Raw genomic sequence first — 42,102 nt, 5'->3', positions numbered from 1 at the left:
TTAGGAACAGGCTTTTCGGCCTGTTCCACAAGAAAATTTATCTTTTGTGGAACGGGCCGAAGAGCCCGTTCTTGAGATTGGTGTAAGATGTGAGTTTTAACTTAGATATTGCACCATTCTCAATTAGGATTTTATGAACAGGCTTTTCGGCCTGTTCCACAAGAAAATTTACTCTTTGTGGAACGGGCCGAAGAGCCCGTTCTTGAGATTGGTGCCAGAGGTGAGTTTTAATCGGCTTGGTCTGTGAGACGGGTCTAAACCCCGGCGGGATGTCGGGGGTAGTCATTATAGTAAGTTATCATAATTTATATGGGTTATTAAGAGGTAGAAAAATGGCTAACATTAATCGGAGGCGTTCTGAGAATATTAACGGTAACTTTTATGTAGACAGTACCTGCATTGACTGTGATACTTGTCGGTGGATGGCACCTGAAGTATTTACTCAAGCGGGAGAACAGTCTGCTGTTTACCACCAGCCAAGTAATGAAACTGAAAAAATGCGATCACTCGCGGCTCTTTTGTCTTGTCCCACAAGTTCGATAGGGACTGTAGAAAAACCCAAAAGGATCAAAGAAGCCCAGCAACTGTTACCCGCACTCATAGCAGAAAATGTCTATCACTGCGGCTACCACTCAGAGAAATCCTACGCCGCAGCGAGCTATTTAATTGTCCGGCCTGATGGCAATATTTTAGTTGATTCTCCCCGTTTTGTGCCGCCGCTAGTCAAAAACATAGAAGCAATGGGCGGCATTCGCTATATGTACTTGACTCACGGCGATGATGTGGCAGATCATCAACTATACCACGAGCATTTTGGGTGCGATCGCATCATTCATTATGACGAAATTAACGCTGATACTTGCCGTGTAGAAATGCAATTGTCGCCCAGCGAACCGTATCAACTAGCAGATGATTTGTTGATTATATCGGTGCCAGGTCACACGAAAGGTCACACAGTTTTGCTTTACAATAACAAGTTTTTGTTCACCGGCGATCATCTTGCTTGGTCGGAAAGTTTGCAGCAGCTAGTTGGCTTTCACGATGTCTGTTGGTATTCTTGGCCAGAACAAATCAAATCTATGCAGAAGTTGGCTAATTACTCGTTTGAATGGGTGTTGCCGGGACACGGCCGCAGGTATAATGCCGATCGACAAACAATGAGCAATCAAATGCAAAAGTGTATTGCTTGGATGCTCGATGCTTAGTGCGATCGGGTTCATAACTCCGACTCAGCGAGATTCATTTGACCCCGGTAGCCTGTAAAAATTCGACTGCCATCTTTGAGAATATGAATCTCCATCCTATCTCTATTCTCGACAAGCGCGTGAATCTGCGTCAATCCCTTGTCCGGGGCGGTTAATACATTCTCTTTTTTTCACCGCAGATAAACACAGATTAACGCAGATGAATCCCTCTGAATAGACTTAGGATCGCGAATTAAATAATTTACACTCTTGAAAGTGGGGAGTAGGGGTTGGGCTTATAGCCCGCCATTTCTGGACGGGCGGGACGCCCATCCCACAAGAACCATCACGCATTCTAAGTTATTTAATTCTCATTCCTTAGCGAATGACTGCTAATGGGCTCAAGCAAGCTGCTAGATCGGCATCAGGGGTGGTAATGGCCTGCAAGTTATATTTCTCGGACAGAAGCTTGAATACATTGGGAGAAATAAACGCCGGTAATGTCGGCCCTAAACGAATGTTTTTAATCCCCAAATGCAAGAGAGTTAGCAAGACGGCTACTGCCTTTTGTTCATACCACGACAGAATCATGGAAAGGGGTATATCGTTGACACCTACCTCAAAGGCATTGGCTAGGGCTACAGCAATCTGAATCGCTGAGTAGGCATCGTTGCACTGACCAACATCCATCAGGCGGGGTAGTCCGTCAATGTCGCCCATTTGTCGATCGAAGAAGCGAAACTTACCGCAAGCTAGGGTGAGCACGACACAATCATCAGGCACTTTTTCTACGAACTCGGTGTAGTAGTTGCGATCAGGTTTGGCTCCATCACAGCCCCCCACCAGGAAGAAATGGCGGATTTTACGCTGTTTCACAGCCTCAATGATTTTATCTGCCACCCCTAGGACTGTATTGTGGGCAAAACCAACAGTGACTTCCCTGGCGGGTGCATCTTCAGTAAAGCCGGGAAGTGCCAGTGCTTTCTCAATAACGGGAGTAAAATCTGGTGTGCCATTGTCGATCGCACTCAAGTTAATCAGACCCGGATAGCCGACGGGGCCAACGCTAAAGAGTTTATCTTCATAATAGGAATGGGTTGGCATTAAGCAGTTGGTCGTAATCACGATCGCACCGGGGAACTTGCCAAAATCCTTGGTTTGGTTCTGCCAAGCAGTGCCGTAGTGACCGTAGAGATGGGGATACTGCTGTTTTAGTTTGGGATAGCCGTGGGCTGGTAGAAGTTCGCCGTGGGTGTAAACAGTAATTCCAGTGTCTGCTGTTTGCTTGAGTAAGCCTTCGAGTTGTTTGATGTCATGTCCTGAAACCAGAATCGCCTTCCCTTGCCGTGGATTGAGGGGAACAGGCGTGGGAATTGGGTGCCCATAGGTACCGGTATGTCCGGCATCCAATAGTTCCATAGAGCGCAGATTAATGGCTCCCACCTCAAGAGCAAGATTCACCCACTCCTGCAAGCTCAAAGTCTGGTTATCGAGGGCGACAAGTGCCTCATAAATGAAACGATACACCCGCTCGTCTTCCTGTCCCACTTCGTAGGCGTGGAAGGTGTAGGAGGCAAGACCCTTAACCCCATATAGCACTGTGAGTTTGAGTGAGAAAATATCCACATTCAAGCCAGACTGACTGAGGAACTGAGAGGAAATCAGCTCACCCTGCTCAACCAGGCTCTCCTCAAAGTTGGGTTCAAAGTCGGAAATTGCAGCCCACGTGGGTGGAGTGTCTGTTGTTTGCTGCACTTGAGCCTTGAGGTTGGCGCGATGGGCGATCGCTTCTTGGAGATACTCAACAAACCGCTTTTCGGAAAAGTTGACATTCGTCATCGTGGCAAAGATCGCTTCGCAGGTGAAGACATCCACTGCATGGGTATCAATGTCTAACTCCTTTGCTTTCAGGGCAATCGGAGCCAACCCGCGCAGATAATATATCAGCAGATCTTGGATAGCATTCACCTGGGGACTTTTCCCACAAGCACCAAACTGATGGCATCCTTGTCCGCTTGCTGTTTGTTCGCATTGTTCACAGAACATTAATTTTTCCTTGTTGAATTGGTTAGAATTTACGCAACAACTCGGTTATGAAAGTATTTATCCGTCCCTGACTATGTTAACAAATCTGAGTTAACTCACATCTTGTAGCATTCTCAAGAACGGGCAAGATGCCCGTTCCACAAAGAGTGAATTTTGTTGTGGAACAGGCCGAAAAGCCTGTTCCTAAACAAGTAATTGAGAATGGTGCAACATCTCAGAGTTAACAAATATGACGATGATTCATAGGGACTTGGAAAACCGTTTGCTTGAGTGGGGGATGAGATAGCTATCAAACACGGATGCAATATTGCGAATTAGCAAGCGCCCGATCGCAGTTACTTCAATGCCATCGCCCCAACGTTTGATTAACCCATCGGCTTCTAAGGCATCAAGTTGTGGCAAAACATGAGCGAAATAGTCATTAAAATCGAGATCGAAGCCGAGATGGTATTTTTCTTCCAAATCCTGCACCGACAGTTGGAATTGACACATTAATTCCATAATTACTGTGCGCCGAATCAGATCGTCCTGATTAAGTCTAACACCTCTTTCGATCGGCAATTCCTTCCCCTCGATCGCCCGATAAAAATCTTTCAATCCCTTGTGGTTTTGGGTATACACATCCTGCAACATACTGATGGAAGTCATGCCAAAGCCCAACAGATCAGATTCGGGCTTAGTGGTATAACCCTGAAAATTACGATGTAGTTGCCCAGCTTGTTGCGCGATAGCTAGTTCATCATTAGGCTTGGCAAAGTGATCCATACCAATAAACACATAGCCATTTTGCGTCAGTTGGGCGATCGTACTTTGCAGAATTTTCAGCTTTTCGCCGGCAGTCGGTAAAGCAGATTCTGGCATTCGTTTCTGAACGGGTTTGAGCCAGGGAACATAGGCAAAATTAAAGACGGCAATGCGATCTGGATTTAATTGCAAGGTCTTCTTTACTGTTTCCTGGAACGTTGCTTGTGTCTGGAAAGGTAAGCCGTAAATCAAATCCACATTGACACTTTCAAACCCAGCTTCCCGCATCCAATCCATCACATCAAACAACATCGCTTCCGGCTGCACCCGATTGATAGCTTCCTGCACGATGGGATTAAAATCCTGAATACCAAAACTAATCCGATTGAATCCTAATTGTCGCAAAAATAGAATATATTCGCGATCGATACAGCACTTTGCTTAACGATTAGGTACAATAATAGAGGTGACAAGAAGGAGAAAAAATGAAACCTTACTCCCTAGATATGCGTCAAAATATCGTTAACACCTACGAAGCAGGCAATTACCTCTGTTCGGAAAGTAATCGAAAGATTTCAAGTAAGTAAAAGTACGGTACAGGAACTACTCAAACGAAAAAGAGAGACAGGAAAATTACTCCCTCGTCAGGCAAAAGGGGGGAAACCGAGCCAACTCTTTGGTCAGGAAGAACAGATCAAAGAGATGGTAGTAGAACATCCAGATTACACGTTAGCCGAATACTGTGAGTATAGGCAGGACTTTCACAGGAGTAAGGTTGAGTGAAAGTGCGATGTGCAGATTCCTGCACAAACAGAAACTCACCGTAAAAAAAAACCATACGCAGCAGCCAAGCCGATAAAGAAAGTACAAAAAAGCAGCGGATAGAATATTGGGGAAAAATCAGGGATGTCGCCCCCGAAAATCTCGTGTTTTTGGATGAAATGGGTGTATTGCTAGGGATAATGAGGGGTAGAGCCAGAAGTATGAAGGGAGAAAGAGTCTACGATATAAAGCCATTTTATAGAGGAAGTAGGGTAACAGTGGTTGGGGCAATAAGCCAGAAGAAAGTAATCGCGATGAAAACAATGGGAAAATCGATAAACGGAGAGGAATTATTGAAGTTTGTGCAAGAAGGACTGGCACCGAAATTGTGTTCATGAGCGGTAGTAGTAATGGATAATCTGAGAGTACATAAGGTAGAAGGGGTGGAAGAAATGATCGATGCAGTGGGAGCAAGAGTAGTGTATTTATCACGCCAACTCACCAGAATTTAATCCAATAGAACATTTATGGTGGGAACTAAAGGCATTGCTCAGGAGATTCATACCTAAAAGTGTACAAATAGTGGAAAAACTCTTGGAGTTGGGAGTTAAATTATGTTCAAGTAAGCAAATCAGAAATTATTTTGCTCACTGCTGTTACTGTACCTCTTAGTCACGCAAAGTGCTGTAACTTACTTATTTTGTTAATTATGGCGGTTTTTATATATAGAAGAGGTTGCCTGTCATATATATTAACTAAACTACCCACTATTGTTGGCTTGAAAAGCCCTATACGCAACTATTCAGCCTTCTATTTGCAGCGGAAAGATTTGTTCAATTTTTTACCGAATCACAAGGCTTCAATAATATTTTTAGGCGATAGTATTACCGCGCAGTGCGAATGGTCTGAATTTTTTCATAACTCAATAATAAAAAATAGAGGCCTTGCGGGAGATCGAACAGACGGGATTTTAGCCCGCCTGAACCAAATCGTTAAAATGCGCCCGCACAAGATATTTATTATGATTGGAATCAATGACCTTTTAGCCGGGGTATCCGCCACGGATACTCTAGCTAATTACAGGGAAATACTAAAGCAGATCAAGCAAGAATCGCCCGAAACGAAAATATTCGTTCAAAGCGTATTACCCATTAATAAATTGTCTCGGACTTATTTGACTTATTTTTCTCCCCTTACTAACACAGATATTACTGAATTTAATAGCCGATTGAAATCCACAGCCGAAGAGTTTGGATTGGAGTACATAGACCTATATTCTCTCTTAATTAAGGACGGCAAACTGATGACAAGTTACACGTTTGATGGGCTTCACTTAAAGGGCGAAGCCTATGTAATTTGGAAGGAGGCTATCGAACGCTATGTTAATTAATCAAGGAGCGCTGAATTTCTGATTTAACTTCTCGCTTATATATCGAGTCAACAACTGAGCGCCTTTTTTATTTAAGTGCAAAGCATCGGCAAAATATTCATCTGTTAGCGGCAGATCATTCCTTGCATCTATTAGGAGTCCGTTGTATTTTTTCAAAATAGATGTTAACCGGGCTCTGTGAGAAGTAATTATTTCCCTGCTCGGATCGTATTTATTCAAATAAGCTTCCCTCATGGGCGTTAAGACAAAGACCAGATTGATGTTATTTTGAACTAGATTACTGGCGAATTTCTCTAGAGACTGATAGCAGATATCGCTGATACTGATTGATTTCCAAAAAGACCCCTCCCATCGACTGGGCAGGATATTTTCTTTCGGGACTTCTAGGACTATAGAACCGCCTGAATCAAATTTTAATGAATCGTATGTATCGTTGTTATTTCTTTTTTGACGAACGTCTAAAACTTTGGTAAGATTGACGGCGTTCAACAAATCTCGATACTTGAAATGATAGTATAAAGCTGGGATATTTGAAGAAATATAGTTGAGTCCATCTGTCTCATTAAAATCCTCGAAAGAGACATATTTTCTATTGGTTGTCGTTGGCGACGAACAATTGCGGAAGTCAACAGGAGATGATAATATTAAAACTATATTCGGCTTGACAATTAATTTTATAGAGAAGTCTGTTACAGGTTGTAGGTCGCTAATTTGCGCTCCCCAAGAAGCAAAGTTGACGGTAGAAATTTGCCCGCCATTTCGATCTTTAATTAAAGTCGAATCCATGTTATTAAGGGTCATAGAAGATCCGACGGCCAATATTTGAGAATTTTTAGGTTTAATTTCCCTAAAATATCTGAGTTTTTCGTCAAAGCTGAGGCTGGAAATAAACGGAGGTGCAATGAGCATTTTTTGCGCCTCCATAAGGAACATCAGCAAGACAAACAAGCCGAAGTATATGGTCAGACTCAGAGCGATTAGTTTGTTGTATCGGCTAAAATTTTCTGAAGTTTTGTTCATGGCTAAAAATTAAAGTATAGGAATTCACTGTGAGTAACAGAAAACATTTTTAAGAGAGCAAAAAAGGCCATTAGGCTAAGCAACAAGCTCTGAAAAAGCGCTGGCCGCCATTGCAACTTTGTCCACAAGCGTTCGCCCCACACTGAAGGAGTATCTGCTGTCACTTTATCGAAGGCTGGATCGTAATGAACCAGCCACTGCTGAGTATTGGGGAGCAACCAGACGCCAAGCGCAAGTAGAACCAGCATCTTGATATTTGTTGGCAACGTACTCGACAGTGAAAGACCATTGGCACCGCTCATGGATGCTAGAATAGCAAACGCTGCCTTCAGATTCTCTGCTCTAAAGAAAACCCACGATACTAATACTGCTAGAAACGTTACCAAACAACCCAGTAGACTACCCCACCAGGTAATCTTTTTGAGGTCATGTCCTAGCGATCGCCGGAAGGCATGCCACTGGTGGTTTATAACCAAGTAGATTCCATGCAACCCACCCCAAAATACAAATGTCCAACCCGCACCGTGCCAAAGACCGCCCAGCAGCATCGTAATCATCAAATTGGCGTGATGGCGAAGTTCACCTTTTCGATTGCCTCCCAGAGGAATGTAGAGATACTCCCTCAAGAAGCGAGAGAGAGTCATGTGCCAGTGCCGCCAAAATTTGATAATATTCGCAGATTTGTAAGGTGAGTTAAAGTTGAGTGGCAGCTTGATTCCAAACATCCGAGCTGCGCCGATCGCCATCTCTGAGTAGCCTGAAAAATCGAAATAAAGCTGAAATAGGTAGGCTATTGCTCCACTCCACCCTTCTAAAAATGTCAGACCTTGACCGCGAGCGGCCGCTTCAAAAACTGGGGTAGCGTAGACGGCTATGCCATCTGCCAAAATTACTTTTTTAAACAATCCTGTAATAAAAATAGTCAGGCCCACTGCCAGATTTTCTGCATCAAATTGATAGGTTTCTTTTTTGTTGAATTGCGGTATGGTTTCTTGGTGAAGAATGATCGGACCTGCTATCAATCGGGGGAAAAATGTCACGAAAAGGCAGTATTTTATAAAACTGTGTTCTTTGGTCGTTCCTCGGTAAACATCTACGAGGAAAGCGATTTGCTCGAACGTGAAAAAAGAAATTCCCAACGGCAATATAACGTTGTTTAGGTTGAAATTTGTCCCCGCTACAGCATTTATATTAATCGCGAAAAAATTTGCATATTTATAGTAACTAATGAGGCTCAAATTGACACATAAACCCAGCATCAGCATTAGTTTTCGGCTGACGGGTACTTGGAAGCGCTGGCTGAGAACGGCTCCTACGGTATAGTTAAACACCAGCGAGAAACCCAGCAAGACTAGATAGGCTGGTTTCCACCACCCGTAGAAAAATAACGATGCCATCACAAGCCAAGCGTTCGCCCCTCTTTCCCAACCCCGCCCGCCAATTGCAAAAAATATCCACAGGGTGATGGGCAAAAACAGACAAATAAATTCAAAAGAGTTAAACAGCATTTAGTCCAGTCCAGTCTGCCTGTAATTTTTGTGCCTGTCTAGTAGAGCGTGGCCTAAACCCAACACGCGCACCCTTCCTAGATAAACACAAGTACAATGATAACAATACTCTGGACAGTTTTTAGATAAACGGCTGAAATCATCATTATACCAGGGTAAGAGCATCTCAATCAAGCTTTACAAAAGGAGTTGAGAACAGTCATCATATAATCATTACAGCACTTTGCTTAACGATTAGGTACAATAATAGAGGTGACAAGAAGGAGAAAAAATGAAACCTTACTCCCTAGATATGCGTCAAAATATCGTTAACACCTACGAAGCAGGCAATTACCTCTGTTCGGAAAGTAATCGAAAGATTTCAAGTAAGTAAAAGTACGGTACAGGAACTACTCAAACGAAAAAGAGAGACAGGAAAATTACTCCCTCGTCAGGCAAAAGGGGGGAAACCGAGCCAACTCTTTGGTCAGGAAGAACAGATCAAAGAGATGGTAGTAGAACATCCAGATTACACGTTAGCCGAATACTGTGAGTATAGGCAGGACTTTCACAGGAGTAAGGTTGAGTGAAAGTGCGATGTGCAGATTCCTGCACAAACAGAAACTCACCGTAAAAAAAAACCATACGCAGCAGCCAAGCCGATAAAGAAAGTACAAAAAAGCAGCGGATAGAATATTGGGGAAAAATCAGGGATGTCGCCCCCGAAAATCTCGTGTTTTTGGATGAAATGGGTGTATTGCTAGGGATAATGAGGGGTAGAGCCAGAAGTATGAAGGGAGAAAGAGTCTACGATATAAAGCCATTTTATAGAGGAAGTAGGGTAACAGTGGTTGGGGCAATAAGCCAGAAGAAAGTAATCGCGATGAAAACAATGGGAAAATCGATAAACGGAGAGGAATTATTGAAGTTTGTGCAAGAAGGACTGGCACCGAAATTGTGTTCATGAGCGGTAGTAGTAATGGATAATCTGAGAGTACATAAGGTAGAAGGGGTGGAAGAAATGATCGATGCAGTGGGAGCAAGAGTAGTGTATTTATCACGCCAACTCACCAGAATTTAATCCAATAGAACATTTATGGTGGGAACTAAAGGCATTGCTCAGGAGATTCATACCTAAAAGTGTACAAATAGTGGAAAAACTCTTGGAGTTGGGAGTTAAATTATGTTCAAGTAAGCAAATCAGAAATTATTTTGCTCACTGCTGTTACTGTACCTCTTAGTCACGCAAAGTGCTGTATAGCTAGGATTGACTTCGATCGATATTTCTGCCGCGTCATCGAAGCGAAAATATCGATTTAACTGGTTCCAGAGAAACTCTACCTGACTGCGATCGAGATAGTTGGGCGTGCCGCCGCCCCAGTGCAACTGATGCACCAGCCGATCGGCCTCCACCAAACTGGCAACGCCGGCGAATTTGGCGATCGAGATAGCCTAAATAGGGTTCTACCACCTCCTTGCGCTGGGTGATGATGGTATTGCAGCCGCAGAAATAACAGGGCGTTTCGCAAAAGGGGATGTGGCAGTAAAGCGATAAGGGGGTTCGTTTGTGATTGCCGACGGCGATCGCGGTTTTAAATGCGTGGCGATCGAAGTCAGTGCTTAATTCTGTGGCGGGTGGATAGCTGGTATAGCGAGGTAAAGGCTGGTTGTATTTATTCAACAATGCAGCATCAAATTCAACCGTTTGTGATAACTGTTTCATTAACTAATGTATCCTTCTGTTGTTGTGTAAATTCAGAACCCCGGCATATTTTAGAGATACGATCTTGTTTTCGTGGGGCGAGTTATTTCGCCACAGATTCTCGCTTGGCATGAGGGCTGCGGCCTTCTGTGCTACCGGGGCGATCTTGCCGAGTTAACAAATCAAAGGTATGGTCTCCAATCGCCGCTTTCACATCGGCTTCGAGTTCGTGCATTACATCCTGGTTAAGGGTAAATGCCGTATTTGCTTCGGCGACAATTCGCTCGATCGTGTCAGCATCCACCGGAAACTCATCAAAGGTTTGGCGATAGCGTTCCTTAAATACTCGCCTTGCTTCTGGTGTCGAGATTTGGGAAAATTCATAGAAATTTGTTCCTCGATCCGGCGGCAGAGACAACGCCGATCGAATCACATTTTTCAAGCTTTGTCCGCCGGATAAATCACCCATGTAGCGGGTGTAGGCATGGGCAATCAGCAGGACTGGATCGGTTGCTGAGAGGGTTTGAATGCGATCGCGATACACACAACCCGCTGGCGAAGCCGTAATTTCCTCCAGCCAATTTTCACCGTAATAAAAAGCTAGATCGCAAGCCAGATTCTCAGTGCGATTTAACTCAGGGAAATAGAGGGTTCCGATAATCGGGTGGTTGACATGGCTCTGCAAAGCCGTTTCTAAGGCGCTGTAAACAAAGTACAAATCGGCAAATAGTTTACGCAAAGGTTCCCGTTCCACAATGCCTTTCATAAAGCATTTCATAAATGCCGTATTTTCGGCTGTGGTGTGGGATTGCATCGTGCCTTCTCGGAGGCGTGTCGATAGATTAGTCATGGCAATATCTCCTAATTAATAGCGGTTCTGGACGATTCAGCATTAATCGATGGCAGTAAATAAAGGCGCAACAACTGCCAGACGATCGCAGCAATCCAGGGTAATTTTTGGCAAAATTGGATGGCGGCAGGGCGCTGGTTAGTTGAGATTTCTGCTAGCTTCTGATTGGCGATCGCACATCGATCCAAACGGGGAAAGAATTCTGGATGGTGGGTATCTAAAATACTGGGAAACGCCCGTTTTGCCGTTTCATTGGTGTGATGAATCACCTGCTTGTTATATTCATCGGGGTCGATGCCGATGGAGTCATAAAATGTGGAGCGTTCCAACACCGTCATTGTGTGGGTGGCAAACACCGTCAGTAGAAAAAAGCGCGCCCAGAGTCTGGCCTTCCAGCTATTCCAAAGCTTAGGCTGCGATCGCAACAATGCCTTAAAAAAATCCCCATGTCGATTTTCGTCTTGGCACCAATTCTCGAAGTAGCGAAACAGGGGATAAATTTGATGTTCGGGATGTTGTTCGAGATGGCGATACACCAAAATATAGCGCCAGTAGCCAATTTTTTCCGACAGATAAACAGTATAAATTACCCATTCTGGAGGGAAGAATGTATAGGTACGATTTTTTGTTAAATAGCCCAGATCGAGAGACAACCCAAAATCCGTCATCGCCTTATTCAAGAAACCGGCATGACGCGCTTCATCCCGTGCCAGTAAGCTAAAGGCTTCCGATAACAACGGTTGGCGATTCTTAAGTTTGCGGGAGAGTTCTTTGAACAACAGAAAACCCGAAAATTCTGAGGTACAGGAGCGCTCTAAAAAGTCAATAAATGCCTTTCGCGTTTCGCCATCAATCTTGTCCCAGCATTGCTCAAACTCTTGATTGCGGACAAAATGGTGGCGGTTATAGTCCGCGCGCAATTCTGCTACAACTGCTTCTAATTCCGCTTGTTGCCCGGACAGATCCATTTCGGCAACGGCATCAAAATTGGTGGTGTAAAAGCGGGGTGTTAACAGGGTTTCTTGAACGGGTGCTTTAATGCCGGATGGCAGACCAGCAGACTCCGATTTACTAATTGAACTGACCATAGGAGTGGAGAGTGGATTGTTCGGAATTGATGACTGTGCACCACATTGCCTTAATCCGCGATCGCCCACAAGTCAGTTACCAGTGGTATCCTATAGTTACTTTAGGTAAAGCATTGAAGCCAATAGGACGCTTGAGCCATTTCTAAAGAAATATGGAAATTATCGTGAAGGCAACTGTGCAGGGAGTTTATGGTGGAAGCGAGTCAGTGCGTAGAGGTTAAATGTCCGATTCAATTTGTGCTAGACTTGTTGGACAATAAATGGTCAATTTTGGTTCTACGCGAACTGTTTGGAGGCGATCGGCGTCCCCACGAATTACTCGCGGCACTTCCTGGCATCAGCACCAAAACCCTCACCCAACGCCTACGAGAGTTGGAATCTCAAGGGTTAGTCGATCGGCGTGTTTATGCCGAGATTCCGCCCCGCGTCGAATATTCCCTCACGCCCAAGGGTCGCCAAATTCAACCAGTGATGGCAGCCCTGCATCAAGTAGGATCGCAGTGGCTGGGCCAGGAGAGTTGTATTTGTCCACTAACACACTCAAATGCTGAGGACGATCGGGTGGACGCTTCAGGTCTAATTTCAGATTAAAAATGTCAGAATTATTTATCTCTCTCTTCTCTTCCTCAGTGTCCTCTGCGTCCTCTGCGGTTTAATCATTCCGGTTCTGGCGGACGAATTCCGTGGGTTAAGTTAACTCCCGCTAAGAATTAGCCTTGGGAATAGCCATCAAAGTCATAGAATTAGCTGGGTAAGTTGCCCTAAAACCATATTTATATACTCTAAAGCCGCAGTTCAAAGTGCTAATTTTATTTACACCGTAGATGTCGGGGCTGATGGAATGGCGATCGGCTGTCACATCAACAGATAAGGTCGGATTGGCTGTTTGGGCGATCGCCATTTTGAAGTAAACTGTTGTTACGGCAATTGCCAAAGTCGTGATTAAACCCAATAAAAATAGGACAAGCCAACGAGGTTTATTTGCGGGAGACTGCAATAAAAATCGTGGATTCATTAATTTATGATATAGTGTTTAATAAGGCTTGTTTAAAATCTGCTGCACTTTTATAATAAATTTCAGGATTGTCAACTAAAGCGCGATCGATTACGGTGGCTAGCGGTTGAGGAATCGAGGAAGTGCGATCGCCAATAAGAACCGCATCATTATCCAACACAGCACGAAACGGGTCTAGTCCTACAAAATTGCGCGGCGAATATCCCGTAATCATCACATACAAACAAGCCGCCGCCGCCCAAACATCAACATCCGGTTGCGCGTACTTATAATCAATCACTTGCTGTCGCGGCATAAAATACGGCGTGCCCACAACATTACCAGTCATCGTTTGGCCGCTTAAACCCGCTTGGTCAAAAGCTTTTGATAACCCATAATCCCCAATTTTAGCAACTTGTTTCCCATCCACATTCGCCAGAAAAATATTCCCTGGCTTCAAATCCCGGTGAATCAAACCCCGTCCCTTTGCAAAACTACCATCAGCCAATTTCACATTCGGAATTTCCGCATTATGAGTGTAAGTCAAACCATCTAAAACTTGCACAATAATAGCCACAGCCTCATCAATCGGCAAAGTGCTGACACCGCGTTTTGCCATCAAATCAACAACACTGCCACCCTCGCAGTATTCCATCGTAAAAAAGAAAGTTTCATCAGCATAACCCGACTCTTTAAATCCTACCACATTCGGATGCTTCAAACATTTAGTATTATCAACTTCCCGCAAAAACCAATTCACAGCCCGCTGATTCGCAGCCACTTTTGGTAACATCACTTTCAGGGCGACTTCTTCATTTGTTTGTTTATGTCGCGCCAAATAAACCAAACTAAAACCTCCCTTACCCAACTCCTTGAGTAAAACATAATCCCCCAGAACTCCAATATTAGTTTTACCACCGACAGCTTTCAACAGAAAAGCTTTCAGCATTTCCCACAGATTGGCTTGATTTGAGGGAATGATTGGGGGTGATTGTTGTTGGAGATTTTTGGCTATTTCCGGGTCAAGGGCAACAGCAACTCGAAAAGAAGTATCGCTAAGTGTAAATTCATCTCCCCCCTGCAAGTCGTATTCTAGAAATTGAATTTGAGCAGCTTCTTCGGGAGTTTGATGGGATTCTCGCTGACCGATTTTTTCACCGTTTACAAAAGTCCCATTTTTGCTACCAAAATCTCGCACGCGGATATCGGGAGGATTGATATCTAGCAAACAGTGATAGCGGGAGATGGTGCGGTGTTTGTCGTCGTCGGGAATTTTGGGATAGCAATCTTTGGCGCGGCCGATAATGCAAGTAGTGCGGGTGTCAAAGGTGAATTCTTGGCCTTTGAGATTGCCTGCGGTGATGGTGAGGGTAACTTTTGAAGTCATTTCAATATATGATTGTAAAGGTAATCATTGGCTAAGCAAAACTAGCGACTTCTACAGAACGTTCTACCGCTACACTTGTACGCTGGCGTTTAATTCTGTCGATTTCATGCAATGTTTCGGCTGTTAGGTAACTACTGCCACAGTGAGGACAGCTTATTACGGGAATATTTTCTATAACTAGCAAATCTTTGCCTTTACCATAGGTTCTGGGAATTCGGCGAATTCGCACACCTTCTGTTCCGCAAATATCGCATACCATTTACTAAGTCTCCTTGCTTAATGTTTGTGGTTCGCTTCTCATTTTAGAATTATTGTATACTAGCCAGAAAGTCTGTAGCTTTGAGAATTATAATACTTTGATAATCGCCCAAAGATAGTAAATGTTTATCACCTGTCACAATATAATTTGCATTTGCAACTACACCACATTCTAGCACCATATCATCGTCAGGATCGGCACACATACCTTTCAGGCTATTGGTGATATTCACTAGCTGAGAATAATCGAGTACCTTATCAGTAGTTGATTGAGCATCCTGGGGCGAATAGTCAAATTTTGAGAGCAGTTTTTCTTGAAATTCATCAAGGATTTCTCTGCAAGTCACGGATTGTACTAAACCATTCTTGGCAAGTTGTAGACACCGATAGGGGTTACTTCTTTGTGATAAACTGGCAGAGATTAAAATATTCGTATCAAATACGACTATAGGTAGCATCATTAAGCTTCGTGTAAAACATCGTCAATAAATTCTTCGCGTTCTTCTTCAGTCATAGTATCCCAATCTTTTCCGCGCTTCCAGCAAGCCATTCGTGCGTTTGCTTCGCTATCTTTAGTAAAATTACTTAACCAGCCCCACTTACTTTTGAGCAAAAACTCACATAATTCTGCTTGTTTTTCGCTAGGAAGTTGTTGGACTAATTCTAGGAGTTGTGTATAGGTTAAAGACAATGCTAATGTTGTCATCGATTTACCTCTCAGTAAAAATCTGCTTTTTCAATATATCATAACACAAACAGCGGATATTCCAGGACGCATGGGAGTTCAGAAACCGGGTTTTTTACGGCAATATTTGGTTCCAGCCGAAAGATTCAATAAAAACCCGGTTTCTTTGGTCGGAGTGCGTAAGTCTGGTTCTCATTATCAATCAAGCCATTCCTTTCAGCAAACTTGATAAAATCCCTAAAATTTTCCCTACATCTTTAATGTAATACTCAGCAACATCAACATCTAAAGCATTACCTTCTAACTTAAGAAATCTCCAAACAGTGCCCGATGTCATCACACCATAAATTATGGGAATTTGATTGCCTTCTTTGTGATTAAACAATTGCGCTGCATACATCTCCGCTGCACACTGCCCCAAACCGCCGATTAAGTCTTCTTTTTTAGCTTCAACAATCGCAATGACTGGTGCCATAATTACAATTTGAGACTCAGACAGGCTGATTAAAAAATCACAAGCACCATTCAGCCCTTTTTCTATGTCAACGTTAAACTCTTTACCGGAAAACAAGCTGATTTTATCGTCTAGCATTCTCCTCAATTCTAGTAATATTGGGGTGATAATCATTTCAGAACGAGCTTTTTCTGTGTTGATTTCGCTGGCTATTCGGAGGTTGTAATTGAGGGTGAAATCTAGATATTCGCTGTATCCGACTTCGGGAATATTGACAAATAAGTTGTTTTTGTCTTTGAGAGTGAAGCCGAATTGTTTGATTAAGTCGCTGAGGGAAAAGTTACTGTAAGCCATCTATCGATTTTGGATTTTAGATTTTGGATTTTAGATTAATTCAATTATAATTGGTAAAATTTCTATTTCCTCTACTTCTGTTGTAATTATGAAATTACACTAGGCAAATACGGCGGCTACGGCTTGTGGCAATGCGATGGGTACAAAATATGCAACTGGATACAAATAATCTTCGCCAGATTCATCAATGACTCGGATTAATTGATGTTCCCCAGCGCGATTATCCGGGATTATTTGATAGATTTTTCGCACTTCCAATGATGCTGGATAGTCTTGATTGTTGATGCAAACTACAAATTGTGTTTCTAAGTTATGAAGTTTGGAGGCTGTTGGTGGGAAGGTAGAAACCGGGTTTCTTCCTGAATCTGGGTGATGATACATAAATTATCGCAGAAACCCGGTTTCTGAGATTGATTTTACTTTGATTATTTGCTCGTTATGTCCCGACAACCCCGTCGGAAACGTAGACAGGGCATGGCTTCGTGGTTTTATTGCCTGTAATAAATCTTTACGAAATCCTGTAATGCTTAGATGTTACACTTTACAAGTCTCGACGCGAGAAAAGAGACCCCATCCACTGTCGGATCTGTATATAACCAGCATCACACTCGTACACTAACACTCCCAGAGGGAGGTGAGCTATCGGTGCGTTCTCTTGCTCGGAAAAATAGATGTCACTGTAGGACAGCCATGAGTAATTTTTTTTCCAGCCTACCCGATAGCCAAAAGCTTCCCATATTTTCTCATCATATTGCCTAGTTCCCCCCACACTTTGAAAGATGCGCTTCTGCACGCTAAAGCCGAAGCGCCCATTAGAATATTGTACCCAAAGTTGGTCAATGATTCGCAAGTCCTCGCAGGGAAATTTATCAATACTACTTATATCCAGGTATCTTTCTTTCTCCCTACCCGCCACCTTCCACATCACTCTCCGCGTTTCTCGATCGGCTTCTTGCCACTTTTTAGCTGCCAATAAATTCCGCAAGTTTGTATAATCCATTCCCACGGCTGAAACTACCCGCGTAGTCTCAGGAGGCGCTGGTTTTGGCAGCGGTGTTTCAAAAGATTTTTCTGCTGGCTGAGGGCTAGCTTTTGGTGATGGCAATACCACTGGTTTTGGTATCAGCAAATCCAACCATTCCTGCACCGACTGCGGGCGATTTGGTGGTTCCAACTCCATCCCTTTCATAATCGCCGCATTCACCCTATCGCTAATCTGAGCATTATATAGTTTTGGCGCAATTAAAGCGTCTATTACCTTTCTACCAGGCGATTGAATCGGTTTCTGATCGGTTAGCATATTATACAGCGTCGCCGCCAAAGAATAAACATCAGTATAAGGGCCAAGTTGAGGGCGTTTTTCCGCAAGTTCAATGGGTGCGTAAAAATCGGTTCCCGTAACACTATTAGTCATTAACTTTCCCGATGAATTAGCCTGTCGCGCTAAACCAAAATCAATTAAAACTGCTGACATACCGCTCTTTCTGAGCATGATATTTTCGGGTTTAACATCGCGGTGAGTCAGGTTTTGCTTGTGTACGCAACTCAGGGCATCTCCTAATTGCTGAATTATTGACAAAGCTTTGGCTTCGGAGAAACTGCCGTTTTCTCTGATATGGGTATACAAATCAATCCCATCGATTAACTCCATCACCATGCACCATAAATCACTCTCTTGAAACACTTCATAAATTTCGACAATATGAGGGTGACGACACTTGGCTAAAGATAGTGCTTCGTTGACAAACTTACCTTGTGTTTTGGCAAAATTTGGCTGTAATTGTTGGAAAATATTCAGAGTTTTTATGGCAACGGACTTACCTTCTGGGCGATTTTGAGCGCGGTAGGTTTCACCGTATCCGCCGCCACCTAGGTATTCTTCGATGATGTATTTGCCGTCGTGTAGTTGTTGTCCGTCGGGCCAGCGTTTCATGGCGGGTTTGTGGGGATGGAGAGGATGGTTTTGATTATAGCTGAGATGGGGGAATTTTGGTTGAGGGTTTTGGGTGAAATTGAGAAACCGGGTTTTTTCGGAGTTTTTGGGTTGTGATTGGGTATTGTCGTAAAAACCCGGTTTATTGAGGCCTTTGATGGGGTGGATTTCGGAATCTATCAAACCCGGAGATCCCCCCTAGCCCCCCTTAAGAAGGGGGGGACTGGAAGCGTTCTCAAAGTCCCCCTTCTTAAGGGGGATTTAGGGGGATCTAGACTCAGATAAAAACGAGATTTAGATGGATTGCAATCTTAAGTGTAAGCCTCCATTGGTAAACAAGAACAGACAAAATTGCGATCGCCAAAAGCATTATCTATCCGACCCACCGCCGGCCAAAACTTATGTTCGCGAGTCCAAGATGTCGGATAAGCCGCTTGCGCGCGAGTATAAGGACGATTCCACTCATCAACCATCAGAGATTCTGCGGTGTGCGGCGCATTTTTCAAGACATTATTTTGTGCATCAACATTACCTTTTTCAATCTCCGCAATTTCAGCTCGAATTGCAATCATCGCATCGCAAAAACGGTCTAATTCCTGCTTCGATTCGCTTTCCGTCGGTTCCACCATTACCGTACCAGCAACCGGCCAAGAAACCGTCGGCGCGTGATAGCCGTAATCCATCAACCGTTTGGCGATATCTTCCACTTCAATAGCCGCAGATTTTTTGAGCGATCGCAAATCTAGAATACACTCGTGCGCCACTAAACCAGCTTTCCCTTTGTACAAAACCGGATAATAAGATTGTAACCGTTTTGCCATGTAATTAGCATTAAGAATTGCTACTTTTGTCGCCTCAGTTAAACCCACTCCTCCCATCATCCGAATGTACATCCAAGAAATAGTCAAAATGCTAGCACTTCCCCAAGGCGCTGCGGAAACAGCACCAACTGATGTTTGTTGACTGTTGACTGTTGACTGTTGACTGTTGACTGTTGACTGTTGACTGTTGACTGTTGACTGTTGACTGTTAAGAATAGAATGACTGGGCAAAAATTCTACTAAATGAGACATTACCCCAATCGGTCCCATTCCTGGCCCGCCGCCGCCGTGGGGAATACAGAAAGTTTTGTGCAAATTCAAGTGACAAACATCAGCACCAAAATCACCGGGGCGGCACAAACCCACTTGAGCATTCATATTTGCGCCGTCCATATAAACTTGTCCGCCGCAGTTGTGGACAATTTTGCAAATCTCTTTAATTTCTTCCTCAAAAACGCCGTGCGTAGATGGATATGTCACCATCAAAGCCGCCAGTTCTTTTTTGTGTTTCTCTGCTTTTTTCTGTAAATCGGCGACATCAATATTCCCCTGGGAATCGCACTCGACAGCAACTACTTTCATCCCCGCCATCACCGCGCTAGCCGGATTTGTACCGTGGGCTGACTGGGGAATCAAACAGATATTTCGGTGAGATTCGCGTCGGTGTTCGTGGTATTGGCGAATAACTAACAAGCCCGCGTATTCGCCTTGGGAACCGGCGTTGGGCTGCAAAGAGATTGCCGCAAAACCTGTAATTTCTGCCAGCCACTGTTCTAGTTGCACGAACATCTTTTGATAGCCGCGAGTTTGATCGCGGGGTGCAAAGGGATGTATCTTGCCAAATTCCGCCCAAGTCACCGGCATCATCTCTGCTGTGGCATTCAATTTCATTGTGCAAGAACCCAAGGGAATCATCGATGTATTTAGCGATAAATCCTTGGCTTCTAAACGGTGCAAATAGCGCAAAAGTTCAGTTTCTGAATGGTAGCTGTTGAAAACTGGATGGGTGAGATAGCTGCTGGTGCGATCGCAAAAATCTGGTAAGGTCAAATAGGAACTCAATGCGTCGGCATCCAGCGGAATGTTAAGAGCATTCTGCCCGTCTGCCCTGATATAATCTTTATCCTGTGCAAAAATTTTCCACAAATCTTGCACATCTTCAGCGGTGACAGTTTCATCTAAAGTTATTCCCACTGTCGAATCATCGAAAACTCGGAGATTAATTTTGCGAACTTTAACAGCTTCTAGAATTTCTGACAGCGGTTTGTCTCCCAATTCTACCCGCAAAGTATCGAAGAAAGGTTGAGAACCAATTTTGTATCCGAAACTTCTTAAACCGGATGCCAAAAGTGCTGTTAAACTCCTTACTTTCTCAGCAATGTCTTTCAGTCCAGACGGGCCGTGATAAACAGCATACATACTCGCCATCACTGCCAGCAAAACTTGAGCAGTACAAATATTGCTGGTTGCTTTTTCGCGGCGGATGTGCTGTTCGCGAGTTTGCAAGGCCAAACGTAAAGCAGATTTGCCGTTGGCATCTTTAGAAACGCCAACTATTCTCCCCGGAACTTGGCGTTTAAACTCTTCTCGCGTGGCGAAATAGGCTGCGTGGGGCCCTCCGAATCCCATCGGCACTCCGAAGCGCTGAGTGCTTCCTACGGCTATATCCGCGCCGAATTCGCCGGGGGGTGTGAGCAAGCAAAGGCTCAAAATGTCGGCGGCTACTGTGACTAATGCGCCGACTTCGTGTGCCGATCGAATAAAATCGGTATAGTCGTAAATTGCGCCGTCTGTGGCGGGGTATTGCACGAGAGCGCCGAAGATTGTACGATCGAACTCAAAGCTTTGATGGTCGCCGACAATTACCTCAATTCCCAGTGGCTTAGCGCGAGTTTGCACCACTTCCACAGTTTGAGGGTGGCAATCTTGGGAAACAAAAAACGCTTTTGCCTTATTTTTGCTGGCGCCGTAACTCACCGCCATCGCTTCCGCCGCCGCAGTCCCTTCATCCAGCAAGGAAGCATTGGCAATTTCCAAACCCGTGAGGTCAATTATCATGGTTTGGAAGTTCAGTAAAGCTTCCAATCGCCCTTGAGCAATTTCGGCTTGGTAGGGAGTGTAAGCTGTATACCAGCCGGGATTTTCTAGGATATTCCGCTGGATGACGGGGGGAGTTATGCAGTCGTGATATCCTGTGCCGATGTACGATCGAAATACCTGATTTTTTGCAGCAATTTCTTTCAATTCTGCCAAAGCGCTGTACTCGCTTTGCGCTGCGGGAAGTTGTAGCGGTTGAGAAATGCGAATCGCCGCTGGAACCGTTTTGTCAATCAACTCATCAAGGCTGGAAATGCCCAAAACATTGAGCATTTGCTGGATTTCGCTGGGTGTCGGGCCAATGTGCCGACCCGCAAAACCATTGATGGAGGAAAGGTTTTGTTGCTGACTGGGTTCAAGTTGAGGGCTGTAGAGTACCAAGGCGGATTCTCCTGAATTGACTTTTCTTCTTTGTTTGTAACATTTTGCTAAGAAAACCAGGAAGATTTTTTGCGTCTATCCAAGTCCGACAGTCTGACAGTCCGACAGTCCGACAGTCCGACAGTCCGACAGGGGTTGAAACCCCTGTCTCATAGCTAAAGTCGTCTGAAGACGACTAAGGAAGATTTTTTGCGTGTATCAAAGTCCGACAGTCCGACAGGGGTTGAAACCCCTGTCTCATAGCTAAAGTCGTCTGAAGACGACTGTAGATTAAGGTCGATGGTTGAAACCGCTGTCGAGAGTCAAACGAAGTCTGCCTTAGCGGACAAGCGAAATAAAGGGGGTATTTAAGCCGGATTTGGTATCAGTCGTCTTTAGACGACTTGTGCTATTAGCCAGGGGTTTCAACCCCTGGCGGATTGTGGAATTATCAACCAGCCCCATGCCCCATGCCCCATGCCCCATGCCCTATTCCCCATGCCCTATTCCCCTTCCACCATTTTGCGATACTCCGGGGCCGAGAAAGCCTCGTCTGCTTCGCTGGGATTGTCAACGCGGACTTTCAGCAGCCATCCAGCGCCATAGGGGTCTTCCGCCAAATCTTCGGGAGCCTCTATAATGTCATCATTGCGTTCTACGACTATACCGGTAACTGGTGCTTTCAAGTCTTCAACGGCTTTCACTGACTCGACTGTACCGAAAGCTTCGCCCTTTTCCAACCCTGCACCGACTTCTGGCAAATCTAGAAACACGATATCGCCGAGTTGGTCAACTGCAAAGGCACTAATGCCGATGGTGGCAATTTCGCCTTCGAGTCGGATGTATTCGTGGGTGTCTAGGTATTTCAGGTCATCGGGGTATTTTAGTGTCATGTCTTTTCTCGCAATAAAAAAGTATTAGTTAAATCTTATTCAACTATGAGCCTTTAGTAATGACTAAATGGAACAGAAAAAATATTAAACGCTTGCTTTTTGGAGATTTTTCTGTCAAACGACTGATGCGATCTATAATTTTTATTTACGCATTCCTGTGTTTTTACGGTTTCTTTTTTTCAGAACGGCTAATTTTTCAATTTCCCCCATCTAGCCAGAGTGATAGCAGGGAAGTTGTCAAAGTTGGCTCAGCTAATGGCGTGAAAATTTCTACTGTTCATTTTCCTAACCCGCAAGCTAAATATACCATACTTTACAGTCACGGGAATGCAGAAAACTTGGACGGGATTTTGTGGCTACTCAGAGAGATTCGAGATACCGGATTTGCTGTGTTTGCCTATGATTATCAAGGTTACGGCACGAGCCCGGGAAAGCCTTCTGAGTATAATACTTATCGTGATATTGATGCTGCTTATAATTATTTAACTCAACAGTTGGGAGTACCTGCAAAGCAAATTATTCTTTACGGCCGTTCTGTGGGCGGGGGGCCGGCTATTGATTTGGCTTCGCGGCAAAAAGTCGGCGGTTTGGTGGTTGAAAGTTCCTTTGTTTCGGCTTTTCGGGTGTTGACGCGGATTCCGCTTTTACCCTTTGACAAGTTTGTGAATATTGATAAGATTGGCAAAGTTCGATCGCCTGTTTTGGTGATTCATGGTAAGGCTGATGAGGTGGTTCATTTTTGGCATGGAGAGCAGTTGTTTGCCACCGCCAACGAGCCGAAAGTGAATTTTTGGGTTGATGGGGCCGGTCATAATGATTTGATGGATGTGGCGGGCGATCGCTATGCTGCAACTTTGCGACAATTTGCTAAGCTAGTAGATGAGTCTTCTTGACCAATATGAGCAACGGGCTAGAAGCCCGTTCCAGAAGAACACCTACACTTACACTTTCTTGTGGGGAGTAGGGGTTGGGCTTCTAGCCCGCCCCTGCATTAATGCTCAACTACTTAGGATCGCGAATTAAATAACTTACAATTTTAATTGTTATTGTGGGATGGGCGTCCCGCCCGTCCAAAAAGGACGGGCGGGACGCCCATCCCACTTTCAAGAGTGGAAGTTATTTAATTCTCATTCCTTAATTTAAGTTGGTCGGTTTGGCGAGCGATAAAATGGTTTTTTCACCACACTAGCGGGATAGTTTTTCCCGCGAATTTCGACTTCTAATTGCTGACCGATTTTCGCTAATTTTGCGGGAACAAATGCGAGGGCTACTGCCCGATTCAATGTAGGCGATAATGTACCGCTAGTAACTTCTCCTACTGTTTCGCCTTCAAATATTACCGGATAGCCGTGGCGCGCAATGTGCCGCCCCTGCATTTCTAACCCTACCAACCGCTTTGATACTCCACTCGCTTTCTGCTGTTCCAAAACTTCGCGACCAATAAAATCGCCTTTGGTGTCGAGGTGAACTACCCAACCCAATCCAGCCTCTAAAGGTGTGATATTGTCGTCGATATCTTGACCGTAAAGAGCCATTGCTGCTTCTAAACGCAAGGTATCTCTGGCACCCAAACCGCAGGGCACAACGCCAGCAGCTAACAATTTTTGCCACAGTTCTTTTCCTACTTCGGCATCCACCATGATTTCAAACCCATCTTCGCCCGTGTAACCAGTTCTGGCGATAAAACTTGGCTGTCCCAACAAATTTGTTTCTAAGTGACCGAATGCCTTAATTGGTGCAAGGTTGTCTTCCACAAAAGGCTGGAAATAGTTAACAGCTTCTGGCCCTTGAATGGCAATTAAAACTTTATCTTCGGAGATGTCTGTAAAACACAGTTCGCTCAATTCTAAGTGAGTGGTGATCCATGCTTTGTCGGCGATGCGAGTGGCGGCATTGACAATAATTACTGCACGTTCTTCGCTAGTGATAGCGTCGGGTTCTTGGCAGTAGAAAATAATGTCGTCTAAGATGCAGCCTTTGGCATTTAGCAAGACTGTATATTGAGCTTGACCGGGTTGCAACCGGCTCAAGTCTGAGGGTACTAAGGGTTGAAATTTTTCTATTAGTTGTTTCCCTCTCAAACCAAATTTTCCCATGTGGGAAATGTCGAACATTCCTGCTTGCTGGCGTACTGCTTGGTGTTCGCTGCTGATGCCTGCGTACTGCACCGCCATCTCCCACCCGGAAAAGGGCACCATTCGGGCTTTGAGTTCTAATGATAGGTCGTACAGAGGGGTGCGGGCAAGTTGGCTCGGACTCTCTGGATTGTTGGGTTCAGTTGACTTGGCCACTGGTAGCGCTTTGGTTGCGGGTAGACTGTTTTGATTTTACGGGAAAATTGGTTTTCGCGGTGTGTAGGGCGATCGAATTTAAGGACACGGCAATACTGTTTAGGTACAAGTCGCGATCGAATTTAACGACAGGGCAATGCTGTTTAGGTACAAGTCGCGATCGAATTTAAGCACGCGGTGGTACTGTTTAGGTACAAATTAGGATAAGGCAGTGCTGTATCCCTACTGTAATGTTTATGGAGAATAGCGGGCTCGAACCGCTGACCCCTACAATGCCATTGTAGTGCTCTACCAACTGAGCTAATTCCCCTTTCTTTTCGCGCTCTCAATCATGCCTTAACTGACCAATATTTGTCAAGCTTTTTGGGGAAATTAGTTTTGAGCCCTGGATGGGCAAGGCTTTCGGCTTTTTTTCCACAAAACTCTCCTCGGTTCTGGACAATGGTCAATCCCCTACTATGATTTAGTAAGTGTGTTGGGATATTTCGGTCAAATGGCTCAAACAAGAGCCCATGAGGAAGTAGACGACTAGCAGGGCGGCGGCTGATACCGCAACTAGGGTGCCGGCTAGCATTAGTGAAAATTCCCGTTGCGCGATCGCCTCTTGCATTAAGTGCAAAGACCAGGCAACGAGGGCAACGTCAATTATTAAAATAGGAACCAGCATAAGTTACGATTTGTAACAGCTTACCTATTGTAACAAAACTTTTCGCTCCGTGCAGCTCAGATCAGGCGTATTTAACTTTTGCTGTAAAACCCGGAGGGAGCAGCGGAAAGCTACTGAGAAAAAATGATAGCTTTTGGTGATAATTACAATATGCAAAGTAAATGAGAGCTAGCTCAGCTTTAGAGGTGGCGTTTTTGACTCTTGAGCCAGCGATTAAGAGCTCGATAGCTGCGCTTTACACGCTTTTTTGAGGGGGTAGGGTGCGTTAGCGAAGCCCTCGAAGAGGATCGACCTTTGAGCATACAGCTCTTGTAGGGACACTCCAAGAGCCTATTAGTGTCAACTTAAGCCGAAAGACAGCCAGTCCTCCCACCCACCCGCCAGTCCGCCAGGGACTGAAGTCCCTGTCTAATAGCGAAAGTCCTCGCTATGAGGACTGATGAATTTTTCAGTCCTCATAGCGAGGACTTTCGCTTTGAGGCAGGGGTTTCAACCCCTGCCGGACTGCGGGTTTAACGCTAAGTTGAGCCCAATGGGCACTTGGAGTGTCCCTACAAGGCCCCGCGTCCCTACGGCACTCGAAGAGATCGCGGGGTATACTTCCTAAACGTGGAATCTGCAGTAACTGATTTGATAGGAGAAGGTCTGAGCCGCTGTTGCACTTGGATGCTGTAAAATTAACTTTATTAACCTGCTTGAAAAGATGACAAATCGCTCTACTCGCGCCCTTTTTCACAGCAAAACACTGAACACTGCTTTGCGTGCTTTTAGCTTTCCGCAAGATATGGAAGTGCGGCACCAAAAATTGGGAACGTGGATTGCTGCACTTAAAACGGGTACGTTAGACGAAGTTAAAGAAGTTTCCCTGCACGGCAGTTTTATTAATGATATTTTTCAGGATATTTTGGGATATTGCTCGGTAATTCAAGGTGGGGGGAAAGCTTGGGAAATTAACGCGGAACAAACGATATCTGATGGCGGCGGTTCTGCTGACGGGGCGATCGGCTTTTTTACTGCTGCTGGCAATCCTAAAGGCAAAGCCGTGTCCCTGCAAGGTAAAGTGATTGCTCCGATCGAACTTAAGGGAGCGAAAAATGATTTAGATCGTCCCGCATCTGGGCGATCGGAATCAGCCGTTGACCAAGGTTGGCGCTACGCTAATTATACACCCGATTGTCGCTGGATTATTGTCTCGAATTATCGAGAGTTGCGACTTTATCATACGAATAAAACTCCTGCTTATTACGAACAATTTTTTCTGACTGACTTGGCGGAGATTGAAGCTTTTAAGCGGTTTTACTTTCTGCTGTGTCGCCGCAATTTTTTGCCTAAAAACCAAGATCAAACAGGTTCTGTTATTGACAGACTGTTAAAAGACTCGGACGAAGCTCAAGAAGAAATCACCAATAAATTATATCAAGAGTACAAAGCAATTCGACTCGCTCTCGTCAAGCATTTTCGCTTTTCTGGGCCGCAGGATATCCCCAACCGCGATCGCGTACTCATCGAAAAAGCTCAAAAAACTTTAGACCGCGTTTTATTCATTGCTTTTTGTGAAGATAAAGGGTTGCTGCCGCGAAACACCCTCAGCAACGCTCACGACCACAAAGACCAATACAATCCTAGATTAATTTGGGAAAATTATCAATCTGTATTTCGCTGGGTTGATGTGGGAAATGATGACCCTCCTGTACCCGGATACAACGGCGGTTTATTTAAGTTCGATCCGGTTTTAGACGCACAATTGACTGTGCCAAATCCTTTATGCAGTCAGCTTAATAAGCTGACGCGCTTTGATTTTGATACTGAAGTTTCTGTCGATATTTTGGGGCATATTTTCGAGCAGTCTGTTACAGATTTGGAAGAGTTAAATGCTGAAACTACCGGACAGGAATACAATCAGAAAAAAGGCAAGCGAAAAACTCAAGGTGTGTTTTACACGCCAGCTTTTATTACTCAGTATATTGTCGAGGTTTCTCTCGGTGGCTATTTGCACCGGCGAGAGCAAGAATTGCGCGATTTCTTCCTAATGGGCGAAGTTGCTGAAGTGTCGGTTCAGCCCCCAAAGAAAACTGCAATTAAGTTTTGGAAAGCGTATCGAGACGAGGTGTTGCAAAAAACGCGCGTCATCGATCCGGCGTGCGGTTCGGGTGCTTTTTTGATTGCGGCTTTTGATTATTTGATGCAGCAGTACGAAAGAGTCGATCGCGAATTGAATGCTTTGGGGTATAAACCAAAAGACGGCAACTCGCTGGAATTTGACAGAAGCATTTTAAGCAACAACCTGTACGGCGTAGATTTGCTGCCGGAATCGGCGGAAATTACCAAACTTTCCCTGTGGTTGAAGACGGCCCAAGCGGGTAAAACCCTGACGTATTTGGATGATAATATTAAAGCGGGAAACTCGATTGTCGCTGACAGTAATGTAGCAGATACAGCGTTTGATTGGCAAGCTGAATTTCCCCAGATTTTTGCTGATGGCGGTTTTGATGTTGTCCTTGGCAATCCGCCTTATGTGCGGCAGGAGTTGCTATCTCCAATTAAACCATACTTGCAAGCAAATTATGAATCATATAACGGCGTAGCAGACCTTTATACTTACTTTTATGAACTCGGGTTAAAGATTCTCAAACCGGGGGGAGTGCTGTCGTATATTGTCACAAATAAATGGCTGCGTTCGGGATACGGCGAACCTCTACGCAAGTTCTTTGCGAGTCAAGGTTTACTAGAGCAAATTATTGATTTCGGACACGCGCCAATTTTTGAGGATGCTGATACTTTTCCCTGTATTGTCGCAGTCAGAAAACCTAACGCTTCTCTATGTATCTCTGAAACTGAAAGCGAGATTGAGCAAGGTAAATCTGAACCTAATTTGCCTGTGATTGTTTGTCCGGTTCCGCGCGAGGAACTTGCTAATATCAACCTTACACAATATGTTCAACAACACGGTTATCAAATTTCGCGAGATCGTTTCACTGCGAGTGCTTGGAGTCTGGAACCTCCTGCTGTTGATGAGTTGATGCAGAAAATAAAACAAGTGGGAGTTCCGCTAAAAGATTTTGCAGGGGTTAAGCCTTATCGAGGTATTTTAACAGGATTGAATGAAGCTTTTTTAATTGATGAAGCTACTAAAAACAGTCTAGTTCAAGCCGACCCTAAATCGGCTGAAATTATCAAGCCTTATTTACGAGGTCAAGATATTAAACGCTGGAGTCCAGAGTGGGCAAATCTTTGGATTATTTTGCTGAAATCTAGCAGCGATAGTGTATGGCCGTGGAGTAAAGCAAACGATAAAGCAGAGGAAGTATTTGCACAAACATTTCCATCGGTATATAAGTATATGAAGCCGATGCAGGAAAAACTGTCTAAGCGTTCCGACAAAGGGCGTCACTGGTGGGAACTGCGTAGCTGTGCTTACTACAGGACTTTTGAAAAGCCCAAAATTATTTATCAGGTTATTCAAACTTTGCCACAATACGCATGGGATAATTCTAGTGCTTATGGAAATGATAAAACTTTCATTCTGGCTAACAGCGATTTATGTCTGCTAGGTTGGCTCAATTCACCGCTAATTTGGTGGTACAGCCATCGAGTTTTTACTCAAATGCTGTCAGGGGCGATTAGCCCAATGGGATATTTATTTGAAACTTTACCGATCGTACCACCAACTGACTCAATTCGTGCCGAAGTAGAACCAATTGTCAGCCGTTTAATTGAAATCGCCAAAACTAATCAAGAAACTCACCGAGATGTCTTGCAATGGCTAGAAATCACTTATTTAATTAATAAACTCGGAGAAAAACTCGAAGATTTTTCTGCCCTTTCCTTTGCAGAGTTCGTAGCAGAAATCAGAAAGCGAATGCCGAAAACTAAATCCTCCGATCCTCTCGGCGTTGCTGGACTAAAAGCAGTCCGCGAAACTTATAATGAATATGCACCGGCCATTCAATCTCGCAAAGCTGAGGCGTTGAGACTCGAACACCGTTTGTCAGACTTAGTTAATCAAGCTTATGGATTGACACCGGAGGAAATAGATTTGATGTGGAAAACAGCACCTCCCCGAATGCCGATCGCCCGACAGATTTGATAAAATGTTAGAGCAGCATCGTTGAGAATGAGTTTCTTATAAAAGGCGCTCTAATTTTTTGTATACTTCATCATCGTTACGCTTCCATTAATCATAATATCCCGGCCGGGGCGGGTTTTTGAGATTGTCAATTATTGGCTGGTATTGTTGGTGAACCCGCCCCTACGAACGTAATGACAGAAACACGTTGTTTTTGCGTCCAGGACTATATCAGATTAAAAAATTGTGTTTTTTGGGGAAGATTTGTTAGACTGGGATTGTGAGCTAGCGAGTCGATAGACTATACTTTGTACGCGAGGTGAATCATTATGCTCCAAGCATTTGAAGGAATTTACAGAAATGGAGTCATCGAACTTTTAGAAGTTCCTGAAAACATTTATGAAAGCCGCGTGGTGATTACTTTTTTGGCTGCGCCATCCATTCCTAGATCGCCTACATTTATCAAGTTTGGAATGTTTGCTGGTACTCAACAATCCACCGCAGACGATTTCGAGATTGCCGAGTTTCAAGGGGATACTGACGATGAATTAGATTGGTCATAGCTGCCGATGAAATATGTCATTGATACCCACGCGCCGATCTGGTTTCTCGAAGGAAATCAAAGATTGGGGACTCAAGCCCAAGCAATTCTCTCCAATTTGACCAGTCAGCTTGTTCTACCTGCGATCGCCTTGGCTGAAGCTGCATGGATTGTAGAACGAAGAAAAACCTCAATTCCATCTGTGAATGCTTTGTTGAATGCAATTAACAGCGATCCTATAATCGCGATTTATCCACTTGATCGAACTATCATCAATCAAACGCTCAGCTTATTGAGCATCCATGAAATGCACGATCGTCAAATTGTAGCAACCGCAATGATTTTGCAAAATCAAGGTGAAACTGTTGCGCTGTTGACGTGCGATGGAAATATTACGGCTTCAGGTGTAATTTCTGTTATCTGGTGATTGTATTTATAATAAAATAACGGTTATTTGTAAACCATCAACTTTCGCCATTTGTCAGTTGTTTTAGTGTTTCTACAAAGGTTTTAGTACCCACCATTTGAGACTGACTCAGGGCAGATTTTGCAGAATCGCCTAAAAGCATATCTTCTACTTCCATCAGTCGCTCTATCAAGCGCTGATAGGCATCAGCGGACATAATTACGTGACTGGGATGCGATTTATCAGTGAGTAAAACTGGCTCGACAGCAGCTTGATTAAAGGCTGTCCCCGTTGGATTGCACGCTTCTGCGAGGGTGTAACTTTGCATAACAGATTTTATTTTGTGGGTTATGTCTATTTTAGGCAAAATCGGCAGGAAGTGGGAGATCGATCGTCCGACCAATTCAATACTAACGAGAAAAGGTATGAAAATTTCCATACCTTCCAAGTCAAGATTATTTTTAAACAAGTGCTGTTGCCTGCTTTGTTTGTTCGAGATACTGCCGATACTCTTCCTCGGAACCGAAGGAGTCAACTGAAACCGTAGCTTTTGGCATCGGTATCAATGGTGTCTTAATGGGGGAGTATTTACAGTAGCAAACCACGATCACCTCAAACGCATTGTTGGGGATGGCTGTCGGGTATTCTTCTACTCTAATTACTTCCCAGTCGCCTACCCGGTAGTGACTATCAGCACCGGCTATTTGGGTGTCTTCAAATTCTGTCAGAGTGTGAAACTCTAGCGGCCGATAACCCGGTTCAGGAATCGGTAGATTTGATGAGTCAAAATACTCTGCCAGAATGTCCGTTAGCCCTCCGGTGTGAGCTAAAAGTCTGTTCTCGGCACCTTCTTCTTCTGTCCAGTCAGCGCGAAAAATAATGTATTTTCTGCTCATTTGTTAATCCTCCTCGTCTTCATCCATGTAGTTAGGAAAACTGGTTTCACCTTCAAATATGCAGGAGTATTTGAGGATTGAGTCTTTTGTCGGTTTGATTCGTAGCAGTCGCCAGCCGTATTTTTCCTGCATTGCGTAACACCGCCATCGTTCGGTGACGCAGTGGCTTGAGGTGACTTCCTCTGGTTGAGAATTGGTCACAACGATCGTATCTCCATAATGTTCATTTGAATGGTGGCAGTGGCAAGGTCATTTGGATTTAGGTTTTTGAGTTCGATCGATCTGGGTGTTGCTGCTTGCGCTCTAAGAGCGTTTTCCGAACGACTGCCAGCACTAAGCTGGGCACACTTCTGAACTCCGAATCAGCCCATTCTTGCAAAACCTCATATTCTTCGGGGTTCACTCGGATAGTGATTACAGGCTTTTTGGAAGGCATTGCTTGTTGGCTCGCATACATTAATACCCATTATCTCTACTCTTTACCTTCAAACACTTGTTCTGGGGTAACACACCTGTCTCATATAACTTTAAAAGTTGCTTATGTTAACAGGTGTACCACCTGACATTTAGTATAACACCGTAGTGTTGCGATCGACTCTACAACTCAAAAACCCAGAATAATCATCAAAAAAAGGGGCAACTCGCGTCGCCCCTCATCTATTTAACCAGCTACAAAATTACACTTCCACAGCAATCTTTTGTTCCGAAGCCTCGGGCGAATTCGCTTCGCTGGGCGGCACAACTTGCCAGAATTTCGGCAAATATTCAGCCCAATTTGCTAAAATCTTCTCAGCTTTCTTGCTGCCCGTTCGATCGCGCTGAGCCTCAATCAACTCCTTCAATTGCGCCTCCCCAGCCGCCGTACAAACGCGCTGCATCTTCACAATCTCCCCGTTGACATGAGCAGGGAAAGTCCCATCTTCATCGAGGAAATAAGCCAAGCCGCCAGTCATTCCAGCGCCGACGTTGCGGCCGACTTTTCCTAACACGACAATTACGCCGCCAGTCATGTACTCGCAGCAGTGATCGCCCGCACCTTCAATGACTGCTTTCGCCATCGAGTTACGCACCGCAAACCGTTCGCCAGCTTTACCCGCAGCCAACAGATTTCCCCCCGTCGCACCGTACAAACAAGTGTTACCGACGATCGCATTTTCGGAAGCATCATAAGTCGCACCAGCCGGCGGTGCGATCGCGATTTCGCCGCCGTGCATTCCTTTACCAACGTAGTCATTGGCTTGGCCTGACAGTACCAGCGTCATCCCCGGCAAATTGAACGCGCCGAAGCTTTGGCCCGCGCTACCAGTGAAGTTGATGGTGATTTGACCGCTAAAGCCCGTGTTGCCGTGTTGCTGTGCGATCGCACCACTGATTCTTGCTCCCACAGTGCGATCGGTATTCACCAATTTTACATTCTTGCTAACAGTGCCGTGATTGGCGATCGCACTTTGAATCTCAGCATCCGCGAGCAAATCGTCGTCTAACACAGGCCCGTTGGTGTGTACGTCGCCGTGGATCAAGAAAGATCGATCGCTCTTAGTATCCGGTAGCTTAGTCAAACAATCCAAGTTAATCGCTTGAGTTTTAGTTAGTTTCACCCCATCGCGCATTTTCAACAAATCCGCGCGGCCGATGATATCTGCGATCGACTTATAACCCAATTTCGCCAGCAAACTCCGCACTTCTTGTGCTACGAAATAGAAGAAATTAACAACGTGTTCCGGCGTTCCGGGGAACCGTTTCCGCAAGTGTTCTTGTTGAGTAGTCACACCCACGGGACAACTATTCATGTGGCAAACGCGAGCCATAATACAGCCTTCTGCAATCATTGCCACCGTGCCGAAACCGTACTCTTCGCCGCCCATCAAAGCGCCTACAATCACGTCCCAGCCGCTTTTAAAGCCACCGTCAACGCGAAGTAAAACTCGATCGCGCAATTTATTTTCCATCAGCACCCGGTGAACTTCTGTCAATCCGAGTTCCCACGGAGAACCTGCGTGCTTAATCGAACTCAGTGGCGAAGCACCGGTGCCGCCGTCGTGACCGGAAATTTGAATCACATCAGCATTAGCTTTAGCAACGCCAGCAGCGACAGTCCCGATACCGACTTCCGACACCAACTTTACAGAAACTCCAGCTTTCGGATTGATTTGGTGCAAGTCAAAAATCAACTGTGCCAAATCCTCGATCGAATAAATATCGTGGTGAGGAGGAGGCGAAATCAGCGTAACACCCGGTTTCGATCGGCGCAAATAAGCAATGTACTCGCTCACTTTCGGCCCCGGCAATTGACCGCCTTCACCCGGTTTCGCACCTTGTGCGATTTTAATTTCGATTTGTTCGGCGTTCATCAGATACTCAGGAGTCACCCCGAAACGCCCGGAAGCTACTTGTTTGATGGATGAAGAAGCTGTATCGCCGTTCTGCAAACCTTTTAAGTGAGGTAGCGTTTGTGAGAAACCGGCCTCGCTCACATCGTTTAGCACTTTGTAGCGCACCGGGTCTTCGCCGCCTTCGCCGGAGTTTGATTTGCCGCCGATGCGGTTCATGGCAATCGCTAGCGTTTCGTGGGCTTCCGGGGACAAAGCGCCGAGAGACATTCCGCCCGTGGCAAAGCGCTTGACAATATCTGCTACAGATTCTACGTCTTCGATGGGAATGGAAGGGCGATCGCTCTGGAAATCCAGCAAATCGCGCAAAGCCGTTACCGGGCGATTTTCAAGCTGTTGCTTGTAAACCTCGTAGTGATCGTAAGCACTTTCACCATTTTTGTCACCAATTGGTGTCATTTTTGGTTCGGCCCCATTGCCGTTACCGTTAGTCTGAGCCTTAAAAGTAGTCACAGCCTTGTGCAAAGCCTTGGCCATTTCCGGGCTGTTCATGTGATATTCACCACCACGGCGGTACTGCACAAAGCCGTAATTTTCCAGCTTTTTGAGGTGCAATTCTGGGAAAGCCTGACTGTGGAAAGACATTACCTCGTTAGCGAGTTCCGCCACACTCAAACCGCCGATGCGGGAAACAGTGCCTTTGAAACCCAAATCTAGCAAATCACCGCCAATGCCGATCGCCTCAAAGATTTGCGCCCCCTGATAGCTAGCCAGCAGTGAAATCCCCATTTTCGACATAATCTTCAGCAAGCCGTTTTCTACCGCTGTGCGGTATCTAGCTTGAGCCTGCGTCACGGTAATATTGGGAACTTTGCCATGCTGCATTAAGTTTTGAGTCTTGCTGTCAGACCACCAGGCCCGCACGCTTTCCAAGGCCAGGTAAGGACAAATAGCGATCGCCCCGTAACCTAGTAAACAAGCGAAGTGGTGAGTGCTCCAACATTGGGCGGTATCCACAACCAGCGAAGTTTGCATCCGCAGCCCGACGCTAATTAAATGGTGGTGAACCGCACCAACTGCCAGGAAGGGCGGAATATAAGTGAATTCTGCACTCAATCCACCCGAAGATACATTGCCTTCTTGCTTCAACAGTCGATCGCTCAAAATCAGAATTCTCGAACCCTCGCGCACCGAAGCAGCCGCCTCTTGACAAAGTTGCTCGACTGCTGTTTTCAAACCAGAAGGCCCGGCAGCTATTTTGTAAAGCGTTGACAATTCGGTTGCGGTGAAAGACTTTTGCTCTTTCAAGAAAGATAGTTCAGCGTCGTTGAGTACGGGGGAATCAATTTTTAACAGCTTGGCATTTTCCGGCACTGCTTGCAGTAAATTGCCCCGCAGACCCATATTCATCGTCAGCGACATCACCATCCCCTCGCGCAGGGGGTCGATCGGCGGATTTGTCACTTGAGCGAACCGCTGTTTGAAATAGTTGTACAGCAACTGAGGCTTTTCTGACAACACAGCTAAGGGAACGTCGTCGCCCATGCAGAAAGTCGGTTCTTTCCCAGAACTCGCCATCTCGACGATCACCATGTCCAAATCTTCCGCTGTGTAGCCAAAAGCAGTTTGGGTTGCTAACAGGGTTTGGGAGTCGAGGGTTGCTGTTTCGGCAAAAGGCTGCGGCTGCAAAATTTCGCGGTTTTGTTTCAGCCATTCGCCGTAGGGGTGCCGCTTAGCAATGCGCTGTTTGAGTTGCCAATTTTTGAGAATTTCCTTGGTTTGCAGGTCAACTGCAATCATTTGTCCGGGCCCCAAACGGCCTTTTTCGACAATATCTGCTTCGGGAATATCGACAACTCCGGCTTCGGAGGCCACAATTACCAAACCGTCTTTAGTAATGCAGTAGCGGGCCGGCCGCAAACCGTTGCGATCGAGCGTAGCACCTACTTGTTTGCCGTCGCTGAACACCAGCAGTGCGGGGCCGTCCCAAGGTTCTTGAATGCCGCTGTAATACTCGTAAAAATCGACAATTTCTGGATAGGGAGCCAAATCCGGCTGATTTTTGTAGGCTTCGGGCACCAAAATTGTCAGGGATTCTAGGGGGGTGCGGCCGGAGTGCACCAACAATTCCATCACGTTGTCCAAGTTTGCCGAATCGCTGCTTTCGGGATTGACAATTGGGTTGAACGTGTCGATATCAGCTTGACTCCAATTCGGGTGAGCTAAATTCGCTTGCCGCGCCTTCATCCAGGTAATATTGCCCAAGAGCGTGTTAATTTCCCCGTTGTGTCCCAGCAAGCGCATCGGCTGGGCTAAGTGCCACCGGGGCATGGTGTTGGTGCTGAAGCGCCGGTGATAGACGGCAAAGGAGCTTTTATAAGCGGGATTTTTCAGGTCTTGGTAAAATTCTGCCAGTACGGCCGATCGCACCATGCCTTTATAGACGATCGTGCGGCAGGAGAAAGAGCAAGTATAAAAGTCTTGGCGGGTGAAGTTGGGGCGATTGGACAGGGCGTGTCCGATCGTGCGGCGCGCCAGAAATAGATGTTTGTCGAGTTCGTCTCCGGCTAAGTGCGGTGAACTGACAATTACTTGTTCGATTTGAGGTTGATTTTCTAGCGCTTGCTCGCCCAAAACCGATGGTACAATGGGAACTTTGCGCCATCCCAAAACTTTCAGCCCGCGATCGGTCAAAACTTGCTCAACCACCTGCCGCGCTATAGTCGCTTGAAATTTATCTTGAGACAAAAACAGCATTCCCACGCCGCAGTTTTCTCGTGGGGGAGGCACAATTCCCTGTTCGGCGAACCAAGTATCGAGCAATTCCCAAGGAATCGCGGTCATTAAACCCGCACCGTCGCCGGAATCTGAGTCAGCGCTGCAACCGCCGCGATGTTCTAGACAAGTTAAAGCTGGGAGCGCTTTTTCAATAATCGAGTGCGTAGCTTCGCCGCTTTGGTTGGCAATAAACCCCACACCGCAGGCATCTCTTTCTTCCACTAACCAGCTTTGGCCGGCGAATGGAGTTCCTCGCTCAGTCTGATGCACGTTTCTGTTACTGTTTGGATCGATCGTGTTACCCATGTTGATTGAATGTTATTTCCGTGATTGTGTGGTGGATGCGTTTTTATAGCTCGGAGAGAGAAGGCTGCCGAGCGGTGGGAGCCTAGTAAACTTTAAAACAGCACATTGGAAGCTGATTGGATAAAAATTTACGTCGATGCTGCCTGTACTTAGCACTAAAACCCTGTTTGCAGATTTTAAATTATCTCGCTCGTATCGCTTCGGAGATGTCTCCTAGAATACCCTGCTGTTAAAAAGCAGTGATTCTTTGGGTAATCGCCGCCCTGCGACTAGATACATTGCAGGCGCTTCCCTACGGGATAGCTGCGCTTCACGAGTTTTTTGTGTGTTTTTTTCCTGAGTCCGCAAGGCTACCCTTGCGGACTCAGGTAGATAGTAACTTTAGCGTTATTTTGCTTGCTGCGCTGTTGAGTTGCTTTCGTCAGCGCCTGCAGACACAAAAGCCACCTGCCCGCTCAGTCGGTAGGTGCAATGTAGGAGCGCGGTTCACAACTCGTGAAACCTGTCTGATTGTGAAGTCAACTATCAAGCCGCGAACATCAAGTGTATCAAAAAATTGATAAAATTTCACCCATTAGAGTCAGAGCTTGCGCGCAACTCTTATAAGCGATCGTCCAGAACCCAGGCTAAGATGCCTAGCCGAAAAAGGTTGACAGTTGTCCATAACTCTAATTTATAATTTTTTACCCACAAAGTTTTGTCATCTCAAATCCGTTGGCATCGGAATTATTCATCTCTGTCTTCCCTTTCTCTGTATCCTCTGCGTCAAGAGCGGTTTAATCATTCCCATACAACCGGAATGGATATCACTCATCAATGCAGGCTATTTCAAGGATTTCTGACACATTAGGAGGAACTTGCTCAAAATGTTGGGTGCGATCGATCTCTCTAGGTAAAATTAAAAATGCTTGATTATTTAGCACTAATATTCACTTACCACCTGAGCCAATTCTTGAATATGATCAGGCTCGTTTTACGAGAGAATTTGTTTTTTTTGATTCCCAGCAGTTTACGGGATTGTCTGATTGTGAAGCTCGTCATTTACCAGGGATTTCTTTTCATTTTTATGCCAGTTTTATTGCCTTAAATTTAGCCAAAAATTAACTCTCTAGTTGTCATTCATCTGCTAAGTCCTTTGTGTTTTCAATCTGTTCTTATAAACTGCTGGAATTCAATAAACACTTACTTTCTACCTTTATTGACAAGTTAGATTAAGACCCGGATTTGATTTTAAATCATCCTAATCTTCCTTCAGTCTTGTCTTAGGGTACTCTGGCTGCTTAAAAACTGTCCGGAGTATTGTAAATTTAACTCTCTACTTTGTGCTAGCAATCCCTAACTTAGCTCCCTTAATTCTGCGTAATCGATCCATAACTTCCACCACATTTCCGTGATTGACGCTTTTATCCGCATTCAGCACAATTAATGAGTTCGGATTTGACCCCATTACCTGTCGCACTGTACTCTCAATCTGCTCTAAGTTGACTAACTTTTTATCAACCATTAATTTTCCCTGAGCATCAATGGTGACGGTAATTTTAGCAGGCGAGTCCTGAACTTGAGAAGTTGCTGCTTTCGGTAAATTTACGGGCAGACCTTCGGATTTGGATAAAGACAAAGAGGAAACAATGAAAAACGTCAATATGGCGAAGGTTACATCAATCAGTGGCACGATGTTGATCTGGGGAATACTCTCAGGTTCATCGGGTAGGCGCATAATTAGATTCTCTTGGTAGTTTTTCGTAGCGGTGACGGTACAATAGCTCTAGCTGGCCTCCGGCTTCCTGCATAAAAGCTATCTGCTGTAAGTAAAACCCACGAAACATATTGGCAAATACGAGCGTAAAGATTGCCACCACTAACCCCATTGCCGTAGAAACGAGGGCTTCGCTAATCCCCCCGGTAACGCCCGCGGCATTGGTGCCTGCAGCATCTCCCAGTTTGAGGGAGTCAAAGGTGGTAATTAAGCCCAAAACTGTTCCGAGCAACCCAAATAGCGGGGAGAGGGTGATAATGGTGTCAAATATTGTATTGAATCGCTTCAAAACGGGGATTTCTGCCTGAGCTGCACTCTCTAACACCAAACAAAATTCTTCGATGTTGGGCGAGTCTAATTCTAATGCTTCCAAAAAAATTCGGGCTAAGGGCAAATCAGCGTTTACTTGTAACTTTTTGATGGCGGAATCCGGGTTTTGACTGTAAAGTTTTAGCACTTCCCGGACGACCCGCCGCTGTCGCCGATTCACTTTAAACCAAAAGACAAGACGCTCTAAAATCAGTGCGACTGCTGCGATTGACGAGGCAAGCAGCGGCCAAGAAACAATGCCCCCAGCGCGAAAAATGTAAATGAAATTATCCATTAGTTTGTATTCTCGTTAGCTGTGTTGAATGATCGCAAGCTGCCTAATGGTGCAATTAGCCCGATCGTAGGTTGGTAGAGTTTCTGCGTCAAGTCGGCACAAGTGATTCAGGCTGCGAATTATTTCACTCAAGTGCGATCGCGATCGCGATCGCACCAACGCACTACCTGTATGTGACTATCTTCGTCTGTACCCAAAATGCTCCTAATGTGATCCCGATCGAGAGCGCGACAGATTGTTCTGCCAGTGCTTCTTTGCTAAATATTTGCGTTAGGACTTGACAATAATCTTCAATAATTTAAAAGATTCTCAACTAGGTTTCCACAAAATTCAGGGTTTGTCAAGTCATGATCCACCCGTTTAAATAACAATTAGCTATTAATCTACTAAACATAATTATATTTACTTATTTATAGATTTTGATGAAAAGCTTGAGAATGTGGAAATTTGTTGGTAGATTACGGGGTAGAGTATTGCAGTTAAGGCATTTTGGAACCTTACCCGGCCAGAATCAGAACATAGACAGCACCCATAAGAGCAAGGTAGACGCCCCCAAAAGCAATGCTGATTGGTAGCGTCTAGTCGCTATATCAAAATTAAATAATGAAAATAAATTGCAAGAGTCTTGAACAGGGTGACAGTCTTCTTATAGGATGGGTAAGTTCATCATTGATAGCAAGCTCAACCCGTAGTTGGTAGCTTGTTTCGGGTTATGTCGGGGAGTCGAGGATGTTGCCATCCATAAAGGAGAGTGAGAAGGCATGAGTTTTTCAAATATTTCGGCGACGCAAAGACAACAACAAGAAGAAGCTCTCAAAAAAGTTCTGGCGATCAGTCTGTTAGCCTCAACCTTACTGCACGGTGTCGCGCTGCCGTTGAGCCTCAACTTGGTCAAACCTGCTGAATTTTCACAGGATTCTATTGAAGTTGTTGTGCTTGATGAGCCCAAAGTAGAGGAAACCCAGCCAGAGCCGACTATTCCAGAAAAGGCATCTCCCCCGCCTGAGACGTTAAAACCAGAACCGCCACCAGAGCCAACTCCCGCAGAGGAGCAGCCGGTAGCGGTAACGCCCCCGCCGATTCCAGAGGAGTCACCCGTAGCGGTAACGCCCCCGCCGATTCCAGAGGAGCAGCCGGTAGTGGCAACGCCCCCGCCGATTCCAGAGGAGTCACCCGTAGCGGTAACGCCCCCGCCGATTCCAGAGGAGCAGCCGGTAGCGGTAACGCCCCCGCCGATTCCAGAGGAGCCAGCGGTAGCGGTAACGCCACCACCAACTCCTATCGAGCCTTCCCCCGCACCTCAACAGGATTTCAATTCCCCAGAAACTCCTAAAACCCCGATCGCCCAGGAACCCGAAACCCCCTCGCCCGATCCTCCAAAAATTGATAGTCCCAGCCCAACGGCAAGCCCGGAACCCCCTCCCAGCGAACCACCCGTTACCGCCTCCCGCCCCAAGGGTGCTGGAAGTTCCACAGACTTTACAAAAGATGCTGGAAATCCCAACTCCTCCGACAGCCCTGAAAACCAGCCGCCTGCTTCGGCGGGTAGCGGGGAACCTTCCTCAGAGCCATTAAATCCTTCTTCCGGCCCCATACAACGATCGCCCGCGGCTGGGTCGCCAGTCACAGCTACTAGGCCAGGAGGCAGTGGAAATTCTGGAAGTGCGATCGGGGATCTGACAAACCCCTCCTCCTCTGATAGCCCCGGAGCAAGTGCCTCGAACTCACCATCGGGTGCCAGCAAAAATGGCGACATACCTTCTGATGAGCCATTTGCGGCTGGTTCGGGGCGATCGCCCCGAACACCTGCGGCTGGCTCGCCAGTCACGGCCACCAGGCCAGGAGGCGGCGGCAATTCTGGAAATGGGAGCGGAGGTTTAGGAAACCTCGCCTCATCTGGTAGCCCAGGAGGTGGAGGCCCAGGAGGTGGAGGCCCAGGAGACGGAAGCCCCGGAGGAAGTGCGTCGAACTCATCACCCGGTGGAGGTGGAAATGGCGGCGGGGGTTCGTCAGGGCCATTTGGCAGCGGTTCGGGGCCAGTGCCAAAACCGACAAATCCAGGAAGAGGGGCGGGTCCTTCGCGCCCTCCCGGCGCGCCTCTGACCAATTGCATTAGTGGCTGCGGTAAACCTGAATATCCGATCGCAGCCAGAGAAGAAGGGCGCCAAGGCCAAGTGGAACTCATTTGTGACATTGACCCCAACGGTAAGACCTTCAACATCAAGATCGTGACTCCTAGCAAATACAACGACATGAATCGCGCAGCGATGAAACAAGTACAAGAAAGGAAATATGCCCCATCAGAGAGTGGCATTCAAGGAGAAAGAATAGTCATTATCTTCCGGCTCACTGACTAGGGATTTTTTTGAGAGTCTAGGAATTTGGCTGGGAATTCTCTAGCACCGTCCAAGGAATAGCAAAGTTAAAAATTGAATTTTTTTTGAATTATGAATTTGGGAATGTCGTCAGCAATATTAAGTAAACTTCAGGGAGTTGGACTCGCTCTATTACTTGGTTCCAACTTGGGAATTGCTTTGTTGTTCGCCAACCCTGACAGCGCAATGGCAGGAGTAATTACTTTACCGGATGGCGGACGTTGCGAGGGAGAATTGAGTGAGGGAAAACTCAGCGGCCCCGGCATCTGTCAATATGCCAACGGCGATCGCTACGAAGGCCAATTTCTCAATGGCCAACCTCACGGTCAAGGAATTTATACCTTTAAAGAAGAAGGTCGATACCAAGGAGAATTTGCCTTGGGTGAATTCAACGGTCAAGGTGTCCGGGAATTTGCTAACGGCAACCGCTACGAAGGTACTTTTAAAAACGGTGAGTTCGATGGTATAGGCACTTTTACCTCAACTAACGGCATTCGTTACGAAGGCTCTTTTACGAGTGGTTCTCCGAGTGGTCGAGGGGCTTTTACATTTAGTAATGGCACTCGTTGCGAAGGAG

The 42,102-nt window shown here is 45.5% G+C and carries 39 protein-coding genes and 1 tRNA gene (1 of these 40 cut by a window edge); 13 read left to right on the top strand and 27 right to left on the bottom strand.

The genetic code is table 11. The annotated features are described in order from the left end of the window. The first annotated feature begins 332 nt into the window (after window positions 1-332). Window positions 333-1,205, top strand: coding sequence for an MBL fold metallo-hydrolase (locus tag QUB24_RS13150; RefSeq protein WP_333153592.1), 873 nt, complete (start codon window positions 333-335; stop codon window positions 1,203-1,205). 357 nt (window positions 1,206-1,562) lie between these two features. Here the strand turns inward: QUB24_RS13150 and hcp are convergent, their stop codons facing one another. Together hcp and hemN are read right to left on the bottom strand one after the other, a co-directional pair. Continuing rightward, window positions 1,563-3,230 carry a hydroxylamine reductase gene (gene hcp, locus QUB24_RS13145; RefSeq protein WP_333153591.1) on the bottom strand — a complete coding sequence of 556 codons (1,668 nt, stop codon included), beginning with the start codon at window positions 3,228-3,230 and terminating at the stop codon, window positions 1,563-1,565. Between the two features lie 240 nt (window positions 3,231-3,470). Beyond that, complete coding sequence (hemN, locus tag QUB24_RS13140; protein WP_333153595.1) at window positions 3,471-4,403, bottom strand: oxygen-independent coproporphyrinogen III oxidase; 933 nt, start codon at window positions 4,401-4,403, stop codon at window positions 3,471-3,473. A 512-nt stretch (window positions 4,404-4,915) separates the two neighbouring features. On the opposite strand from hemN, the gene QUB24_RS33615 reads away from it, so the two are divergent. Further along, entirely contained in the window at window positions 4,916-5,134 is a 219-nt protein-coding gene (locus QUB24_RS33615) for a hypothetical protein (protein ID WP_445300407.1), read from the top strand. Between the two features lie 311 nt (window positions 5,135-5,445). Then, window positions 5,446-6,126: a GDSL-type esterase/lipase family protein gene (locus tag QUB24_RS13135; protein ID WP_333153590.1), complete on the top strand. Its 681-nt coding sequence runs from the start codon at window positions 5,446-5,448 to the stop codon at window positions 6,124-6,126. On the opposite strand, the gene QUB24_RS13130 is transcribed toward QUB24_RS13135, so the two are convergent. Both QUB24_RS13130 and QUB24_RS13125 read right to left on the bottom strand, forming a co-directional pair. Then, window positions 6,127-7,146, bottom strand: a complete 1,020-nt coding sequence (locus tag QUB24_RS13130) for a DUF1574 family protein (RefSeq protein WP_333153589.1) — start codon at window positions 7,144-7,146, stop codon at window positions 6,127-6,129. A 2-nt stretch (window positions 7,147-7,148) separates the two neighbouring features. Then, window positions 7,149-8,654: an MBOAT family protein gene (locus QUB24_RS13125; protein ID WP_333153588.1), complete on the bottom strand. Its 1,506-nt coding sequence runs from the start codon at window positions 8,652-8,654 to the stop codon at window positions 7,149-7,151. 727 nt (window positions 8,655-9,381) lie between these two features. Here QUB24_RS13125 and QUB24_RS33610 point away from each other — a divergent pair. Continuing rightward, window positions 9,382-9,600, top strand: a complete 219-nt coding sequence (locus QUB24_RS33610; RefSeq protein ID WP_445300407.1) for a hypothetical protein — start codon at window positions 9,382-9,384, stop codon at window positions 9,598-9,600. Window positions 9,601-9,927: 327 nt separating this feature from the next. Here QUB24_RS33610 and QUB24_RS13120 read toward each other — a convergent pair whose 3' ends face one another. The 3 genes from QUB24_RS13120 to acsF form a co-directional block, all read right to left on the bottom strand. After that, a complete protein-coding gene (locus QUB24_RS13120) occupies window positions 9,928-10,356 on the bottom strand; it encodes a hypothetical protein (protein WP_333153587.1) in 429 nt (142 codons plus the stop codon). An 82-nt stretch (window positions 10,357-10,438) separates the two neighbouring features. Then, window positions 10,439-11,185, bottom strand: coding sequence for a heme oxygenase (biliverdin-producing) (locus QUB24_RS13115; RefSeq protein WP_333153585.1), 747 nt, complete (start codon window positions 11,183-11,185; stop codon window positions 10,439-10,441). Window positions 11,186-11,196: 11 nt separating this feature from the next. Next, the gene (acsF, locus tag QUB24_RS13110; RefSeq protein WP_333153584.1) at window positions 11,197-12,273 is read right to left on the bottom strand and encodes a magnesium-protoporphyrin IX monomethyl ester (oxidative) cyclase; all 1,077 of its coding nucleotides are present in this window, start codon (window positions 12,271-12,273) and stop codon (window positions 11,197-11,199) included. Between the two features lie 11 nt (window positions 12,274-12,284). On the opposite strand from acsF, the gene QUB24_RS13105 reads away from it, so the two are divergent. Further along, a complete protein-coding gene (locus tag QUB24_RS13105; RefSeq protein WP_333143296.1) occupies window positions 12,285-12,419 on the top strand; it encodes a hypothetical protein in 135 nt (44 codons plus the stop codon). Window positions 12,420-12,462: 43 nt separating this feature from the next. Beyond that, a complete protein-coding gene (locus QUB24_RS13100; protein ID WP_333153583.1) occupies window positions 12,463-12,864 on the top strand; it encodes a helix-turn-helix domain-containing protein in 402 nt (133 codons plus the stop codon). 112 nt (window positions 12,865-12,976) lie between these two features. Here the strand turns inward: QUB24_RS13100 and QUB24_RS13095 are convergent, their stop codons facing one another. The 10 genes from QUB24_RS13095 to gcvH all read right to left on the bottom strand — a co-directional run bounded on the left by QUB24_RS13095 (window position 12,977) and on the right by gcvH (window position 22,509). After that, complete coding sequence (locus tag QUB24_RS13095) at window positions 12,977-13,288, bottom strand: hypothetical protein (RefSeq protein ID WP_333153582.1); 312 nt, start codon at window positions 13,286-13,288, stop codon at window positions 12,977-12,979. A 4-nt stretch (window positions 13,289-13,292) separates the two neighbouring features. Continuing rightward, window positions 13,293-14,654 (bottom strand): protein kinase domain-containing protein, encoded by a 1,362-nt coding sequence (locus QUB24_RS13090; RefSeq protein WP_333153581.1) that lies wholly within the window; start codon window positions 14,652-14,654, stop codon window positions 13,293-13,295. 31 nt (window positions 14,655-14,685) lie between these two features. Further along, entirely contained in the window at window positions 14,686-14,913 is a 228-nt protein-coding gene (locus tag QUB24_RS13085; protein WP_333153580.1) for a type II toxin-antitoxin system MqsA family antitoxin, read from the bottom strand. A 49-nt stretch (window positions 14,914-14,962) separates the two neighbouring features. Continuing rightward, on the bottom strand, window positions 14,963-15,373 hold the full coding sequence (locus QUB24_RS13080) for a putative toxin-antitoxin system toxin component, PIN family (RefSeq protein ID WP_333153579.1): 411 nt from the start codon (window positions 15,371-15,373) through the stop codon (window positions 14,963-14,965). After that, window positions 15,373-15,618: a hypothetical protein gene (locus QUB24_RS13075; protein WP_333153578.1), complete on the bottom strand. Its 246-nt coding sequence runs from the start codon at window positions 15,616-15,618 to the stop codon at window positions 15,373-15,375. The genes QUB24_RS13080 and QUB24_RS13075 overlap by 1 nt, the downstream gene beginning before the upstream one ends. Window positions 15,619-15,799: 181 nt before the next feature. After that, window positions 15,800-16,405, bottom strand: coding sequence for a hypothetical protein (locus tag QUB24_RS13070; RefSeq protein WP_333153577.1), 606 nt, complete (start codon window positions 16,403-16,405; stop codon window positions 15,800-15,802). 99 nt (window positions 16,406-16,504) lie between these two features. Beyond that, entirely contained in the window at window positions 16,505-16,786 is a 282-nt protein-coding gene (locus QUB24_RS13065) for a hypothetical protein (protein ID WP_445300405.1), read from the bottom strand. A gap of 160 nt (window positions 16,787-16,946) precedes the next feature. Further along, window positions 16,947-18,338 carry a serine/threonine-protein kinase gene (locus QUB24_RS13060; protein ID WP_333153576.1) on the bottom strand — a complete coding sequence of 464 codons (1,392 nt, stop codon included), beginning with the start codon at window positions 18,336-18,338 and terminating at the stop codon, window positions 16,947-16,949. A 311-nt stretch (window positions 18,339-18,649) separates the two neighbouring features. Further along, entirely contained in the window at window positions 18,650-21,637 is a 2,988-nt protein-coding gene (gcvP, locus tag QUB24_RS13055; RefSeq protein ID WP_333153575.1) for an aminomethyl-transferring glycine dehydrogenase, read from the bottom strand. Between the two features lie 482 nt (window positions 21,638-22,119). After that, entirely contained in the window at window positions 22,120-22,509 is a 390-nt protein-coding gene (gcvH, locus tag QUB24_RS13050; protein ID WP_333153574.1) for a glycine cleavage system protein GcvH, read from the bottom strand. Window positions 22,510-22,568: 59 nt separating this feature from the next. Between gcvH and QUB24_RS13045 the strand changes: the two genes are divergently transcribed. Next, on the top strand, window positions 22,569-23,402 hold the full coding sequence (locus QUB24_RS13045; protein ID WP_333153573.1) for an alpha/beta hydrolase: 834 nt from the start codon (window positions 22,569-22,571) through the stop codon (window positions 23,400-23,402). 246 nt (window positions 23,403-23,648) lie between these two features. Here QUB24_RS13045 and gcvT read toward each other — a convergent pair whose 3' ends face one another. The 3 genes from gcvT to QUB24_RS13030 form a co-directional block, all read right to left on the bottom strand. Then, a complete protein-coding gene (gcvT, locus tag QUB24_RS13040; protein WP_333153572.1) occupies window positions 23,649-24,800 on the bottom strand; it encodes a glycine cleavage system aminomethyltransferase GcvT in 1,152 nt (383 codons plus the stop codon). 237 nt (window positions 24,801-25,037) lie between these two features. Continuing rightward, window positions 25,038-25,110, bottom strand: a tRNA-Ala gene (locus tag QUB24_RS13035). Window positions 25,111-25,263: 153 nt separating this feature from the next. After that, a complete protein-coding gene (locus QUB24_RS13030; RefSeq protein WP_333085722.1) occupies window positions 25,264-25,467 on the bottom strand; it encodes a hypothetical protein in 204 nt (67 codons plus the stop codon). Between the two features lie 703 nt (window positions 25,468-26,170). On the opposite strand from QUB24_RS13030, the gene QUB24_RS13025 reads away from it, so the two are divergent. From QUB24_RS13025 to QUB24_RS13015, 3 genes are all read left to right on the top strand, one after another. After that, window positions 26,171-29,554 carry an Eco57I restriction-modification methylase domain-containing protein gene (locus QUB24_RS13025; protein ID WP_333153571.1) on the top strand — a complete coding sequence of 1,128 codons (3,384 nt, stop codon included), beginning with the start codon at window positions 26,171-26,173 and terminating at the stop codon, window positions 29,552-29,554. Between the two features lie 308 nt (window positions 29,555-29,862). Further along, the gene (locus QUB24_RS13020) at window positions 29,863-30,096 is read left to right on the top strand and encodes a hypothetical protein (protein ID WP_333146192.1); all 234 of its coding nucleotides are present in this window, start codon (window positions 29,863-29,865) and stop codon (window positions 30,094-30,096) included. A 6-nt stretch (window positions 30,097-30,102) separates the two neighbouring features. Next, window positions 30,103-30,501 (top strand): PIN domain-containing protein, encoded by a 399-nt coding sequence (locus tag QUB24_RS13015; protein WP_333153570.1) that lies wholly within the window; start codon window positions 30,103-30,105, stop codon window positions 30,499-30,501. A gap of 37 nt (window positions 30,502-30,538) precedes the next feature. On the opposite strand, the gene QUB24_RS13010 is transcribed toward QUB24_RS13015, so the two are convergent. The 7 genes from QUB24_RS13010 to QUB24_RS12980 all read right to left on the bottom strand — a co-directional run bounded on the left by QUB24_RS13010 (window position 30,539) and on the right by QUB24_RS12980 (window position 39,150). Further along, window positions 30,539-30,808, bottom strand: coding sequence for a type II toxin-antitoxin system Phd/YefM family antitoxin (locus QUB24_RS13010; RefSeq protein ID WP_333153569.1), 270 nt, complete (start codon window positions 30,806-30,808; stop codon window positions 30,539-30,541). Window positions 30,809-30,941: 133 nt separating this feature from the next. Continuing rightward, window positions 30,942-31,376 (bottom strand): hypothetical protein, encoded by a 435-nt coding sequence (locus QUB24_RS13005; protein ID WP_333153568.1) that lies wholly within the window; start codon window positions 31,374-31,376, stop codon window positions 30,942-30,944. A 3-nt stretch (window positions 31,377-31,379) separates the two neighbouring features. Continuing rightward, window positions 31,380-31,577 (bottom strand): hypothetical protein, encoded by a 198-nt coding sequence (locus QUB24_RS13000; RefSeq protein ID WP_333153567.1) that lies wholly within the window; start codon window positions 31,575-31,577, stop codon window positions 31,380-31,382. Window positions 31,578-31,635: 58 nt separating this feature from the next. Then, the gene (locus QUB24_RS12995; protein ID WP_333146182.1) at window positions 31,636-31,812 is read right to left on the bottom strand and encodes a hypothetical protein; all 177 of its coding nucleotides are present in this window, start codon (window positions 31,810-31,812) and stop codon (window positions 31,636-31,638) included. A 241-nt stretch (window positions 31,813-32,053) separates the two neighbouring features. Then, the gene (locus QUB24_RS12990; protein ID WP_333153566.1) at window positions 32,054-36,790 is read right to left on the bottom strand and encodes a glutamate synthase-related protein; all 4,737 of its coding nucleotides are present in this window, start codon (window positions 36,788-36,790) and stop codon (window positions 32,054-32,056) included. A 1,315-nt stretch (window positions 36,791-38,105) separates the two neighbouring features. Further along, window positions 38,106-38,507 (bottom strand): biopolymer transporter ExbD, encoded by a 402-nt coding sequence (locus tag QUB24_RS12985; RefSeq protein WP_333153565.1) that lies wholly within the window; start codon window positions 38,505-38,507, stop codon window positions 38,106-38,108. Next, window positions 38,491-39,150, bottom strand: a complete 660-nt coding sequence (locus QUB24_RS12980; protein WP_333153564.1) for a MotA/TolQ/ExbB proton channel family protein — start codon at window positions 39,148-39,150, stop codon at window positions 38,491-38,493. Before QUB24_RS12980 ends, QUB24_RS12985 begins: the two co-directional genes overlap by 17 nt. Window positions 39,151-39,221: 71 nt before the next feature. On the opposite strand from QUB24_RS12980, the gene QUB24_RS12975 reads away from it, so the two are divergent. The 3 genes from QUB24_RS12975 to QUB24_RS12965 form a co-directional block, all read left to right on the top strand. Beyond that, on the top strand, window positions 39,222-39,431 hold the full coding sequence (locus QUB24_RS12975) for a hypothetical protein (RefSeq protein ID WP_333153563.1): 210 nt from the start codon (window positions 39,222-39,224) through the stop codon (window positions 39,429-39,431). Window positions 39,432-39,911: 480 nt separating this feature from the next. Then, window positions 39,912-41,507, top strand: a complete 1,596-nt coding sequence (locus QUB24_RS12970; protein ID WP_333153562.1) for a TonB family protein — start codon at window positions 39,912-39,914, stop codon at window positions 41,505-41,507. A 90-nt stretch (window positions 41,508-41,597) separates the two neighbouring features. Further along, window positions 41,598-42,102, top strand: partial view of a hypothetical protein gene (locus QUB24_RS12965; RefSeq protein ID WP_333153559.1) — the start only. It continues 581 nt past the right edge of the window; only the first 505 of its 1,086 coding nucleotides appear in the window; the start codon lies at window positions 41,598-41,600; the stop codon falls past the right edge of the window.

The organism is Microcoleus sp. B9-D4 (genome assembly GCF_036705105.1).
In the GTDB taxonomy this organism is placed as follows: Bacteria; Cyanobacteriota; Cyanobacteriia; order Cyanobacteriales; family Microcoleaceae; genus Microcoleus.
The sequence above is the reverse complement of the archived record's forward strand: the minus strand, read 5'-3'. Positions and strand labels throughout refer to the sequence as shown.

Excerpts from the sequence above, each read along its gene's own strand:
- QUB24_RS13150 (WP_333153592.1), top strand. The coding sequence starts at position 333 with ATGGCTAACATTAATCGGAGGCGTTCTGAGAATATTAACGGTAACTTT.
- hcp (WP_333153591.1), bottom strand. The coding sequence starts at position 3,230 with ATGTTCTGTGAACAATGCGAACAAACAGCAAGCGGACAAGGATGCCAT.
- QUB24_RS33615 (WP_445300407.1), top strand. The coding sequence starts at position 4,916 with ATGGGTGTATTGCTAGGGATAATGAGGGGTAGAGCCAGAAGTATGAAG.
- QUB24_RS13135 (WP_333153590.1), top strand. The coding sequence starts at position 5,446 with ATGGCGGTTTTTATATATAGAAGAGGTTGCCTGTCATATATATTAACT.
- QUB24_RS13130 (WP_333153589.1), bottom strand. The coding sequence starts at position 7,146 with ATGAACAAAACTTCAGAAAATTTTAGCCGATACAACAAACTAATCGCT.
- QUB24_RS13125 (WP_333153588.1), bottom strand. The coding sequence starts at position 8,654 with ATGCTGTTTAACTCTTTTGAATTTATTTGTCTGTTTTTGCCCATCACC.
- QUB24_RS33610 (WP_445300407.1), top strand. The coding sequence starts at position 9,382 with ATGGGTGTATTGCTAGGGATAATGAGGGGTAGAGCCAGAAGTATGAAG.
- QUB24_RS13120 (WP_333153587.1), bottom strand. The coding sequence starts at position 10,356 with ATGAAACAGTTATCACAAACGGTTGAATTTGATGCTGCATTGTTGAAT.
- QUB24_RS13115 (WP_333153585.1), bottom strand. The coding sequence starts at position 11,185 with ATGACTAATCTATCGACACGCCTCCGAGAAGGCACGATGCAATCCCAC.
- acsF (WP_333153584.1), bottom strand. The coding sequence starts at position 12,273 with ATGGTCAGTTCAATTAGTAAATCGGAGTCTGCTGGTCTGCCATCCGGC.
- QUB24_RS13100 (WP_333153583.1), top strand. The coding sequence starts at position 12,463 with ATGGTGGAAGCGAGTCAGTGCGTAGAGGTTAAATGTCCGATTCAATTT.
- QUB24_RS13095 (WP_333153582.1), bottom strand. The coding sequence starts at position 13,288 with ATGAATCCACGATTTTTATTGCAGTCTCCCGCAAATAAACCTCGTTGG.
- QUB24_RS13090 (WP_333153581.1), bottom strand. The coding sequence starts at position 14,654 with ATGACTTCAAAAGTTACCCTCACCATCACCGCAGGCAATCTCAAAGGC.
- QUB24_RS13085 (WP_333153580.1), bottom strand. The coding sequence starts at position 14,913 with ATGGTATGCGATATTTGCGGAACAGAAGGTGTGCGAATTCGCCGAATT.
- QUB24_RS13080 (WP_333153579.1), bottom strand. The coding sequence starts at position 15,373 with ATGATGCTACCTATAGTCGTATTTGATACGAATATTTTAATCTCTGCC.
- QUB24_RS13075 (WP_333153578.1), bottom strand. The coding sequence starts at position 15,618 with ATGACAACATTAGCATTGTCTTTAACCTATACACAACTCCTAGAATTA.
- QUB24_RS13070 (WP_333153577.1), bottom strand. The coding sequence starts at position 16,405 with ATGGCTTACAGTAACTTTTCCCTCAGCGACTTAATCAAACAATTCGGC.
- QUB24_RS13065 (WP_445300405.1), bottom strand. The coding sequence starts at position 16,786 with ATGTATCATCACCCAGATTCAGGAAGAAACCCGGTTTCTACCTTCCCA.
- QUB24_RS13060 (WP_333153576.1), bottom strand. The coding sequence starts at position 18,338 with ATGAAACGCTGGCCCGACGGACAACAACTACACGACGGCAAATACATC.
- gcvH (WP_333153574.1), bottom strand. The coding sequence starts at position 22,509 with ATGACACTAAAATACCCCGATGACCTGAAATACCTAGACACCCACGAA.
- QUB24_RS13045 (WP_333153573.1), top strand. The coding sequence starts at position 22,569 with ATGACTAAATGGAACAGAAAAAATATTAAACGCTTGCTTTTTGGAGAT.
- QUB24_RS13030 (WP_333085722.1), bottom strand. The coding sequence starts at position 25,467 with ATGCTGGTTCCTATTTTAATAATTGACGTTGCCCTCGTTGCCTGGTCT.
- QUB24_RS13025 (WP_333153571.1), top strand. The coding sequence starts at position 26,171 with ATGACAAATCGCTCTACTCGCGCCCTTTTTCACAGCAAAACACTGAAC.
- QUB24_RS13020 (WP_333146192.1), top strand. The coding sequence starts at position 29,863 with ATGCTCCAAGCATTTGAAGGAATTTACAGAAATGGAGTCATCGAACTT.
- QUB24_RS13015 (WP_333153570.1), top strand. The coding sequence starts at position 30,103 with ATGAAATATGTCATTGATACCCACGCGCCGATCTGGTTTCTCGAAGGA.
- QUB24_RS13010 (WP_333153569.1), bottom strand. The coding sequence starts at position 30,808 with ATGCAAAGTTACACCCTCGCAGAAGCGTGCAATCCAACGGGGACAGCC.
- QUB24_RS13005 (WP_333153568.1), bottom strand. The coding sequence starts at position 31,376 with ATGAGCAGAAAATACATTATTTTTCGCGCTGACTGGACAGAAGAAGAA.
- QUB24_RS12995 (WP_333146182.1), bottom strand. The coding sequence starts at position 31,812 with ATGCCTTCCAAAAAGCCTGTAATCACTATCCGAGTGAACCCCGAAGAA.
- QUB24_RS12990 (WP_333153566.1), bottom strand. The coding sequence starts at position 36,790 with ATGGGTAACACGATCGATCCAAACAGTAACAGAAACGTGCATCAGACT.
- QUB24_RS12985 (WP_333153565.1), bottom strand. The coding sequence starts at position 38,507 with ATGCGCCTACCCGATGAACCTGAGAGTATTCCCCAGATCAACATCGTG.
- QUB24_RS12980 (WP_333153564.1), bottom strand. The coding sequence starts at position 39,150 with ATGGATAATTTCATTTACATTTTTCGCGCTGGGGGCATTGTTTCTTGG.
- QUB24_RS12970 (WP_333153562.1), top strand. The coding sequence starts at position 39,912 with ATGAGTTTTTCAAATATTTCGGCGACGCAAAGACAACAACAAGAAGAA.